Origin of the sequence: Amycolatopsis albidoflavus (assembly GCF_039525725.1) — a bacterium.
Lineage (GTDB): Bacteria > Actinomycetota > Actinomycetes > Mycobacteriales > Pseudonocardiaceae > Amycolatopsis > Amycolatopsis albidoflava.
Genome location: NZ_BAAAHV010000011.1, coordinates 657352 through 715022, shown reverse-complemented (window position 1 = coordinate 715022; position 57671 = coordinate 657352). Strand labels below are relative to the sequence as shown.

The following is a 57671-nucleotide window of genomic DNA, read 5'->3' as shown; positions in this document are numbered from 1 at the left end:
CAATGCCTTGGGAGACAACCGCAAGGTGCCGTCAGCGGCGCGCTCGAACAGGCCCTGCTGCCGCAGTTCTCGTTCCAATTCGGACAGCCGGCGAGCGTCGACGCCCGCGTCCGGGCCGAGTTGGCGTTCCAGCGCCTCCAGGTCGATGTCCTCCAGCCGGGCGCCTGGATACGACTGGCCCAGTTGTTCGGCCAACGCGTCCAGTTCCGCCAGGTCGGCCATCGCCTGCGCGCCTTCGCCGAGGCCCAGCGGGTCTTGGCCGCGGAAGCGCGAGGACGACGTCCAGTCCTCCCCCGGCCGCAAGGCCCGGAGCTGGGAGTCCAAAGCGGACAGTTGCTGAGCCAGTCTCGGATCGCCGAAGGCTTGCTGCGACAGCTCGGCCAGCTCGGCGCGTTGCTCCTCGGACATCGAGTTCAGCATGCGCTGCGCGGCAGCGGCGCGGGAGGCGAGGACGTCGATCAGCTCCTCGACGTTCCGCGGGTTCTCCGGGAAGAACTCGCCGTGGCGCCGCATGAACTCGCTGAAGCGTTCGCCGATGTCGCTCGCGCCTTGGGCGTGCGCGGACAGCAGCGCGTTGAGGTCGCCGAGCATCTGGTTGATCCGCTCGACGTCCTCGGGCCCGGCGTTCTGCATCGCCTGCTTCATGCCCTGGAACCGCGCGTCCAGCAGTTCGCGGCCGAGGAGGTCGCGGATCTGCTCGTACTTCTGCCGCGCTTCGTCCGAGCGCCAGTCGTACTCGTTCAGCTCTCGGACGGCTGCTGCGGTGCCTGGTGGCAACGCGTCTAGCTGCGCTTCGCGGAAGCGAGCCTCGTCGTCGGGGTCCGGGAACAGCTCCCGGCGCTCGGCTTGGAGTGCTTCCTGCAGCAGCTGCTGGACTTCCTGCAGCGTGCCGTCCAGCCGGTGCCGCCGCTGGATTTGCGAACGGCGCTGCCACAGCTGACGGGTCAACTCGTCGAGACCTGCGGTGCGTTCGGTGCCGCGGCGGAGCAGTTCCTCCAGCGCCGAGCGCGGCGACGAACCGCCCATGACCTCGCGGCCGATCTCGTCCAGCGCGTCCCGCAGGTCCGCGGGCGGGGCCAGCGGATCCGGCCCGTCGTGCCACGGGCCGTAGGAATATCCCTCCGGTAAGAGCGGCATTATTCGCCGTACACCGTCGTGCCGTCGTCGGAGTCCTTCGCCAGCCTGCGGGCGAGGAACAGCGACTCCAGGGCCAGTTCGACCGCCGCCGCGATCCGGCCCGCCGGCTCGTCCGCGGACACTCCGGCCCGCTGGGCGACCTCGTGCAGCACCGGCAGTTCCGGCAGCGCGGCAAGGACTTCCGAGCCGGGGACGCGCTCGCCGGTGGCGACCAGGTGGCCGTCCGCGACCGCGTCGGACAGCGGGCGCAGGTCCAGCCCGGCGAACCGTTCGCGAGCGGTTTCCGCGATCGCTCGGCGCATCAGGTGCACGAGGTGCTCGACCTCGCGACCCTCTTCGCCGGGCTCGAACTCGACCTTGCCGCGCAGCACGGCGGGCACGGCTTCGAGATCGACCGGACGCGCGACCGCCGGGTCCTCCCCCGTCACCGCGGCCCGGCGCAGCGCGGCCGCCGCGACGGTTTCGGCCGCCGCCACCGCGAACCGGGCGGACACGCCGGAGCGCTGGTCGATGACCGGCGATTCGCGCAGGTTGCGCACGAACCGGGCCAGCACCTCCAGCAGCGGCTCGCCGACCTCCGCGACGAGATTCGCCTCCTGGCGCACGACAGCGACCTCGGACTCGACGTCCAGCGGGTAGTGCGTGCGGATTTCCGCGCCGAAGCGGTCCTTCAGCGGCGTGATGATGCGGCCGCGGTTGGTGTAGTCCTCGGGGTTGGCGGTCGCGACGAGCAGGACGTCCAGCGGCAGCCGCAGCGTGTAGCCGCGGACCTGGATGTCGCGTTCCTCCATGACGTTCAGCAGCGCGACCTGGATCCGCTCGGCGAGGTCGGGCAGCTCGTTGATCGCCACGATGCCGCGGTGCGCGCGCGGCACGAGTCCGAAGTGGATGGTCTCCGGGTCGCCGAGGCTGCGGCCTTCGGCGACCTTCACCGGGTCGACGTCGCCGATCAGGTCGCCCACGCTCGTGTCCGGCGTGGCCAGCTTTTCGGTGTAGCGCTCGCTGCGGTGGCGCCAGGCCACCGGCAGGTCGTCGCCAAGCTCGGCGGCACGGCGGATCGAGGCCGGCGTGATCGGGTCGAGCGGGTGTTCGCCCAGCTCGGAGCCCTCGATGACCGGGGTCCACTCGTCGAGCAGGCCGGCCAGGGTGCGCAGCAGGCGGGTCTTGCCCTGGCCGCGCTCGCCGAGCAGGACGACGTCGTGGCCGGCGAGCAGGGCGCGTTCGAGCTGAGGCAGCACGGTGCGGGAGAAGCCGACGATGCCGGGCCAGGCGTCGCGGCCCTCGCGCAGCGCGGCGAGCAGGTTGTCGTGGATCTCGCGCGCGATCGGGCGCGGGGCGTATCCGGCGGCGCGAAGCTCGCCGGCAGTACGGGGAAGAGCGTCGGGAACAGCGTTCACCCCTTCGACGCTACTGACCGTTCCGGCATCCGTCGATGTGGAGCGGCTCCAGCCGGGCGGGGATCGGCGGAGCCGGGAGGAACCGGTAAAATCAGCAGTCGTGTGCCGACCCAGTGCGACCCTCGCCGTCTGGTCCTCCGCGTGGCTGAACGGGGCCGCGGCGTCCGACGACGTCCTCGATGCCCTGCAGGACTGGGCCGAGGCCCACGACGTGGTCGCGGCTGATCCCGCCGCCGCCGACGCGTTCGATCTCCCGCTCGCGTTCCATCGCGCGGCTACTCCGGTGCAGCTGCTGCTCGCGTTGCGGGCGCAGGGTGCTGCGAGCGTCCAGCTCGTGCTGCCGGTTCCTGGCGATGTCCGCGGCTTGGGCGGCGGAGGGCCGTTCGCTGAGGCCGCGTTGCGGTGCGGCGAGGCTGTGGTGTTGAGCGGGCTGGCGTTCGGGTTGGTGCCGGAGCCGATCGCCGAAGGGTTGATGCGGTGGACGGTGTATTCGCTCGCCGCGCCGGTTTCGTTGGAGTACCAGCCGTTGGCGGATGCCGAGCACGGGCTGACGGATGCGATCCGGGCCAGCGCCGGGGCGTTGCAGGCGTTGGACGTGGCCAGTGATCGGCCTGGGGTCCGGGCGGAGTTGTCGGCGCATTTGCGGGCTCGGCCGCAGGTCGAGTGGCCTGCCGGGACGCCGGGGCGGGCGTTGCGGGTGTTGCAGCGGGCTGAGGAGATTTCGGCGATTTTGGCTGTGGCGCAGGCGGATGATCCTGGCGGGGCGTTGTCGGCTTCGGCGGTGAATCAGCGGGCCGAGGCGTTGCGGCCGTTGGCTGAGGCTGTTCGGGGGGCTCGTACTGCTTCGGTTAATGAGGCGGTCCGGGTGTTTGCTGAGCAGGGGGATCGGCAGGCTTAGTCCCGGGTGACTGCTCGTCGCCTGGCGGCGACATCGCGTCCGTTGGTTGCGTGGGGCACCCCGAAGTTTGATTGTGCTGACGGTCTGGGGGTGCTTGTCAAGGCGGGAAAGATGCCTTGACAAGCACCCCCAGACCGCAGAGGAGGCTTCGTATCGGGGTTGGGGTAGGGCCGGGCGCCTCGATCGTTGGGTGCAGCGGCGGCAGTTTAGCGGTGGGCGCACGGCTTGGGTGGCTGGCGAGTTGCGTACGCGGGTGCTGGTTCGGAGTCCGTGAAGGGCTCCTTGAGGGAATCTAATTCCGTGAAGGTTCCCCTCACGGACTTGCGTGGGTCGTGAGGGGAACCTTCAGGGACTCAGAGTCCCTGAAGGTTCCCCTCACGGAACGTCGTCAGCGGGTGGGGCGGCGAGGGGGTTCGCAGCACGCAACTGCGCAGGGGGCACCGTTGACGGTGCAGCCGGCCGCTGGGAACCGTGAGAGTTTTCGCGCGGGGGCGTCCGTTAGGTGTTCGCGGATCAGTTCGACGACCATTTCCGCGAACCTCGGGTCCGAGTCCGGCGTTGCGGCGCGGGCGAAGGCCATGCCGTGTTCTGCGGCTCGGTCTGCGGCCTCGTTGTCCAGGTCCCAGATCACCTCGAGGTGGTCGGCGACGAAGCCGATCGGGCTCACCACTACCGAAGCCACGCCTTGGGCGTGCAGGGCGTCGATGTGGTCGACGATGTCCGGTTCCAGCCACGGGATCTGCGGCGGGCCGGACCGGGATTGCCAGACGACGTCGTACTCGGCGATTCCGACTTCGGCGGACACCAGGCGAGCTGCTTCGGCGATCTGGCTCGAGTAACGGCGGCCGCCCTCGGAAGGCGGGCCGGAGGCCAGGTCGGCGCTTTCCGGGATCGAGTGGGCGGTGAAAACCGTGCGCGTGCCGGGGCGGTCGCCGAGTTTCGCGTGGGCCGCGCGGACCGCGTCGGCGATCGTCGCGATGAACAGCGGGTGGTCGAAGAATTGGCGCAGCTTGACCAACTCCGGCGCGCCATCGCCGACGGCGGCGCGGGCTCGTACGATGTCCTCGTCGTACTGGCGGCACGCGGAGTAGCCGCCGTACGCGCTCGTCGGGAACACCAAAGCGCGACGGACGCCCGCGTCCTTCATTCCGGCCAGCGTGTCTTCGACCATCGGCGTCCAGTTGCGGTTGCCGAAGTGCACCGGAAGTTCGATGTTCTCGGCCGCCAACTGCTTCTCGACCGCAGCGATCGCCGCCCGGTTCAGCCGGTTGATCGGCGAGACCCCGCCGAAGTGCTGATAATGCTCGGCGACCTCAAGCAACCGCTCCCGCGGCACGCCCCGGCCCCTGGTGACGTTCTCCAGGAACGGCATCACCTCGTCGGGCCCCTCCGGACCGCCGAACGAAAGCCATAGCAACGCGTCGTAACCCACAGTGCTTCATCCTGCCCCTGTGGCCCTCCACACGCCTCGGCGACCCAGTTATGTACCGGTCTATCTAAAATGTGCTAGCGTGATCAGCATGCCGAGGCCACGCGAATTCGATGAGACCGAAGCGCTCGAAGGCGCCATGAACGCTTTCTGGGCGCGCGGATACGAATCCACGTCGACCGAGGAACTGTGCGCCGCCACCGGACTTGGGCGCAGCAGCATCTACAACACGTTCACCAGCAAGCACGAACTCTTCCGCCGCGTACTAGACCACTACTCGCACCGCGGCATCCGACTGCGAGAAACGCTGCTCGACAACGCCCCCGACGGACTAGGCGCCATCCGCCTGCTCCTAGCCTCCACAATCGACGACGAACTAGAAAACGGCAGACGCGGCTGCCTGATGGTCAACGCCATCGCCGAATTCGGCACCACCGACCCAGAAGTCGCCGCGCAGGTAAACGCAGACACCGAAGCACACCTGTCAGCGTTGACCCACTTCGCCCGCACCGGCCAGGCAGACGGCAGCATCACCCGCGACCGAGACGCCACCGAAATCGCGAACTTCATCCACGCCACCATCTCCGGAATCCGCACGATGTCCCGCCGCGGAGCAGAACAAAAAGCACTGACCTCAGTAGCAGAACTAGCAACGAGCGCAGTCTCCCGCCGCTAACCCCACCGCCCGCAGCCGGAATACGCCCCAACGCGGCATCCGGTGCACCCCACGCACCCAATGCGGCATTCGGTGCATCTGACGCACCCAACGCCACATTGGGGCGCTAGCCCCACTCAACAAACCGCAGCCGACGCACCCAACAATCGAGGCACCCAGCCCCACCCCCGCACCCCGATACGAAGCGTCCCTGCGGTCTGAAGGTGCTTGTCAAGGCATCTTTCCCGCCTTGACAAGCACCTTCAGACCGTCAGCACAATCAAGCTTCGGGGTGCCCCACGCAACCAACGGGCCAATGTCGCCGCCAGGCGACGAGCCCGTCCCCGGCCAATCCCACCCCCATTTTGTACCACCGATTCCAGAAAGAGACCCCCCGTGCCCCCAGCCGTCTTCGTACTCGGCCTAAGCATCTTCGCCCTAGGCACCTCCGAATTCATGATCACCGGCCTCCTCCCCGGAATGGCCACCGACCTCGGCGTAACCATCCCAGACGCAGGCCTCCTGATCTCCGCCTTCGCCGTAGGCATGGTCATCGGCGCCCCACTGCTCGCAGTAGGAACAATCCGCCTCCCCCGCCGAACCACCCTCCTAGCCCTACTCATCGTCTTCAGCGCCTCCCACGTAATAGGCGCAATCGCCGACGGCTACGCCATCCTCTTCGCCACCCGCATCTTCAGCGCAGTAGCCTGCGCCGGCTTCTGGGCCGTAGCCGCCGCAACCACCGTCAACCTGGTCCCGGAAGCCCGACGCGGACAAGCCCTCGCAGTCCTAGTCGGCGGCCTAACAGTCGCCAACGTCGTAGGCGTCCCAGCAGGCACCCTGCTCGGCCAGCACGCAGGCTGGCGAAGCGCATTCTGGGCAGTAGCCGCACTAACCGTCATCGCCGCCATCGCAGTACTCCTGTCGGTCCCCCGCACCGCCAAGGAAACCGAAGCCCCACGAATCGCCGAAGAACTACGCGTCTTCCGCCGCAGCCGCCTATGGCTCGCACTAGGCGTGATCGCACTGCTGCAGGCAATGGTCTTCGCGACGTTCAGCTACCTAGCTCCCCTACTGGTCTCCGTCGCAGGACTCCCCGTATCCGCCGTGCCGGTGGTGCTAGCGCTCTTCGGCGGCGGCGCAGTAATCGGCATCTTCGCCGGCGGCAAACTCGCTGACACGTATCCGTTCGCGACTCTTTACGGCAGCCTCGGCATCGCCGTAGCCGCTCTAGTCGCACTCGCCTTCGCCACCAACGCCGTAGTCGCGATAGCCGCCGTCTTAGTACTCGGTGCGGCGGGATTCGCAGCGAACCCAGCGCTCAACGTCCGCGCCTACGCCGCGGCAGGCGGCACCTCGACACTCGTCGGCGCGAGCACGACATCCGCGTTCAATGTCGGCAACACCGTGGGCCCGTGGCTTGGCGGAACGACGATCAGCGCCGGGCTCGGCTTCTCGAGCGTGGCATGGGTGAGCGTCGTACTAGGAGCGCTCGCGTTGGCGGCCCTGACCTTCGCACTGCGCCTGCACCACCGCGACACCGCACCGCAACTGGTGGCCGCGTAAAAGAAAACGGCCCCGCGGGAACACTCCCGCGGGGCCGTTCCTGCAACAAGCTCAGATCCCGAGCGCGTGCACCCCACCGTCGACCATGATCATCGAACCGGTGGTAGCCGGCAGCCAATCCGACAGCACAGCGCACACAGTCTTGGCAGTAGGCTCCGGATCCGCGGAATCCCAGCCGAGCGGCGCACGGTCGCCCCACCCAGCTTCGAGCTCTCCGAAACCGGGAATGGACTTCGCGGCCATCGTCTTCATCGGACCCGCGCTGACCAGGTTGACCCGGATGCCCCGCGGGCCGAGTTCCTTGGCCAGGTACCGGTTCACCGACTCCAGCGCGGCCTTCGCGACGCCCATCCAGTTGTAGACCGGCCACGCGACGCGCGCGTCGAAGTCCATGCCGACGATCGACGCGCCGGAGCTGAGCAGCGGCAGCGTCGCCACCGCCAGCGACTTGAACGAGAACGCCGAGACGTCCACCGCGACCTTGACGTCGTCGCTGGGGGCGTCGAGGAACGGCGCGCCGAGGCAGCTCTGCGGCGCGAAGCCGATCGAGTGCAGCACGCCGTCGAGGCCGTCGACGTGCTCGCGGACCCGGTCGGCGAGCGAGTCGAGGTGCTCCTGGTTCGTGACGTCCAGTTCGAGCACCGGGGCGGGCTCGGGCAGCCGCTTGGCGATGCGCTCCACGAGCGACAAGCGCCCGAAGCCGGTGAGCACGACCTTCGCGCCCTCCTGCTGGGCGATGCGGGCCGCGTGGAACGCGAGCGAGGCGTCGGTGATGACGCCGGTGATCAGCAGCCGCTTGCCTTCGAGCAATCCGGGCAACACGTCCTCCAGGTCGTGGGTGTTCTTCTCGGGAAGGTCAGTGTCCGAGGCCGAGGCCGCCGTCGACGGGCAGCACCGCGCCGTTGACGTAGCCCGCCTCGTCCGAGGACAGGTACCGCACGGCGGCGGCGATCTCGGCCGGTTCGGCGTAGCGGCCGGACGGGACGCTGGCGAGGATCTCCTTGCGCCGGTCCTCGGGCAGCTTGTCGGTCATGTCGGTGTGCACGAAGCCCGGCGCGACCACGTTCGCGGTGATGTTGCGCGAGCCCAGCTCCCGCGCGAGCGAACGCGCGAAGCCGACCAGGCCCGCCTTCGAGGCGGCGTAGTTCGCCTGCCCGGCCGAGCCGGAGAGGCCCACCACGGACGAGATGAACACGAACCGGCCCCAGCGGGCGCGCAGCATGCCGCGCGAGGCCCGCTTCGCGACGCGGAACGCCCCGGTGAGGTTCGCGTTGAGCACGCGCTCGAACTGCTCCTCCGACATCCGCATGAGCAGGGTGTCGTCGGTGAGCCCGGCGTTGGACACCAGGACCTCGACCGGCCCCTGGTGCTCCTCCACGAGCTTGAACGCCGTGTCCACCTGCTCGGCGTCGGTGACGTCGGCCCGCACGCCGAAAAGCCCCTCCGGCGCGCCGGACCCGCGGTGCGTCACCGCGACCCGGTGGCCCTGCTCGGCGAGGTCCCGGGCGATCGCCAGCCCGATGCCCCGGTTGCCGCCGGTGACCAAGACCGACCGTCCCACTGCGTTCTCCTCGTCGTCTAAGCGGTTGCGCCCGCCTGAGGCTATCGGCTGCGCTGACCGGCGGCGCACCCGGCACTCCCGTCCTAAGCGACGGTAAGGAACCGCGCCTCGACCTTGATGGTTACTCCCCGGTTGGTCACCGTGAGTCGCGACACAGGAGGTCAAGGATGACTACCCGGATCCAGGACGCCGGCTCGGCGCGGGACGAGCGGCGCGTGGTCGGCAACGTGCTGCGCGGCTCGATCGGAAATCTCGTCGAGTGGTACGACTGGTACGCCTATTCGGCGTTCACCGTCTACTTCGCGAAGGCGTTCTTCCCCGGCGGCGATGCCACGGCGCAGTTCCTCAACACCGCGGCGGTGTTCGCCGTCGGATTCCTCATGCGCCCGCTCGGGGGCTGGCTGCTCGGCCGGTTCGCCGACCGCTACGGGCGCCGGTCCGCGCTCGTGCTCTCGGTTTCGATGATGGCCTGCGGTTCGCTGCTCATCGCGGTGACCCCGGCGTACTCGGCGATCGGCATCGCGGCCCCGATCCTGCTGGTGTTCTCGCGGCTGCTGCAAGGGCTTTCGGTCGGCGGCGAGTACTCCACCTCGGCGACGTATCTGTCCGAAGTGGCCACTCCCGGCAAGCGCGGGTTCTACTCCAGCTTCCAGTACGTGACCCTCGTCGGCGGGCAGCTGCTCGCGCTCGGGCTGCAGCTGATCCTGCAGAGCGTGCTCACGGACAAGCAGATGGGCGACTGGGGCTGGCGGATCGCGTTCGTGGTCGGCGCGCTCGCGGCGGTGATCGTGATGGCGCTGCGGCGGTCGATGGACGAGTCGGAGAGCTACCAGCGGGTCACCGAGAATGCGGAGACCGGCAAGGGCGAGCGCGGCACACTGCGCCAGCTCGTCAAGTACCCGCGGGAGATCCTGCTCGTCGTCGGCCTGACGCTCGGCGGCACGGTCGCGTTCTACACCTACGCCACCTACACGCAGAAGTTCCTCGAGAACACCGCGCACATCCCGCGGCGCACGGTCACCGTGATCATGTTCCTGGCCCTGCTGGTCTTCGCGATCCTGCAGCCGCTCGCCGGGAAGCTGTCGGACAAGATCGGCCGGCGGAAGCTGCTGATGTTCTTCGGCATCGCGGGCACCCTGCTGACCGTGCCGATCATGACCCTGATGGCGCGCACCAGCCAGCCGTTCCTCGCGTTCCTGCTGCTGCTCGGCGCGCTGGTGATCGTGACCGGCTACACCTCGATCAACGCGATCGTGAAGGCGGAGCTGTTCCCGACGCGGATCCGCGCGATCGGCGTCGGCCTCCCGTATGCGCTCACTGTCGCGATCTTCGGCGGGACCGCTGAGCTGATCGCGCAGGCGCTGAAGAAGGCCGGTCACGAATCGCTCTTCTTCTGGTACGTCGCGGGTTGCGTCCTCGTGTCCCTCATCGTGTACGCGACAATGCGGGAAACTTCGCGTTCGTCCGCTCTCGAGCGCGGCGAGGACTGATCAGGAGGACGGCCGTGCGCGTGCTGCTCGTCGAGGACGACACCGGGGTCGCCCGGGCACTCGCCGAAACGCTGCACGCGCACGGCCACCCGGTCACCGCGGTCGGCCGCGGGTCGGACGCCCTCACCCGGCACCGGGACGCGGACCTGCTGCTGCTCGACCTCGGCCTGCCGGATCTCGACGGGCTGGACGTGCTGCGCAAGATCCGCCAGGTCTCGCCGGTGCCGGTGATCGTGCTGACCGCGCGCGACGACGAACGTTCGGTCGTCCGCGCGCTGCGCTTCGGCGCGGACGACTACCTGGCGAAACCTGTCCGGATGGCCGAACTGCTGGCCCGGATGGACGCCGTGGTGCGGCGGGCGGGTCATTCCTCCCCTGCCCCGAAAGACCCGGTCGTGCACGTCGAGGACGTCGAGATCGACCTCGGCGCACGCCGGGTCTTGGTCGGCGGCCGGGACATCGGGCTGACCACGAAAGAGTTCGCGGTACTGGCGGTGCTCGCCGCGCGGCCCGGCACCGCGGTGAGCCGGCAGCAGCTGATGGACGAGGTGTGGGGCGACGCGTACCTCGCGGTCTCGCGCTCGCTCGATGTCCACATGACGCAGCTGCGCGCGAAGCTCGACCGGCCCGGCCTGCTCACCACGATCCGCGGCTTCGGCTACCGGCTCGGCCGGGGCTGATCGGTGCGCACTCGCCTGCTGGCTGTTCTCGTCACGCTCGCGCTCGCCGTCGTGGCGGCGTTTGCCGTGCCGTTGCTGTCCGCGACGGCCGATCAACGGACGCAGCAGCTGGTGATTTCGCGCAGCAGCGACGTCGACCGCTTCGTGGTGCTCGCGCAACAGGCCGTCGATTCCGGCGACGCGACCGCGTTGAACGCCGACGCGCGAGTGTATTCGTCGTTATACAGCGAAGGTGTGCTGATCGTCGACGCGCAGCGGCAGCCGCTTGTCGAGACCGGTGGCCTGACCAGCAGCGATCCCGCCGCGCGGGCCGTTATCGAGGCGACTCTGCGGAACGAGCCGGAAGCGCCCGTCGAGCGGATCCGGCCGTGGTCGGACGCTCCGGTGCTCTTCGCCCGCCCGGTCGGCACCGGGACGCGAGTGTCCGGGGTGGTCCTGCTGCGGGCGTCGGTGACCGCTGCGGCGGCGGACGTCGGAGCCGCGTGGAGCGCCATCGCGGCCGGGGCGATGGTGGTCGCGGCGCTGTTCGTATTGCTGGCGGTTCTGCTGTCGCGGTGGATGGTGCGACCGTTGGTGGAGCTGGAAACCGGCGTGCTGGCAGTGGCGGGCGGACGCCGGGCGCAGGTGCCGGAACGGTCCGGGCCGCGCGAGCTGCGGTCGCTCGCCGCGTCGGTGAACCGGATGTCCGACGCGGTCGTCGAGTCGGCGAACCAGCAGCAGCGGCTCGTCGCGGACACCTCGCATCAGCTGCGCAACCCGATGGCCGCGCTGCGCCTCCGGCTCGACCTTCTCGGCACCGAGGTCGAAAACCGCCCGGCTTATGCCGCCACGGTCGCGGAAGTCGAACGGCTGGAACGGATTCTCGACGGCCTGCTCGCCCTCGCCACCGCGGAAAGCACCGCGACCCGGCTGGCCGCGCGCGCCGACGACGAGCCCGCTGACCTGGCCGCTGTCGTGGCGGAACGGGTCGACGCGTGGCGGTTGTCCGCCGACGAAGCAGGCGCGACCCTCGTGCCGTGCGCCGGCCACACCGAGCCGCTGCTGGTGCGCACGCCGGAGAGCGAACTCGCGCAGATTCTCGACGTATTGCTGGACAACGCCGTCCACCACGCCGGTCAGGGAGCCACCATCACCGCCGCTTGGGAGTCCACTTCGGACACTGTCACGCTGATCGTCACCGACGACGGTCCCGGCCTCCCGCCGGAGGATCTCGCCCGCGCCACCGAACGATTCTGGCGCGCCGGCGGCGACGGCGCTCCGCGCGGAACCGGCCTCGGGCTCGCCATCGCGCGTGAGCAAACCCGTGCCCGGGGCGGGGTTCTGGAGCTGCGCGCGGTCGAACCGCACGGCCTCCAAGTCCGGATCACGCTGCCCGCCGAGGTGACGCCATGACCGTCACCCGCCGCGCCGCGCTTCTCGGCAGCCTCGCCCTCGCACTCGCCGCCTGCGACGACACCTACCGCGGCCCGGAACGGCAGATCACCATCGCGTCCGGCGAACCCGGCGGCTTCTACCTGGCCTTCGCCGAGGTGCTGGCCGCCGAACTGTCGCGCGCCGAACCGCGGCTGCACTGCAGCGCGATCCCCACCGAGGCGAGCGTCGAGAACGTCCAACGGGTCAGCGACGGCACCGCCGACTTTGGCCTGACACTCGCCGACGTGGCGCAATCCGCGATTACCGGCGGCACGCCGTTCGGGAAACCCGTTCCGCTGCAAGCACTCGGCCGCGTCTACGAGAACTACCTGCAACTGGTCGTCCGCGCCGAAGACCACCTCACCGACCTCCGCGCGCTCGCCGGACGCCCCGTCTCGGTCGGCGCCAGCCGCTCCGGTGCCGCACAGCTGGGCGAACGGGTCTTCGCCGCGAACGGCGTCCCGGTCCAGGCACAGCACCTGCCGTTGAACGACGCGGTCGCCGCCCTGCACGACCGCCGGATCGACGCGTTCCTGTGGTCCGGCGGGATCCCGACGCCCGCGCTCGCCGACCTCAACCGCACGACGCCGCTTGCCCTGCTTCCGCTGACGTCGGTGCTACCCCAGCTGCGGAAGGCGTACGGACCGCTGTACGAGCAGGTGCAAGTGCCTGCCGGGGCGTACCACGGGGTGGGTTCGCTGCCGACGATCGGCGTCGCGAACCTGCTGGTCTGCTCGCCGAAGCTGCCGTTCGACGTGGCTGCTGCGGTGGTCCGGGTGCTTGTCGAGCGCGCCGCCGAACTCGTGCCCGCGCAGGCCGTCGGGACACAGTTCCTGGACGTCCGCACGCTCATCGGCACCCAGCCCGTCCCGCTGCACCGCGGCGCCGCCGACACCTACCGCGCGCTCCACGGGTGATCGCTAGATTGGTCGGGTGACCGAACGCCGACCTCTCGCCGAAATGCCCCTCCGCGTGCGCTACCACGAATGCGATGCGCAGGGCATCGTCTTCAACGCGCACTACCTGGCTTACGCGGACATGGCGGCGTTCGAGGTCGAGAGAGCGCTCTTCGGCTCGCACGACGCGCTGCTCGCCACCGGGGTCGACGTGGTGGTCGCCGAATCGAACCTGCGGTACTTCGCGCCGTGCCGTTTCGACGACGAGCTGGTCGTCGCGGTGTATCTCGTGCACCTGGGCACCACGTCGATGCAGTTCGAGCTGGAAGTCCGCCGCGGCGACACAGTGACGACCGAGATCCGGCTGCGGTACGTGTTCGTCGACACCGAGAACTACCGCAAGGCCGAACCGCCGCCGGAGGTGCGCGGGGCCTACGCGCAGTACCTCCCCGAGGCGGCGTGATGTTCCGAGTGCTCTTCTACCGCCCCGAAATCCCGCCCAACACCGGCAACGCCATCCGGCTCGCCGCGAACACCGGGTGCGAGCTGCATCTGGTGGAGCCGCTGGGATTCACCTTGGAGGACAAGCAGCTTCGCCGCGCCGGGCTCGATTACCACGACCTCGCGCGGGTCCATGTGCATGCTGATCTGGCTGCCGCGTGGGAGGCTTTGCTGCCGTCGAAGGTGTATGCGTTCAGTGCTACCGCGACGCGGCTTTACACCGAGGTGTCTTACGCGCCTGGGGATGTGCTGATGTTCGGTCCGGAGTCCGCTGGGTTGCCGGACGAGGTTCAGCACGCGCCGGAGGTCACTGACCGGCTGCGGTTGCCGATGCTGCCGAACAACCGGTCGCTGAACCTGGCCAACACAGCCGCCATCGCCGTCTACGAGGGGTGGCGGCAGAACGGCTTCGCCACGCCGTGAAGGGCTCCTTGAGGGAATCTGATTCCCTCAAGGAGCCCTTCACGGACTTACGGGAGTCTCTGGCCGAACACCAGCGCAGTCGCGGCTCCGGCCATCAGGATGATCGTCCCCAGCACCACCCACGGCTTGCTCGCGTCCGCGTTCTTCAGCTCGTACCCGATCTGCTCGCCCAAGTCGGCGTACACGCGTTTCAGCTCGTCCGCGCTCGCCGCCTTGTAGAACTCGCCTCCGGACAGCCGGGCGATCTCGCGCAGCGATTCGTCGTCCACGCGGACGTCCTGCTGCTTGCCCTCGATGTCCACCGACCCGTGCTCGGTGCCGAACGAGATCGACGAGATCGGCATCTGCGCCTGCTTCGCCGCCTGCGCCGCCGTGTACGCGCCGCGCGGGGCGTACAGGTCTTCCGGCACCGTCTGCTTGCCGTCGCTCATGAGCACGATCCGCGCGGGCGGAGGGCCGTCCGCGCCGCCGACTACCGCCGAGAAGCTCTGGATCGACTGCATCGCCGCGTAGATGCCCTCGCCGGTGGCGGTGGACTGGGCGAGCTTCAGGTTGTCGATCGCCTTAGAAACGCCTGCCCGGTCCGTGGTCGGGTTGACGAGCACGGTCGCGGTTCCGGCGAACGAGATCAGGCCCAGATTGACGCCCGGCGTCATGTTCTGCGCGAACTGTTTCGCCGCGTCCTGCGCCGCCTTCAGTCGCGTCGGGGCGACGTCGGTGGCTTCCATCGACAGCGACACGTCGATCACCAGCATGACCGTCGCCCGGTTGCGCGGCACCTTCTGCTCGGCCGTCGGCCCTGCCAGCGAAACCGTCAGGAACAGCAGCGACAGCACGATCAGCACCGCGGGCACGTGCCGGATCCAGCCCTGCGCTTTGGGCGCGACCTTCTCCAGCAGTTCGAGGTTCGCGAACCGCATCACCCGGCGGCGGCGCTGCCGCTGCGACAGCACGTACGCGCCCGCCACCGCGGCGACCGCGAGCAGCAGCAGGAACCACCACGGCGAACTGAAACCGGCGAGGCTCATGCCGTCGCCTCCTCACTGGTTGCCCGGGCGGTCGCGTGAAGGGCGGTCATGCGACACCCCCGGACCAGCGACGCTTGCGGGCGACCACGAACCGCACCATGTCGGCGATCCAGTCGGAATCCGTGCGCAGCACCAGATGCGCGGCCCCGGCCCGGCGCAAACCGGACGCGACCGCCTGCCGGTGCGCGTTCGCCGCCGCGCCGAACTCCTTGCGCAGCAACGCCGAAGCGTGCACCTCGCGCTGCCGTCCGGTCTCCGGGTCGGCCAGCACGACAGTGCCGACCTCCGGCAGGTCCACGTCGCGCGGGTCGACGATCTCGATCGCGATCAGCTCGTGCCTTCCACCGAGCGCGCGCAACGGGCGCTCCCAATCCAGCGGGCCGAGGAAGTCTGAAATCGCCACCGCCAAGCCGCGCCGGCGCGGAGGACGGCGCAACTGTTCCAGCGCACCAGCGAAATCACCCCGGACGCCCTCGGCGGCCCGAGGCGTTTCGGCCAGCCGCCGGACGAGCCCGCGGGCATGCGGAAGCCCGCCGCGCGCCGGAAGCCGGGTGGTGCCTTCGCCGTTGGACACGAGCGCGCCGATCCGGTTTCCGCCGCCGCCGGTCAGGTGCGCGACCGCTGCGGTCGCGCAGACCACCAGGTCGCGCTTCTCGCACAGCGCGGTGCCGAAGTCGAGGCTCGCCGACATGTCCGCGACGACCCACGTCTCCAGCTCGCGGTCCGCCACCGTTTCGCGGATATGCGGCGTCGTCGTGCGCGCGGTGACCGCCCAGTCCATCCGGCGCACGTCGTCGCCCGGCTGGTACGGCCGCGCCTCACCGGGCTCCGAACCCGGGCCCGGAACGAGACCGAGGTGGTTGCCCTGGAGCAAACCGTCGAGGCGGCGGCGCACTTCGAGTTCGAGGGTCCGCAGTCCCGCTTCCATCCGGTCGCCGCGCAGGACCGGCGGCGCCCAGCCGGGACGTCCGCCCGGATCTTTCTCAGAGGTGCCAGCCACGCCGCTACCTGACGGGCGCGCCCGCCGGCACCGGGCCGGCGCCGCCCTGCGGCCGGGCCGAAACCTGCGGCAGCGGCACGGTCTGCAGCACGCGGGTGACGATGTGGTCCACCGGCACGCCGTCGGCCAGCGCGTCGTAGGACAGCACGAGCCGGTGGCGCAGCACGTCCGGCACGACGTCGACGACGTCCTGCGGAAGCACGTAGTCCCGGCCGCGCACGAGCGCCAGCGCCCGCGCCGCGGCGATGATGCCGAGGCTCGCGCGCGGCGAGGCTCCGTAGGACACCCAGCCCGCGACGTCGGACAGCCCGTGGTCGTTCGGGGTGCGCGTGGTGAGCACCAGCCGCACGACGTAGTCGACCAGCGCGTGGTGCACGAACACCTGCGAGGCGACGCCCTGCAGCCGGACCAGCTCGGCCGGGCTCAGCACCTCGTGCGGCTCCGGCGGCGTGACGCCCATCCGGTAGATGATCTCGCGCTCCTCCTCCGCGGAGGGGTACTCGACCAGGATCTTGAACAGGAACCGGTCGCGCTGGGCTTCCGGCAGCGGGTACACGCCCTCGTTCTCGATCGGGTTCTGCGTGGCCAGCACGAGGAACGGGTCGGGCATCGGGAAGGTCTTGCCGCCGATCGACACGTGCCGCTCGGCCATCACCTCCAGCATCGCCGACTGCACCTTCGCCGGAGCGCGGTTGATCTCGTCGGCGAGCACGAAGTTCGCGACGACCGGGCCCAGCTCGACGTCGAAGCGCTCGGCGCCCTGGCGGTAGATGCGCGTGCCGAGGATGTCGGCGGGCACCAGGTCGGGGGTGAACTGCACGCGGGAGAACGACCCGCCCACGACGCGCGCGAACGTCTCCACCGCGAGCGTCTTCGCGACCCCGGGCACGCCTTCGAGCAGCAGGTGCCCCTTCGCCAGCAGCCCGACGAGCATGCGCTCCACCAGCCGGTCCTGTCCGACGATGACGCGCTTCACCTCGAACACGGTGCGTTCCAGCAGCTGGGCGTCCCGCGCCGGGGTGCCGGGCTGCTGCCCGTTCGCTCCCTCGGCGAAGCCGGGCTCGGTCACTCTTCCTCCAGGGGTTTCCGCGTCTGCGTGCTCGCCCGCGACCCTACTGGGTCGAGAACTTCCCGCGACGGTAGCCAATCGCATCGCCGGTGTGACAGCTGTGAAGCCCCTGTCAGCGATGCTTTTCCAGGTCCTCCGGCGTGTCGATGTCGTCGCTCTCGCCGGGCTCGGCGGCGACTTCCGCGATCCGCAGTCCGCCGAGCGTCCGGCGCAGCGACGCGTTCTCCGGATGCGCTGGCATCGCCTCGCGCAACGCGGCGGTGCGCCAAGCGCTCACCAGCCATTGCCGCTCCCCCGCCGCGTCAACGAGGACGGCGCCGTCTGCTGTGCCCACAGTGGACCTCAGCCGGTCCACTGTGGAGCGGCGGATGCCAGGGAGATCAGCGGCGAGCAGCACGACGGTCTCGGCGTCCCCCGCTGCCTCCAGTCCCGCGGCCAGCGCGGCGACCGGCCCCCCGCCAGGGACCGCTTCACGGGTCCAGACGACGTCGTACCCCGGTCGCTGCGGCCCGCACACCACGACCGGATCCGCCCCGGCCAGCGCCTCGACCGCCCGGCCCAGCAACGAGATCCCGCCGACCCGCAGCTCCGGTTTGTCCACTCCGGACAGCCGGCGCGCGGACCCGCCGGCGAGCACGATCCCCGCGAACCGGGGGCGTTCAGTCATGGCCTCAGGGTGCCCGCCGCCGGAAAGAGGAAGCGGCGGGGGGTGGGTGCTCTGCTCTCCGCCGCGAAAACCCGCGCGCGCTCCGGCGACGCTCGGGTTAGGTTGCCGACGTGCCCGACGCCGCGCGGCTGCTCGCCGCCTACGACCGCGAAGTCCGCCAAGCCGAGCTGACGCAGGCCGAACCCGGACAACAGCTGACTCTCGACGGCCCGCTCGCCCGCCTCACCGGCGGCCGCCGCGGTTTCGTCTCCGGCCCGCCCGACCTCGGCGTGACCGGCGCCGCGCTCGACGAGCTGATCGCCCGCCAGCGCGCGTTTTTCGCCGCCCGCGGCGAGGAGTTCGAATGGAAAACCCGCGGCCACGACCGGCCCGCGGACCTTCCCGAACGCTTGCTGGCCGCCGGTTTCGCCCCGGAGGAGACCGAAACCGTCCTGATCGCGCCGCTGGACGATGTCGCCGCCTCGGCCCCGCCGTCCGCCGACATCGTCGTGCGCGAGGCCGGCGGCCACGACGACCTGCTGCGCATCGCGACGCTCTCGGCGACGGTGTTCGGGCACGACGAGGCCGCCGTCGCCGCGGACTTGCTCGCGCGGGCCCGCGCCGACTCCGGGACCACCACGCACGTCGTCGCCGAAGCGGACGGCCGGTTCGTGGCCGCGTCCCGGCTGGAACTGGTGCCCGGCACCGGATTCGCCGGGCTCTGGGGCGGCGCGACGCTGCCCGAATGGCGCGGACGGGGCCTGTACCGCGCGCTCGTGGCGCACCGGGTCGGCGCGGCGCGGGCTCGCGGAGTGGACTACCTGCAGGTCGACGCGCTGCCTACCAGCCGCCCGATCCTCGAACGGCTGGGCTTCACCGCGGTCACCGAAACGACGCCTTACGTGTGGAGCCCGCTCAGCCGATGAGGCGCGTCGCGTACGGCATGATCCCGCCGTACCGGACCGAAACCACGCGGACGTACGAACCCGACTGCGGGGCCTCGACCATCTGCCCGTTGCCCAGGTACAGGGCGACGTGGTGGATGCCGCCCGAACCGCCCCAGAAGAGCATGTCGCCGCGGCGCATCTGCGACAGCGGCACCCGGCGGCCCGAGGTGTACTGGTAGCCGCTGAAGTGCGGCAGGCCCTGCACGCCGGCGAACGCGTAGATCATCAGGCCGGAGCAGTCGAAGCCGATCTTGCGGTAGTCGCCGTACTGGTCGGCCACGCCGCCGTCGCGGATGCCGCGGGTCGGGCCGCTGCCGTTGCCGCCGCCCCACGCGTACGGCATGCCCACCTTGGACAGCGCCCGCGCGATCACGGCTTCGATCGAGCTTCCCGCCGCCGGGGACGGACGGCCGCGGCTTCCGCCGCCGTTGTCGTCCCCGCCGTCGTCGTTGTTGTTGGCCGCCGCGGCTGCCCGCAGCGCCGCCTGCCGCGCGCGCTCCTCGTCCTCGCGCTGCTTCTGCGCGACCCAGTCCTGGTAGCGCTGGCGCTGCCCCTGCAGGCCGTTGACCTTCGCCTGCGCGGCGTACAGCTGCTGCTCGACGGAGTTCTTGTTGGCTTCCAGCTGCGTGTTCTGCGCGGCCTGGGCCTGCTGCGCGGACACGGCGGCGGACTGCGCCGAGTCCGCCGCGCCCTTGGCCTGGGTGGCCGCGTCCTGCTTCTGCTGCGCGAGCTCCAGCGCCTTGCGCGCGGCGGAGTCCTTGTTGGCCTTGTCGGTCTGGGCCTGCTGGAGCCGGTCCATCGCGTTGATCCGCGAGCCGCCGATGGCGTTGAGCAGCTGCGCGCGGGCAAGCAGGTCCTTCGGGCTGTCCGACGTCAGGTACGCCGAGACCGACCCGATCGTGCTGCCCTGCTCGAAGCTGGCGGCGGCGAACTTCTTCGCGTCCGCGCGGGCCTTCTCGATCGCGCCGACCGCCGCGTCCGCCTCCTGGCGCGCGGACTTCGCGTCGTTCTGCGCCTGGGTGGCCTCGTCCTGCGCGGTCTGCAGGTCGACCAGGGCCTTCATGGCCTGTTCCTGCTTCAGCTCGACGTCGTCCTGCAGCGAGCTGAGCTTCTGCTCGGCCTGCGCGAGCTGGTTGGTGAGCCGCCCGACCTCGCCCGCTTTCGCGTTGGCGTCGCCCTTGGCCGAATCGATCGAGGAGTCGCTCGGGTTCGGCGGCGGAGGGGGAACCGCGAGCCCGGTGCTGGTCGCGCCGAGCAGCGCGACCAGGGCGACCGTCGCCACCGTCAGGCCGCGCCGGGCTCCGGCGCCGCGCGCCGGCGCACCCGCCGTCCCGGACCGTCCCCGCCTGGCCATCACGCCCCGCCACCTCCGCTCGCCGGCCGCCCGCGCGCCGTCTCGGACAAGCACGGACACACCGCGTACCACTGCAGTCACACCACTATCACAAGCAACAGGAAGAACTTACACACCGCGGAGATCATTTCCCCTGTTCGGGGGACCTGGCGGAGCGGCGTGTCCGGATGGCGCACGTCACTCCGTGTGTCGTCTTGAACGAAATACAGGACACGCGTACTGTTTGGGGCGACGGACGAGGTGTGCCCTCCCGGTTCCGGTTCTACGGTGGGGGTGCGCGACACTCGCCTGGGTCGACCCGACGACCCGGAGAACGACACCGAACTGACCCGGGAGGACACGCCGGCGGCGGCGTGGAATCCATGCCACTGGAGTTAGACGTGACTGCACCTAGCAAGGACAGCTTCGGCGCCAAGGACACCTTGCAGGTGGAAGAGAACTCGTACGAGATCTTCCGCCTGGACAAGGTCGAAGGCGCCGCCCGGCTGCCCTACAGCCTGAAGATCCTCCTCGAGAACCTGCTGCGCACCGAGGACGGCGCGAACATCACCGCCGACCACATCCGCGCGCTCGGCGGCTGGGATCCGAACGCGGACCCGTCGATCGAGATCCAGTTCACGCCCGCCCGGGTGATCATGCAGGACTTCACCGGCGTGCCCTGCGTGGTCGACCTGGCCACCATGCGCGAGGCCGTGACCGCGCTCGGCGGCGACCCGGACAAGGTCAACCCGCTCGCCCCGGCCGAGATGGTCATCGACCATTCGGTGATCATCGACGTGTTCGGCCGCGCGGACGCCTTCGAGCGCAACGTGGAGATCGAGTACGAGCGCAACCGCGAGCGCTACCAGTTCCTGCGCTGGGGCCAGGGCGCCTTCGACGAGTTCAAGGTCGTCCCGCCGGGCACCGGCATCGTGCACCAGGTCAACATCGAGCACCTGGCGCGCACCGTGATGGCCCGGAACGGCCAGGCCTACCCCGACTCCTGCGTCGGCACCGACTCGCACACCACCATGGTCAACGGCCTCGGCGTGCTGGGCTGGGGCGTCGGCGGCATCGAGGCCGAGGCGGCCATGCTGGGCCAGCCGGTCTCCATGCTGATCCCGCGCGTCGTCGGCTTCAAGCTGACCGGCGAGATCCCGGCCGGCGTCACCGCGACCGACGTCGTCCTCACGATCACCGAGATGCTGCGCCGCCACGGCGTGGTCGGCAAGTTCGTCGAGTTCTACGGCGAGAGCGTCGCGCAGGTGCCGCTGGCCAACCGCGCCACCATCGGCAACATGAGCCCGGAGTTCGGCTCCACCGCGGCGATCTTCCCGATCGACGACGAGACCGTCCGCTACCTCAAGCTCACCGGCCGCTCGGCCGAGCAGGTCGCGCTGGTCGAGGCGTACGCCAAGGAGCAGGGCCTCTGGCACGACCCGGCGCACGAGGCCCAGTACTCGGAGTACCTCGAGCTGGACCTGTCGACGGTCGTCCCGTCGATCGCCGGCCCGAAGCGCCCGCAGGACCGCATCGAGCTGACCGACGCGAAGTCCTCGTTCCGCAAGTCGGTGCACGACTACGCCGAGGACGAGCAGCCCACCCCGCACACCAACGTCGACGAGACCGTCGAGGAGACCTTCCCGGCCTCCGACCCGGCCGCGCTGTCGTTCAAGGACGAGACCGCGGTGCCGGTGCAGTCCGCGGCGAACGGGGCCACCGGGCGCCCGACCAAGCCGGTCAAGGTGTCGACCGCCGACCGCGGCGAGTTCATCCTCGACCACGGCGCCGTGGTGATCGCCTCGATCACCTCGTGCACCAACACCTCCAACCCGTCGGTCATGCTGGGCGCGGCGCTGCTCGCGCGCAACGCGGTCGACAAGGGCCTGTCGGTCAAGCCGTGGGTCAAGACGTCGATGGCGCCGGGCTCGCAGGTCGTCACCGACTACTACACCAAGGCCAACCTCTGGCCGTACCTGGAGAAGCTGGGCTACCACCTGGTCGGCTACGGCTGCACCACCTGCATCGGCAACTCCGGCCCGCTCTCGGACGAGATCTCCGCGGCGATCCAGGAGAACGACCTCACCGCGGTCTCGGTGCTCTCGGGCAACCGGAACTTCGAGGGCCGGATCAACCCGGACGTCAAGATGAACTACCTGGCGTCCCCGCCGCTGGTCATCGCCTACGCGCTGGCCGGGACGATGGACTTCGACTTCGCGACCCAGCCGCTGGGCCAGGACACTGACGGCAACGACGTCTTCTTGAAGGACATCTGGCCGTCCGCGCAGGAGATCCAGGAGACCATCGACTACGCGATCACGCAGGAGATGTTCACCAAGGACTACGCCGACGTCTTCGACGGCGGCGAGCGCTGGAAGTCGCTGCCCACCCCGGAGGGCAAGACCTTCGAGTGGGACGCCGAGTCCACCTACGTCCGGAAGCCCCCGTACTTCGACGGCATGGCCGCCGAACCGGCCCCGGTGCAGGACATCTCGGGCGCCCGGGTGCTGGCGAAGCTGGGCGACTCGGTCACCACCGACCACATCTCCCCCGCCGGCGCCATCAAGGCGGGCACCCCGGCCGCGCAGTACCTGGTCGAGCACGGCATCGAGCGCAAGGACTTCAACTCCTACGGCTCGCGCCGCGGCAACCACGAGGTCATGATCCGCGGCACCTTCGCGAACATCCGGCTGCGCAACCAGCTGCTGGACGACGTGCAGGGCGGCTACACCCGCGACTTCACCCAGGAAGGCGCGCCGCAGGCGTTCATCTACGACGCGGCCCAGAACTACGCGGCGGCGGGCACTCCGCTGGTCGTGCTGGGCGGCAAGGAGTACGGCTCCGGTTCGTCGCGCGACTGGGCGGCCAAGGGCACGTCGCTGCTGGGCGTGCGCGCGGTCATCACCGAGTCGTTCGAGCGCATCCACCGCTCCAACCTGATCGGCATGGGCGTCATCCCGCTGCAGTTCCCGGCGGGCGAGTCGGCGTCGTCGCTGAAGCTGGACGGCACCGAGACGTTCGACATCGAGGGCATCACGAAGCTGAACGACGGCGAGACGCCGCGGACGGTGCACGTGACCGCCACGAAGGACGACGGGTCGAAGGTGGAGTTCGACGCGGTCGTCCGCATCGACACCCCGGGCGAGGCGGACTACTACCGCAACGGCGGCATCCTGCAGTACGTGCTGCGGAAGATGACGCAGTCCTGACGGTCTGATCCGGTCCGGAAGCCCGTTCCCGTTTCGCGGGGGCGGGCTTCCGGCGTTTCCGGGGTCCGGAAAACAGTCCGGTGCGGTCAGCCTCGGCCGCTACGCTCGAAGGCGGGACCTTCGGAGGGGGCGACGATGACGGTCGGCACGGTGGCGCTCGGCGACGGCGAACTCGCTTACGAGGAACGAGGTTCCGGCCGCCCGGTGGTGTTCCTGCACGCGGGCGCGATGACCCGCGCGATGTGGGACCCGCAGTTCGCGCGGTTCGCCGAAGATTTTCGCGTGATCCGGTACGACGGACGCGGCCACGGCGGGTCGACCAGTGCGGAATCCGCGTTCTCCCACCACGAGGACACCGCGAAACTCCTCGACGCGCTCGACGTCGAGCAGCCGGTGCTGGTCGGCTGTTCGTTCGGCAGCCGGGTGTTCGCGGACTTCGCGCTCGCGCATCCGGATCGCGTCGGCGCGTTGGTCCTCTCCTCCCCCGGGCTCAGCGGGATGCAGTTCCGCGATCCCTACATCCTGGGCCTCGAACGGGAGATGGCTTCGGCCACCAGCCGCGAGCAGGTGGTCGAATGCCTGCTCCGGTCGTGGGTCGACGGCCCGCACCGGAGCGCGGACGAGGTCGATCCGGCGGTACGGGAGGCGTGCCGCTCGATGGTGCGGGAGACCATCGCGCGCGAGCGCTCCGCGCCGGTGACCGCCGAGGAACTCCGCGCGGTCGACCGGGTCGCCGAGATCCGGGCCCGCACGCTCGTGATCACCGGCGAACTCGACTCCTCCGACATCGTGCGGACCGCCGAACTGCTCGACCGCGAAGCACCCGGCACGCGCTGGATCCGCGTGCCGGACGCCGGGCACCCGGTCAACCTCGAACAACCCGAACAGTTCGGCGATCTGCTCGACGAATTCCTGCGCGGCTAACCCGCCACCGCGCCCGTCTTCGGGTCCAGCTTCAGCGGTTTCGCCTTCGGCTGCGAGAAGTCGAACATCCCGGTCAACGGCGCCGCCATCGCGTCGAACGAGCCGCCGCCGATGCGGCCCAGGTGCCAGTTGTCCTCGATGAACCGCAGCACCGACGTCTGGTCCGTCATCGTGTGGTCGACGTGATTCACCTTGCTGTACGGCGAAATCACCAGCAGCGGCAGCCGCGGGCCGTAGCCGCACCGATCCGCGAAGCCGCCCAGCTTCACCGGTTTCGACGTGCACACCGAAGCGTCCTGGGCCGAATCGTGCGAGCCGTTGAGGATCTTCGGCGCGACGTGGTCGTACCAGCCGTCCGAATCGTCGTACGCCAGCACGATCGCGGTGTTCTTCCACTGCGGCGACGCCTGGATCCGGTTGATCTCGTCGGCCACGAAAGCCTGCTCGTCCAAGGGATCCGAGTAGCCCGCGTGCCCGTCCTGGTACTCCGGCGCCTTCAGGAAACTCACCGCGGGCATGGTGCCCGCGGCGAGGGCGTCGTTGAAGTCGCGGACGTCGTACTGGTGGTTCGCCTGGTCGGGCTGGCCCACCGCGTGCAGCGAGGACGGCGGAAGGTGCTTCCGGTTCGCGGTCGACTGGTAGTACTGGAACGGCTGATGGTGCGGGCTGTAGTCGACGGACGCCTGGCCGCCCACGTTCGGGTGCTTAGTCCCGCAGACGGCGTACCCGTTCGCCTCGCCGGTGGGCCGGAAGCCGCCCTCGAACCAGCCCCACGTGACGCCGCGCGCGTTCAGCAGGTCGCCGACGTTGCGGCCCTGGAACGCGCCGAGGTTGTCCTTCGCGGTGTGGTTCTTGTCCGAGCAGTCGTCGAACGCCGGGTCCGGGTCGGTGATCATCGTGCCGACGCCGCGGGAGTCCGGCGAGGCCGCGGTGTGCGGGTCGACCTTCGGCTCGCCGGTGACCGAATCCACCGGCTGCAGGCCGTGCGTCTGGCCGGAGACGAGGTTGATCGCGCCGGGGCTGGACGGGCCGAAGACGGTGTTGAAGGAGTTGTCGTTCAGCGCGTAATGCTGGGCGTAGTTCCACATCGCGGTGACGGTGTTGCCGTCGAAGTAGTTCATCACCAGGCCGGGTTCGCCGAACAGCACGGGCTGGCCGGTGCACTTGTCCTTCTCGGTGTACTCGACGAACTTGTCCATCTTGCCGCCGTTGAACGCGGCCTGTTCCTTCTTGTAGTCGTGCGCCTGGTCGCAGGTGAGCGCCTGGTCCGGGCTGAGCCGCTTCGGGTTGTAGGCGTTCGGGTTGTGCTGCAGCAGGTCCGGGGTGAGACCGTTGACCTTCGGGGTGCCGGGCGCGGCGTGGAACGGGGTGCCGTTTTCGTTGGTGGCGTTCGGATACGTGCCGAAGTAGTGGTCGAAGGAGATGTTCTCGCCGAAGATCACCACGACGTTCTTGATCGGCGTGGACGTCGTGAACGTCTCGGCGGCGATCGCGTGCGCCGGCGCCGAGGTCGACGCCGCACTGCTCGCGCACGCCGCGGCCAGCGCCGCGGTCGCCGCCAGCGCGGCCGCCGCGGTGGCCCGCTTCCTGGTCCGCTTCACTGCAGAACTCCTTCCGCTCAGCCCAGCACTGCCCGGCCGTAGTGGTCGGCCGGATCCGTCACGCCCGGGAACAGGTGGAAATACCCGCCCCCGAACGGCGAGACGTAGTCGGTGAGCGGCTCTCCGGCGAGCCGCTTCTGCACGGCCTCGAACTGCTGCTCGAGGTCGCGCTGGTAACAGGTGAAGACAAGGCCCATGTCGAGGTTGCCGTTGGCGTCCAGGCCGCGGTCGTAGTTGACCGCGCGGCGCAGGATCCGCTGTCCGTCGGTCTGCGGGGTGCGCGGGTTCGCGAGCCGGATGTGGCTGGTCAGCGGAATGACCGTGCCGATCGGGTCCTCGGCGTAGCGCGGCGCGTCCTGCTCGGCCGCGCCGTCGAGCGGCGCGCCGGTGTCGCGGCGGCGGCCGATCATGTTCTCCTGCTCCGACAGCGACACCCGGTCCCAGAACTCGACCAGCATCCGGATCAGCCGGATGACCTGGTAACTGCCGCCGTCGTCCGTCCACACGAGACTGTCCGCTTCGGACGGTGCCGGGTTCGCGGTGCCGTCCTTGAAGCCGAGCAGGTTGCGCGGCGTCCCGGCCGGACGCGGCGGCGAGCTGAACCCGTCGATCTTCCAGCGCAGCTGCATCCCGCCCCGGGTCGCGCGGGCGATGTCGCGCAACGCGTGCAGCACAGTGTCCGGTTCGGCGGCGTTGAGCACGAGACTCAGATCCCCGTGGCACCACTGCGGATCGAGCGCGTCGTCCGGGAACATCGGCATCTGCTTGAGCTTCGGCGGTTTGCGCGCGGCGAGCCCGTAGCGGTCGTCGAACAGCGACGCACCGGCGCCGACGAGCACCGACAACTGTCCTTTCGGGACTTCCGGGCCGAGCACGCCGGAATCCGCGGGCGGTCCGGTGATCCCGACCGACGCGGGCGCGCCGCCGCTGGTGAGGAACCGCGCGCGGTCGGTGAGTTCCTTGAGCAGCGCGGTGAGTTCGGTGCGGTTCTCGGCGACGACGTCGAACGCGGCGACGATCGAATGTCTCGCGGGTTCCGCCAGCACGGCGGTCTGACGGGGACCGTGGAACGGCGCCGCTCCCCCGGCTGCCGTCGCGCTTCCGGACAGCCCGACCAGGCCCGCACCCGCCCCGGCGGCGGCCGCTCCGCGCAGGAACGCGCGCCGACCCAGGGTCACGAGGTCCTCCTCGGCTCCGCGATCGCCGCGACCGGGGCCAGGCGTTCGGTCAGCTCGGAGACGTCGGCGTTGATCCGCTGCCGCTGTTTCCGGTCCAAGGTGGACAGTGGTTTGCCAGCGACAGTCCGCAGATCGCTATCAGTGCGGGCGATCCAGGCGTCGAGGTCCTTCAAGCCGGGGAACCGGGTGATCAGGAGCGGACGCAGCACGTCGAGCACCGCACGGGTGCCGGTGAGGTTCGCGCCCGCGGTCGCGAGGTTCGAGCCGCTGCCGTAGTCGGTGCGGCCGGTCAGCTCGAACTGGAGGGTGTTCTCCATGATCTCGTGCGCGCGCAGGCCGAGGTCGTTCTGGTCGATCTGGGCGTCGGCGAACGACGTGCGCAGCTTCTGGACGGCTTGGTCGAGCTGGTCGGCGACCGGGCTCAACGCGGGCATCGCTTCGTTGTGCCACAAGCCGTTCTCGAGCCGGTGGAATCCGGTGAAGCCCGGATCGGCGGTCCCTTCCGGCAACCCCGCGGCGGTGCCGTTGATCGCGCCGTCCGAATCCCCGAAGGCGTTGTAGGCCGCGCCGAGCCGCTCATAAGTGAGGTGCGCGGTGAGCCAGGCCTGCTGCGCCGCACCGCGATTCCCGGAACGGACGGCTTGCGCCAGCGCGGCGGTCTGGCCGGTGAGCGTGCCGAGGCCGTCGGCGACGTAGCCGTGGTACTGCTTGAGCGGCCCGAGCAAATCGGCGTTGGTCACCGGCACCACCGCCGGTCCCGGCCGGTCCGCGCCGCCGGTGACCTGGACCGTCGGGCCGACGAACGGCGTGCCGTCCTCGGGCGCGCAGCGCAGGGCGTACGCGCCGTTGGCGAAGTTCACCGGCAACGCGCGCGTCGTGCCCGGGCCGACGCCTTCCAGCTCCCCGAAGACCGTGCCGGTGGCCGGGTCGACGAGGTCGATTTCCATCGTGACGGCGGCGTCGTTGCGGACCTGCAGGGTCTGCGGCCCGGCCGGCGGCGCGGTCCAGCCGTCGCCGCAGGCCGAGCGCGAAACCGGGACCGGACCGGGCTGGGCGGGCGAGCCGGAGCAACCGGCGAGCACCGCGGTCCCGGCAAGGACCGCGGCAGCGCCGAACCCGCCCGCCCAGCGCCGCACGTCAACTCCCCTCAGGTGAACTTCTGGCGGACACTTTCACCGATCCGCCGACCGCTGACAAGAGGGTTGTGCCGTTATGCCCGGTTCTGGCAGAAGATCGACCGATAGATCAACCGATCAGCCCTTCGCGGGTGGGGTGAAGGGCTGCCGATCCGGTTGGAACACCTGGCCGTCGGCGGGCACCTTCAGGTCGATCAGGTACGCGGCGGTCGCGTCGTCCACGCCCCGCGCGCTGCCGAGGATGCAGTGGCCGAACGAGTCGACCGACAGCAGCCGCGAGTTGCCCAGCTCCTCGGCCATCCGCTGGCCGAACCGGTACCGCGTGGCCGGGTCGTAGAAGTTGCTGACCACCAGCACCGGCGTCGCGGTGTTCGCGCGCCACGGCCCGCGGTACGGGTCGGACGTCTTCGCGGCCGGCCACACCGGACAGGCGGCGATGTCGGAGAACACCTGGTAGCGGCCGAACGTCGGCGATTCCCGGTCCGCCTTGCCCGCGATGCCCGGCACCTGCTCCTGCTTGATCCGCATCGGCTTGTCCGCGCAGTTCACCGCGAGGTACGAGTCGTTGCCGGCGTACGGGCTGTCCGGGACGAGGTCGAGCAGACCGCCGCGGCCGGCGGAAAGGGCGGCGTTCCGCGCGGACTGGGCCTGCAGCGACGGGTGCAGCACCGAGTACGCCTGCTGCAGGCCCTCGGCCAGCTCGCCGAACGAGTCCGGCGAGTACATCGCGCTCGACGCCGCGCCGATCAGCCTGGCCAGGTCCAGCTTCTGGCCGCCGGGCAGCGTGATCGGGTCGGTCCGCACGTGCTCGCGCAGTTCGTCGAACTTCGCCCGCGGGTCGCCCGCGCTGAACGCGCATTTGCCGCCGGCTTGGGCGCAGCGCTTGAGGAAGCCGTCGAGCGCGATCTCGAAGCCCTGCGCCCGCGCCAGGTCGTAGGTGACGCCGTCGTTGGTGCGCAGCTGCGGGTCGACGTTCCCGTCGATCACGATCGCCCGCGTCTGCTTCGGGAACATCGCGGCGTAGGTGGACCCGACGAGGGTGCCGTAGGAGAACCCGGTGTAGGTCAGCTGCTGGTCGCCGACCGCGGCGCGCAGCTGGTCGAGGTCGCGCACGACGTCGCGGGTGGACATGTGGTCCAGCAGCGCCCCGGCGTTGCGGCGGCAGAACTGGCCGTAGTCGCGGTACCCGGCGAGCGTGCTCGAGATTTCCTTGCGCGACAACGGAACCGGCAGCAGCTGGCTCTGGACGTCTTGGGCGTCCTCGGCCGTGGTGAAGCAGCGCAGCGGATTGCTGGCGCCGACGCCGCGCGGGTCGAACCCGACGAGGTCGAAGCGGTCCATCACCTGCGGGCGGAAAAAGCGGTCGCCGGAGATCGGCATCCGCAGCCCGGACCCGCCCGGGCCGCCCGGGTTGAGGAACAGCGACCCGATCCGCTGTCCGGGGATTTTGGCGGCGCGCTTCATCAGCGCGATGTCGATGCTGCCGAGCGACGCGTCATCGTGGTCGATCGGCACGCGGTAAAGCGAGCAGCTGTACAGCTTCACTTGGTCTTCCGGGACGCCGCGCAGCTGTTCTTTGGTGCAGTCCTCCCACTTGACCGGCGCGGTGCGCGCGATCTCCGCGGGTTTGGCCGGTCGGGCCTGCGCCGCCGGGCCGGCGGGCGCCGCGACGGCAGTGCCCGCCAACCCGGTCAGTGCGGTCGCGATCGCCGCGACCAGTGCTCCGGTTCGTGCTCTTTTCGATCCGCGCACGTGGATTCTCCCCTGGTTGCGCACCCGTCTGATTACGGGGCGTCACCGAGACTGGCATAATCCGGCCAAGCCGGGCACCGGCAAAAGGAGGAAGTGCGGGGGTCTGCCGAGCGACCGCCGATCAGGGGTCCTCGACGACCGGCTGGAGCGGCGAAAGGAACGGGTCCGTCCGGACGGTGATCTCGCCGCGCGCCATGACCCGGACCCGGTAACCGTAAGGCCAGGGCCACTCGCTCGACTCTTCGTCCCACTCGTACAAGATGCCGTGAGAACCGGGAAGCACCCGAGCGATGTACCCCAGCAGTTCGTCCAGCTCGGCTCTGTGTACCCCGGTGTGGTTCGGCATGCCGTTCACCCACAAGACAAACATGCCGTTGAAGACCTTCAGCCGCGCTTCGCCGGACATCCAGTCGACCGCGTCGACACGCTCGCGGACGTCCTCGATCAGCTCGTCGAACTTCTCCTCGCCCCACTCGGGCTCGCCCGGGGATTCCGCCAGGTCGAACCAGCCATGGAACTTGTACATCCGTTCTCCCCCCTTCACGACCCGCTCAGCAGCGGGTGAGAACGAATATTGGCAGCTCCCGCCCCGCCGTGTCGCGTTCCATTTCGTAGCCCGGCCAGAACTCCAGCAGCTCCGCCCACATCCGGTCGTACTCCGCGCCCTTCAGTTCCCGCGCCTTGACCTCGATCTCGCGGCCGCGCAGCGCGACCGTCGCGGTCGGGTTGTCGCGCAGGTTGTGGGTCCACGCCGGGTTTTTCGGGCGGCCCCAGTTGGAGCCGGTGAGCACGAACTCGCTGCCGTGCGGGTAGTACAGCAAGTTCGTGCTCCTCGGCAGGCCGCTGCGCCGTCCGGTGGTGGTGAGCCGCAGCGACGGCAGGCCGGCCAGGCCCACCAGGCTGATCCGGCCGCCGAACCACCGGTGCAGCTGCCGGTCGGTCGCGATGACGGCGCGCGACGCGCCCATCAGCCTGGGCTGGGTGCCGAGCTTGCGGGCGAGCGCCGCGAGAGGGTTACGCACGCACTGATCTTGCCAAACTCACCCCGAACCGCTGCTGTGAGTCTGTCCACCATTGTTCGAGCGCGAACCCGGCGGCGTTCAGCTCCGCCTCGACGCCGCCGGGGCGGAACTTCGCCGACACCTCGGTGCGGATGTGCTCGCCCTCGGCGAACGGCACTATCAGGTCCGCGCCGGGGATGCGCACCTGCGTCCGGCTCCGCGCGCGCAGCCGCATTTCGATCCACTCGTGCTCGGCGTCCCAGTGCGCGACGTGGTCGAACTCGTCCGGGTCGAAGTCCGCGCCCAGTTCGGCGTTGATCACGCGCAGCACGTTGCGGTTGAAGGCCGCGGTGACGCCCGCAGCGTCGTCGTACGCCCGCTCCAGCGTTTCCCGTTCTTTCACCAGATCGGTGCCGAGCAGCAGCCACTCCCCTTCGCCGAGCACGTCCCGCACCGAGCGCAGGAACTCGGCGCGTTCGCCGGGCAGGAAGTTGCCGATCGTGCCGCCCAGGAACGCGACGACGCGCGGCGCGGTGCCGGGCAGCAGCTGCAGGTGCTGGGTGAAGTCGCCGACCACCCCGCGCACCTCCAGCTTCGGGTAGTCCGCCGTGATCGCGGCCGCGGCCTCGGCGAGCGCGGATTCCGACACGTCCATCGGCACGAACGACTCCAGCGTGCCGTGCGCGGTGAGCGCGTCCAGCAGCAGCCGGGTCTTTTCGCTCGACCCGGACCCCAGCTCGACGAGCGTGTGCGCGCCGGTGCGTTCGGCGATCTCGCCCGACCGGTCCGCTAACACTTCGCGTTCGCTGCGGGTCGGGTAGTACTCCGGCAGCGCGGTGATCTTCTCGAACAGCCTGCTGCCTTCGGCGTCGTAGAACCACTTGGGCGGCAACCATTTCGGGTCGGCCGTGAGCCCCTCGCGCACATCCGCGCGCAGTTCGGCCGTCACGTCGCGGCGATGGCTCTCCAGGTCCGCTTCGGTCATCGGGCGGTGCTCCGTTCCAGGGTCAGGGGAAGAACGTCGACGCCGGCCGCGGTGACGCGCACGGCGTGGTGATCAGGCACGGCGGTCCAGGCCGGGTCCGGATCGCACGGCTCGGACGCCAGCACCACGCCGGTTTCGGTGCGGCGCACGGACAGCGCGTGCGTCCAGGCGGTGCCGACGAGCAGTTCGCCGTCGGTGAGCAGGAGGTTCAGCCGGGAGCCGGGGGCGACTGCCTCGACCTCGCGCACGAGGCTGGTCACCGCTTCAAGCGGCTCCTCCCCCGCGTGCAGCCGGGCACGCAGCAGTGCCCACAGCAGCGCGGAATCCGTCGGCGCTTCGAGCGTGAACAGCTCCGTGACGTCCAGCCGTCCGGCGAGCCCGCGCATCGAACCGGGCCAGCCGCGGACCACGCCGTTGTGGCTGAACAGCCAGCGGTCCTCCAGGAACGGCGCGGCGGCCGCTTCGGTGACCGGCATGCCGGTGGTGCCGTTGCGCACCGCCGCGACGAACGCGCGAGTGCGCACCGAAGCGGCCAGCGCGGGCAGCGTCTGGTCGGTCCACAACGGTTCGCGGCGACGGTAGCGCTGCGGGGGCGCGCCCGGCTCCGGGTACCAGCCGAGGCCGAAGCCGTCGGCGTTCACCGAACCGCCGCCGCGCATGTCGAGCGGCGCGTACGACTGCACGAGCAGCGCGTGCGGCGCGGCGAACATCAGCTCGGCCGGGGACACCGGCGCGCCGAGATAGGCGAGATGACGGCACATCCGGCTAGCCCGCCTCGCCCGGGCGCGGATCGCGCGCGCACCGGAAGCCGGAGAAGATCTGCCGCCGGATCGGGTAGTCCCAGTTGCGGAACGTGCCCCGGATCGCCGCCGCGTCGGTGCCGAACGACCCGCCGCGCAGGATCTTGTACTCCGGTCCGAAGAAGACCTCCGAGTACTCCCGGTACGGGAACGCCGAGAAGCCCGGGTAGCCGTGGAAATCGGTGCTCGTCCATTCCCAGACGTCGCCGATCAGCTGGTGCACGCCCAGCGGCGACGCGCCGGCCGGATACGCGCCCGCCTCGGCCGCGCGCAGGTGGCGCTGTCCGAGGTTGGCGTGCTCGGCGGTCGGTTCCTCGTCGCCCCACGGGAATCGCCGCGACCGCCCGCTCGCCGGGTCGTGCCGGGCGGCCTTCTCCCACTCCGCCTCGGTGGGCAGCCGCTTGCCCGCCCAGCGCGCGTACGCCTCGGCCTCGTAATACGAAACGTGCACGACCGGTTCGTTCTCCGGAACGCGCTCGTGCACGCCGAAGCGGGTGCGCCACCAGCCGTCCGGCTCACGACGCCAGAACCGGGGCGCGGTGATGTCGTGCTCTTGCAGGTACGCCCAGCCGGGCTCGCTCCAGAACCGCTGCTCCCGGTAACCGCCGGACTCCAGGAACGCGACGTACGCGCCACAGGTGACCGGGGTGGTGTCCAGGACGAACGCGGGCACGTCGATCTCGTGCGCCGGGCGTTCGTTGTCCAGCGCCCACGGTTCGGCGGTGGTGCCCATGGTGAAGCGGCCGCCGGGGACGAGCACCTCGGCGGGCAGCTTGCGGGCGGGCGCGCGCGGCGGCTCCGGGGCGTGCAGCACCGGTTCGCCCTTGCGCAGCTGGTGAGTGGCCAGCATGGTCTCGTCGTGCTGCTGCTCGTGCTGGGTGATCATGCCGAACGCGAACGCGCTCTCGGTGAGCCGCCGTCCGTCCAGCGGTGCGGTTTCCAGGACGTCGAACGCTTTGTCGCGAACTTCCTTCACGTACGCGCGGGCCTCGGCCGGGCCGAGCAGCGGCAGCGCCGGACGGTCCGCGCGGGCGTGCTGGAACGCGTCGTAGAGGTCGTCGATGTCCGGCCGCAGCGGCTCCCGGCCGCCGACGTCGCGGACCAGCCACAGCTCTTCCTGGCTGCCGATGTGCGCGAGGTCCCACACCAGCGGCGACATCAGTTTCGAATGCTGCCGCACGAGGTCCTCGTCGTCGACCGCGTCGGTGAGGGCCACGCTGCGCTCGCGCGCCCGGGTGAGGGCGGCGGCCGTGTGCGCCCGCAGGTCTTGCGGGCTCAGCTCCAGCAACGGGTTCTGTTCGGGGATGGTGCTCATCGGTCCTGACTCCTCGAGTCCGGTTCGCCGGGCGGCCCGGCGGTGATCTCGGTCCTGCTCATCGGTCCTGGCGCGGCACTCCGGCGGCCCGGGCGCGCAGCCCGGCGGCCAGCCCGTGCACGGTCTCGTCGGGAAGCCCGGTGGCGGGAAGCTCGGCGACGCCCAGCTCCACCAGTTCCCTGGCGACCGCCGCCAGTTGCGCGTCGGCCATTCCGCGCCGCGCGGCGTCGACCCAGCGGCCCGCCGCCGGCGCGCACACCTCGCGCACTTTGTCCACTGTGGACTGATTCGCCAGCAGCGCGGTGACCAGCGCTACCGGCGGCAGCCATTCCCCCGGCGGCTGCCCGTCCAGGTACCTCAGTTCGAGGTAGCCCTGCGGCCGCACCGGGGTGAACATCGTGGTGAGGTGGTAGTCGAGGTCCGCGACCGTCGGGCGGCGCAGCACCGTGGCCGCGCCCCGGCCGCCGATCCACTCGGCGAAGGTGAGCCCCTCCGGCGCGTCCCACGGCCGTTCGCCGCGCGGGAACACCATCAGCGGCGTGTCCATCATCCGCCGCGCCCATTCGCGCGCCGGATCGTCGCCGGGCTCGGGCGACTGGCTGCGGACCGGTTCCGTTTCCAGCACCGCGAGCCAGCGCGCCGAGGCGAATCCGGTGTCCGCTCCGGCGTGCACGCGGGAATTCGCGAACAGCGCGAGAAGCGGCGGACCCATCGCGTGCGCGGCCGCCCAGCGCGCGGCGACCTCGTGGGCTTCGCCCGCGTCCACGCAGACCTGCAGGCCCGCGGTGCTGCACATCATGGTGATGCCGCCCGCCCCGATCGGGGCGAACCGGCGTTCCATGGCGGCGTAGCGGGGCGTGCGCAGAATGCGCCGGGGCGGCCGGTGCTCGTCGATGCCCGCGGCGCCGAGTTCGAGGCCGTGGCGGGCGAGAAGACCGGTGAGATGAGCGAGATCGGCCTCCACAGCCGCGTGCAGATCACGCAGCGAGGCCTGCGGCGGAGCGGAAATCTCCACCTGGCACCCGGGCTCCAGGCTCACCGGCGCACCGGCCGGGAGCGGGATCGCGGGGCTGTCGGGGCGCAGCGTCCGCGGGGTGTGCGGGCCGAGCGCCGTGGCGAGGACATCGGGGTCGAGAGGGCGGACCGGGTCGCCGGTGTGGTGCACGGTGAACTCCAGTTCCACCCCGAGCAGTCTCGGCGGGCCGTGCTTGAAACACACCGAAGCGACGTACTGCTCCCCCTCCGCGCGGTCGGCAAGCACCCGCGCGGTCAGGTTCGCCGCGCTCCCGGATCTGTCCGGAAAATCGTGCACTGCAGTCATCTGTCGCCGTCCGGATCAGGAGGTCCGCGGGGCCGGACCTCGTCGCTTCGCGACGCTACACGCGGGGTCTGACAAAAACAGGGCCGCGAAGCTTCGGCGGCGATCGATAAGGAACCCGTAATCCATGTTGACCTGGGAGTTCACTGAACAGATCACACTCGCGGCCACTGCTCCATCCGGGGCACCCCGGATCAAGGCAGGGCGGGTTCGGTGCCCAGCCCCAGCTCGGCCGCGGCGTCCTGCACCGCGGCGACCACCAGATGCAACGCCGGACGCCGGATCTCCGTGCGGCGATAGGCGATCGACACCGTCCGCAGCAACGGCGGCGCGAGCGCGACCACGTCGATCCCCGGCGGGCGCAGCAGCCGCAGGCCCAGATCCGACACCAGGGTGACGCCGAGCCCGGCGCCCACCATCGCCATCGCGGTCGACTGTTCCTCGACCTCGTGATTGATTTTCGGCTGGAAACCGTGCCGCTGGCAGGCAATCCGGATCGCACGGCCGAAATGGGACTTAGGGCTCGCCAGGATCCACGGGTGCTCCGCGAGCGCGTCGAGCGGCACCGTGGCGGACGGCAGCGCGCCCGCCGGGACCGCGGCGTGCAGCCGTTCCACCGCGACGACCGCGCGCTCCAGCCCGTCGCTCCACTCCATCGGGGCATCGGAGTAGTCGATGACGAACGACAGGTCCAGCGTGCCGTCCCGGACCGCGTCCGCGGTCGCTTCCGGGGCCAGTTCCTTCGTCCGCACTTGGATTCCCGGGTAATCCGCGGCCAACGAGGTGAGCGCGGTCGGCAGCAAACCGGACGCTACGGACGCCCAGACTCCCGCGGTGAGCCGCGCGGACATCGAGCCCTGCGCCTCCTCCAGCGCGAGCGTCGCGCGCTCGACCGACCCCAGGATCTCCTCGGCGTGCTCGGTGAGCAGAATGCCGAGTTCGGTGAGCTGCACGCGGCGGCCGAGCCGTTCGAACAGCTTCGCGCCGACGTCGCGTTCCAGCTGCGCGAGTTGCTGCGACACCGCCGAAGCGGTGTAATGCAACGCCGCGGCAGCCGCGGTGACCGTGCCCCTGCGGTGCAGTTCGCGGAGCATCCTCAAGCGGTGCAACGAAAGCTCCATGTACGAACCCTAAACAACTTCGTGCACATTCGGTAAATGGACGCGGGCCCCGATCGGGCAGCACCCTCGGAAGCAGGCGGCGACACGCGCCGCCGGCGGACCCGAGGAGGTGAGTGGCTCGATGGACACGCGGATCGCCGAACCGCTGATGAAGCTCACGTGGACGGACCCGGTCACGGGCGCGCGCGGCTACCTGGTCGTGCACAGCCTGGTCTCCGGCGTCGCCACGGGCGGCACGCGAATGCGCGCCGGCTGCACCGTCGACGAGGTGGCCGACCTCGCGCGCGGAATGGCGAACAAGACGGCCGCGTTCAACCTCCCGGTCGGCGGCGCGAAGGGCGGCATCGACTTCGACCCCAAGGACCCGCGCGCGACCGGCGTGCTCACCCGCTTCTGCGAGTTCCTGCGGCCTTGGCTGGACGCCAGTTGGGTGACTGCGGAGGATCTCGGGGTGCCGCAGCACCTCATCGACGAGGTTTTCGCGAAGCTGGGGCTGGAGCAGTCGTACCACGCTGCCATCCGCCGGTCGGCTGATCCGGCTCGGACGCTTCGGCGGGTTCAGGCTGGGCTCAATGCGCCTGTTCCTGGGGGGCAGTTGCTGGGAGACGTGATTGGTGGTTATGGCGTGGCGCAGGCTTGTCTTGGCGCCGCGAATACGTGGGGGTGGGGGGTTGCCGAGACTTCGGTCGCGATTCAGGGGATCGGGACTATGGGGGGTGGCGCGGCTTGGTACCTGCATGAGGCGGGGATGAAGGTCGTCGCTGTCGCGGATGCTGCTGGGACGTTGTACGACCCCGAGGGGTTGGACGTGCCTGCGTTGCTGGAGTTGCGGGACCGGTTCGGGGAGGTTGACCGGGGGCGGTTGCCTGACGGGGTTCAGTTGTTGCCTCGGGAGGCTGTCGTTTCTGTTGAGGCGGATATTTTTGTTCCTGCGGCTATTTCTTATGCGTTGCGGGTGGATAATGAGAATCTCGTGAAGGCCAAGGTGGTGGTTGAGGCGGCTAATGCTGCTACTACGCCTGAGGCTGAGGCTGCTTTGTCCGCGCGTGGGGTTGCGGTGATTCCGGACTTTATCGCCAATGCCGGGGCTGCTGCTTGGGCTTGGTGGTTGTTGCTTGGCGAGGTGGGGGCGGATCCGGCGGATTCGTTCTTGCGGTTGCGGACTGAGATGCAGGCTAAGGTCGCGTTGGTGTTGGCGGAGTGGCATTTGGATCGGGTTCCGCCTCGGGTTACTGCGTTGCGGCAGGCGGAGGCTGCTCGGGAGGCTCGGAATGCGGAGGCGCTTAGCTCTGTGGGGGTGCCTGCGTTGATGATTCCCTGACGGCTCGTCGCCTGGCGGCGACATCGCTGGGGGTTGCGTGGGGCACCCCGAAGCCCGATTGTGATGACGGTCTGAGGGTGTTTGTCAAGGCTGGAAAGATGCCTTGACAAACACCCTCAGACCGCATTTTGGCTTCGTATCGGGGTGCGGGGGTGGTGTGGGTGCCTCGATAGTCGGGTGCTTCGGCTGCGGTTTGTGGGTGTGCTGGTGAGTTGGGTGCGGCGGCTGCGGGTTCGTTGGTGGGCGGGTGGGTGGTTCGTGAGGGGAACCCTGAGGGACTCTGAGTCCCTCAGGGTTCCCCTCACGGACGGGTGGCGAATTTGTTCGTGGCTGTGATTAGGGCGTTTTCCATGTTCGGGACTGCGGTGGTGTGGCCTGCGCCGCCTACCAGGATTAGTTCTGCGTCCGGGATTGCGCGTTCCAGTAGCCAGGGGGTGCCTGCCAGGCTGCTCAGGTCCAGGATTCCTTGTACTAGGACTGTGGGGATTCCGGCCAATTTCCCTGCGTTGCGGAGGATTCCGCCGTCTTCCAGGAAGCAGCCTTGGGAGAAGTAGTGGGTTACCAGGCGGGTGAAGGCGAGGGTGAAGCGGGGGTCTTCGAATTTCGGAGACGGTGGCACGCCGGGGAGCATCGCGGATTCCCAGTCGCTCCAAGCTTGTGCAGCGGGACCGTGCACTGCGGGGTCCGGGTTGGTGAGGAGGCGGTAGTAGGCGGCTGCCAGGTCGCCGTCTCGTTCGGTTTCCGGTACGCCGTCACGGAATCTCGCGTAAGCCTCCGGGAACATTCCGGCTAGGCCGCCGGTCAGCTGGTCGATTTCCAGCTGGCGGTCGGTGGCCAGGCCCATCATGACGATTTCTGTCACTCGGTCGGGGTGGCGTTCAGCATAGGCCAGGCCTAGTACGCAGCCCCAGGAACCGCCGAAGAGTTGCCAGCGTTCGATGTCCAAGTTTTCCCGCAGCAGTTCCAGGTCTCCGATCAGGTGGCTGGCGGTGTTCGCCTTCAGTGCGTCGAGGGTGTCGCCTGCGTGCGGGGTGCTGCGGCCGCAGCCGCGTTGGTCCATAAGGACTATTCGGTATCGCGCCGGGTCGAAGAATTGGCGCATGCCTTCGCTGCAGCCGGTTCCTGGGCCGCCGTGCAGGACGGCTACTGGTTTGCCATCCGGGTTGCCGCAGGTTTCCCAGTACACGTGGTGGCCGTCGCCGACGTCCAGCAGGCCGCTGTCGTACGGTTCGATTTCCGGATAGCGCAACAGGAGCGTCCCCTCAGTTCAGGGTGCGCTCCAGAGCCCGCAGCGCACCGCACAGCTCGGCCGGGCCGGCCGGCCCGATCCGGATTTCCGCGTCCGGCCCGGCCCCGACGGTGTAGCTCAGGTACCGGCCCCAGTCCGTGTCCGCGTAGTGCAATGGTTCTTCCAGCCGGACGTACCGGCCGACGTCGTCGCGTCGTCCCGCGTACAGCTCTCCGCTGCCGTGCACCGGACGCTGCACCAGGGTTAGCACGTCCGACAACACCGGGTCCAACGGAAAAGCGTCCTCGCCGCGGCGCGCGGCTTCGGTCAGGTCCGCGACGCGCACGCTGCGTACATACCCGCCGCCCGGGCCGACCGCGGGCAGCTGTTCGACGAGCGTTTCCAGCACTCGTTCACGGTCGATCTCCTGGACGCCGACGTGTTCGCCGTCCGACACCGCGAGCACTGCCTGCAATCCGCTGGCCGCGGCGAGCACTCCGTACGTGCGATCGCCGGTCGCGACCCAGCCGTAGTACTCGATTACCGGGCGCACGAGCAGCGGGAGCCAGTCGAGGAAGTCCACTGTGGCCCGGCCGCGCGAGTCGACCAAGCCCGCCAGCGCGAGCGCGTCGTCCACTCGCTTCGCCGCTTCGTCGCGTTCGGTTTCCGACAGCCACGCCGGATCCGGGCGCAGCGTCACGTGCAGCCGGCCCACCTGCTCGCGTTCGGCCAGCGCCGCGAGCGCTTCGACCGGGACATCCACTCGGCCCGCCGGATCGGCCACCGGCTACTCCTCCTCGTCGCCGAGAACCGGCAGGGTCGCCGAACCGTCCACGCCGAAAGCGCCCTCGGGATCGGACTCGAGGAGGTAGTCCGGCCGCCAGTGCAGGCCGTCGCCTGGGCCGCCCTGCCCGACGGGGGCGCCGCCGATCGCCGCGCCGGAGCCGCGTTGGGACGGTTCGCTCATGGGGGTCGGCAGGACGGCGGCTCCCGGGCCGTTGCGGTCGTGGCTCGTGGCGGCTTGCGTGGCGGTGCTGTCCGAAGTGGTCCGACGGACCGCGGCGCTGTCGGGGACGACCGGGCCGTATTGCTTCGGCAGCACGCGTTTCGTGTTCGCGGTGACGCCGTGGTACTGCTCCATCACCCGGACGTTGTTCTCGTTCGCGCCGTGGAACCGGTCGATTCCGTCCTGAAAGGACACTGGCGCGGCCGAAGCGGGCAGCACCGCCTGCAGCGGCCCGGCCCACGGCTGCGGGCGCTCCGGGCGGGATGGCACGTCGACGACCGCGTGCCGGGAGCTTTCGAAGCTGCTGGCCTGGGTGTCCATGGACGCGCTGGTGAGGTCGAGCGGGTCGGCGGACTCCCGGAACCCGGCCTCGACCGGCCCCGCGCCCGCCTTCGCCGCGTCCGCGGAGTCGCCGGTCCACGAGCGAGCCATCCGCTCCTGCAGGTCTTTCACGCTCTGTGCGCGCTCCAGGTAGGCCGCCGAAAGCTCCTGGACCTTCGCCGCGGCGGCACGCAGGCCGGACGTGTCGCCGCCGCGGAAGTTGTCGAAGATCTGCTTGCCGTCCACCTGGTTCCCTTCGTGCGCAGCCGGGGTCGTCCGCTTACCGGCCGCGGCCGAGATCGGCGCCGGCCTGGTCCGCCTCGGCCGTCCGGTCGCGCGCGGTGCGCAGCTTGCCGAGGTAACCGGCGGCGTACCGGCGCAGCGCCTCGTTCTGGTCGCGCAGCGTGCGCAGCGAATCCGCGCCGGCCGCGGCGTACTCCGCGCTCGCCGGGTCGGTTCCGGGGGCGGCGAACACCGCGAGGATCTCGTCGATCGCGCGGCCGTCGGCGTCGATCTTGCCGAGCTGGTCCTCCCACAGCCGGATGACGGCGGTCAGCTCCGCCGCGTCCATGGCGAAACCGCCGCGCGCACGGCCCGACTCGCCGATGACCAAGGCCGCTCCCTTTCCCGGTGCTCACGTCGTGAGATGCCAGTCGTGATGTGCACAGCGTAGTCAACCGGCCCGGTCGTGTCAGCCGAGAACCCGGCAGTGTGACGGCGCGCATGCGTTCCGCCGTCTCGTCACAGTACGTACGTACGGATTGCGAGAACCCGGTCCTCGATGTCAGGATTTCAGGATGCCACGGGTCAGCCAGGATCACCTCGACGCACGCCGGCGCCAGATCCTCGACGGCTCGCGCGTGTGTTTCGCACGCTACGGCTACGAGGGTGCCACGGTTCGCCGTCTGGAAGAAGCCACCGGTTTGTCGCGCGGGGCGATCTTCCACCATTTCCGCGACAAGGAGTCGCTCTTCCTCGCCCTCGCCGAGGACGACGCGGTGCGGATGGCCGACGTCGTCGCCGAACAGGGCCTGGTCCAGGTCATGCGCGACCTGCTGGCGGGCAACAGCGAGCACCCGGCGGACTGGCTCGGCACCCGGCTGGAGGTGTCCCGGCGGCTGCGCACCGACCCGGAGTTCCGCGGCCGGTGGGCGGAACGCTCGCAGCAGCTGACCGAGGCGACCCGCGACCGGCTCGAATGGCAGCGCAAAGCCGGCAACCTGCGCGACGACGTCGACGTCAGCGTGCTGACCGCGTTCCTGGAACTCGTGCTCGAAGGGCTCGTGTCGCACCTCGCGATGGGCCTGCCCGGCGACGATCTCGGCCCGGTGCTCGACCTGGTCGAGGAGACCGTGCGGCGGCACCGGCCGGGCGCGCGGAGCTAGCTTCCGACGCGATCGGCCGGGTTCGTGTTCAATGTGCCCCGTGGATCTCCTCGCCGCCCACGGCAGCGCACTGGACGTGTTCGACGCAGCCGTGCACGCCGCCGGCTCCGGCGACTGGGCCCGCGCCACGCCGTGCACCGACTGGTCAGTACGCGATCTGGTGAACCATCTCGCCGTCGAACAACTCTGGGTACCGCATCTGCTCGCCGGGGCGACGCTCGACGAGGTCGGCACCCGCTACGACGGCGACGTGCTCGGCGACGACCCGCTCTCGGTCTGGGAGAAAGCCTCCGCCGCCGCGCGCGAAGCGTGGCTCTCCCCCGGCGCGCTGCGCCGCACCGTGCACGTCTCGTTCGGGCTGGTGCCCGCCGAGGAGTACGGCTGGCAGATGACGCTCGACCTCGCCGTGCACGGCTGGGACCTCGCCGCCGCGCTCGGCAGGCCGAATCCGGTGCCCGGCCCGCTGGCCGGACGGCTGCTCGACGTGCTGCGCCCGATGATCGACGACTGGCAGGGGCTCGGGCTGTTCGACCCGCCGGTCGCGGTGGGCCGCACCGCCGCGGCACCCGATCGGCTCGTCGCGCTGCTCGGCCGCCGTCCGCGCTGAACCACCACAGTGGACAGGTGGCTCCGTTCCGGCGAAAGTCCGTGAGGGGAACCCTGAAGGACTCAGAGTCCCTCAGGGTTCCCTTCACGGACCTCGGCGGCCCGGGCATCGCGTCGCCGGGCCGGAAGATCGCTGGCTGAGCGGCGGCGCGAGCGAAAAACCGGCGCCGGGTTCGCGTCCTGTCGCGGCAAGGCTGCCTCGACCCGGTACGATTGTCGGCATCGTCGCACTACAAACCCGTTATGCCGAGGAGTGACTTCCATCCGTGCGCGCTGCGCCATCGCCCGGTGACAGTACCGGGCCGGGTCCCGCCCGACCCGGCTTCCCGCCCGCCGTCCGTTCCAGCGTCCCGGACGGTGCGCTGTGATCCACGTCCTGCTTTCCGTGCTCGGCGTGCTGCTCTTCCTTCTTCTCACGATCGGCACCGGCCTCGCCGTGGCCGCCGAGTTCTCGCTGACCGCGCTCGAGCGCAGCACTGTCGACGCGGACGTCCGCCAGGTCGGTGACAAGCGTTCGCGCACCGTCCAGAAGGCGCACCGCACGCTGAGCTTCCAGCTGTCCGGCGCGCAGGTCGCGATCACGCTCACCACGCTGATCACCGGTTTCCTCGCCGAACCGCTCATCGGCGACCTGGTCCGCCCGCTGCTCGACGCCGTGGGCCTGCCCGAACCGGCGGCGTCCGGGGTCGCGGTGGCGGTCGCGCTGGTGCTGGCCACGTTCCTGTCGATGATCCTCGGCGAGATGGTGCCGAAGAACCTCGCGATCGCCCGGCCGCTGCCGACCGCGCGCGCGGTTTCCGGCTACCACGCCCGGTTCTCCGCGCTGTTCCGCTGGCTCATCACGCTGATGAACAACAGCGCGAACTTCCTCGTCCGCAAGTTCGGCATCGAACCGCAGGAGGAGCTCCGGTCCGCGCGCTCGCCGCAGGAGCTGGGCTCGATCGTCCGCTCCAGCGCGGAAAGCGGGAAGCTCGACACGTCCACCGCGGAACTGCTGGACCGCTCGTTGCGCTTCGGCGACCGCACCGCGGACGAGCTGATGACCCCGCGCGTGCAGGTCGAATCGCTCACCGTGGACGACACGATCGACGACCTCATCGACATCTCCCGGCGCACCGGGTTCTCGCGATTCCCGGTCTACACCGAGGATCTCGACGACGTCCAGGGCGCGGTGCACGTCAAGCAGGCGTTCGCCGTGCCCGCCGCCGACCGCGCGACCACCCGGATCCGTTCGGCGATGCGCCCGGTGCCGACGGTGCCGGAATCGCTGCCCGGCGACGATCTGCTGAACCGGCTGCGCGATTCGCGCTACCAGCTCGCGATCGTGGTGGACGAGTACGGCGGCACCGCCGGGCTGGTCACGCTGGAGGACGTGGTCGAGGAGATCATCGGCGACGTCCGCGACGAGCACGACGACCGCGAGGCCCCGGCCGCGCAGCAGCTCGGCGCGGACCGCTGGCTGGTGTCCGGGCAGCTGCGCGCGGACGAGGTCCGCGACGTCACCGGCTTCCGGATGCCCGAGGGCGACTACGAAACCATCGCCGGGCTGATCCTGGAGCGGCTCGGCGCGATCCCGGCCGAGGGCGACGAGGTCGAGGTCGACGGCTGGCGGCTCGCGGTCACCAGCATGGACCGGCACCGGGTCGCCGAGGTCCAGGTGCGCCCGGCCGAACGCGAGGTGACCGCGTGAGCGACTGGCTGAACATCGCACTGGTCGTGGTCCTGCTGCTGGCCAACGCGTTCTTCGTGGGCGCGGAGTTCACCCTGATCTCCTCGCGCCGCGACCGGCTGGAAGCGTTGCTGGAGCAGGGAAAGACCCGCGCGCAGATCGTCATCAACGCGAGCAAGCACGTGTCCCAGATGCTCGCCGGGGCGCAGCTCGGGATCACCATCTGCTCGCTGCTGCTCGGCCGGCTGGGCGAGCCCGCGGTCGCGCACCGGCTGTCCGGGTTCTTCGACCTGCTCGGCCTGCCCGACCAGCTGCTGCACCCGATCTCGTTCGCGATCGCGCTGGCGTTCATCACCATGCTGCACGTGCTGATCGGCGAGATGGTGCCGAAGAACCTCGCGATCGCCGAGCCGGAGCGGCTGGCGCTGTGGCTCGTGCCGGTGCACGTGGCGTGGGTCAAGGTGGCGAACCCGATCATCGCGTTCCTCAACTTCGTCGCGAATTCCTTGCTGCGCCTGATGAAGGTGGAGCCGAAGGACGAACTGGAGACCGCGTACAGCTCGGACGAACTCGCCGAACTGCTCAGCGAATCGCGCCAGGAGGGGTTGCTCGACCAGTCCGAGCACCAACGGCTTTCGCAGACGTTGTCGTCGGTCGCCAAGACTGTCGCGGACGTGCTGGTGCCCACCTCGGAACTCACGACGCTCCCCTGCGGGCCGACGCTCGGCGACGTCGAGCGAGCGGTGTCCACCACCGGGTTCTCGCGGTTCCCGGTGTGCACAGAGGACGGTTCGCTCACCGGCTACATCCACGTGAAGGACGTTCTGGACCTCGTCGGCCAGGACCCCGGCACGGTGGTGCCGGACGACAAGACGCGGCCGCTCACCGAATTGCGCTCGGACGCGCGGCTCGACGTCGCGCTTTCGGCCATGCGCAAGGAAGGCAGCCACCTCGCCCGAGCGCTCGACGCGTCCGGCGCGGCGGTCGGCGTGGTGGCGCTTGAGGACCTCGTCGAGGAATACGTGGGCACCGTGCGCGACGGCACCCATGTGGCGGCATGAGCGCAGCTTGCAAGCGAATCATCGGCACTCATGCCGCCGCCTCCCCAACAGCCAGCGTGAAACGCGACAAGGAGGCGGCGGCATGAGCGCGCCGGTCGTACTCGCCGAGGCGGACTGGCAGGCCCGGGAGCGAGCGCACGCCGAGCGGATGCGCGCGTGGACCGTCCCGCACCAGGAACGCCGGGCGCGGGACGAGAAACATCCGGTGCTGGATTTCCTGTTCACCTACTACTCGCACCGGCCGGGGCATCTCGAACGCTGGCAGCCGGGTCCGGGCGTGGTGCTCGCGGGCGCGTCCGCGCGGCGGTTCCTCGACCGACCGGCCTACGCCGAGACCGACGCCGGAGTGCTGCTCGACCCGGCGGCCTTCACCGGGCGCCGGGCGCGCACCGCCGAGTTCGTGCTGAAGCTGCTGTCGGCCACCGCGTCCCGGTCGCCGCGGCTGAGCTGCTTCGGGCTGCACGAATGGGCCATGGTCTACCGCGAGCCCGCGGACTCGGTGCGGCACGCGCAGGTCCCGCTGCGGCTCGGGTCGGCCGGGACCGACGAGGTCGTGGAATCGATGGACATCCGGTGCGGGCATTACGACGCGTTCCGCTTCTTCACCGACCCGGCGCGGCCGCGCAACACGCTCGAACCGACGAGGGAATCCCAGGTCGCGCTGGAACAGCCGGGCTGTTTGCACGCCAACATGGATCTTTTCAAATGGGCGTACAAGCTCGATCCGTTCGTGCCCGCCGAACTGGTCGGCGACTGTTTCGCGCTCGCCGCGGACGTCCGTGAACTGGACATGCGGGCCAGCCCGTACGATCTAGCGGACTACGGCTACCGGCCGGTGCCGATCGAGACCCCCGAAGGGCGGGACTCCTACGCCCGCGCCCAGGCCGGATTCGCCGAGCGGGCCGCGCCGCTGCGGGCCCGCCTCATCGGCCTCTGCCGCGGGCTTCTCGCCGACCCGGCGCAGCCGCCGGAGTCGCCCGAACACCGAGCCGACAACTCTGCGTAACAATGTTCACCGCAGGTCGCTGGCCTGATAGAGTGATAACGGTTTGGTTGCATGACTGAGCGTGTTGTGCACATCACGAAAGGACAACGATGGGGCGTCACAACCTGCCCGAGGAGCCGGTGCCGCACCCCCTCGATCCGCCGAAGCGGCCCGCGGGCCGCAGCGAGACGACCGGATCGCACCGGATCGTCGCCAAGAAGGCTCCCCGCAGGCGGATCGCGAAGTGGCCTCTCGTCGCCCTCGGGCTCGTGGTGCTGGCGACGCTCGGCGTCGTCGGGTGGAACTGGGCCGACAGCGTGCTCAACAACCGCGCCGAGGCACAGGCCGCCAGCTGCAACGGCGGCCGCACCGACATCCGGATCGTGGTGACCCCGCAGATCGCCAAGCCGGTCGAGACGGCGGCGGCGCGCTGGAACCAGGACCTGACCCAGGTGCACGGCAGCTGCGTGCACGTGGCCGTGCAGAGCAAGCCCGCGTCCGACGTGCTCAACGCGCTCACCGGCAAGTCCTCGCTCGACTCCATCGGCGGCCTGCCCGACGGCTGGATCCCCGAATCCTCGTACTGGGTCTCCCAGCTGTCGAAGGCGAAGCCGGACGTCATCGGCTCCCCCGCGATGCCGATCGGCTCCGGCCCGCCCGCGGACTACCCGTTCGTCGGCCTGTCCGGCTCGTCGATCGACGAGGTCCAGCAGCGCGGCACGCAGAGCTTCCGCACGTTCCTCAAGGAACCGGCCCAGCTGGCGGACTTCGCGGCGGCGGGGATTCGCGCTTCCTGATCGTTCGTTCCCGGCACCGCCTCAGCCCGCGTTTGGGCTGGGGCGGTGTTGTGTTTTCGGGGCGCGCCGCCTGACCGCGCCGGGGCACGGGTGGGAGCTAACGGCGCGGCTGGATCGGCTTCGCCGCAGCGGGGATGCGTGCTTCCCGGCTTCTGCGCATGCTCTTCACGGAATCAATCATCCAGCGGTTCTGTTCCCTGGCCGGCTCGGACGAGCACGGCCGCGCCCAGTTCCCGCACAAACGGCGAAGCCGCCGCATCGCCTGATCGATCACTTCGGCTGCGCATGGAAATCCCTCAGCACCGCCGCGGACCGACGGTCGGCCTCGTCGTACAAGTTCGCGGAGAGGTGCAGGTTCTCGGCGAGCCGGGAGGTCCGGTTGATCAGCTCGGCGAGGTGCGCCGACCAGGCGCCGGCGCATTCGGCGAGCGGGCCGGACGAGGTCCACCCGGGATTCGCGGCAGCGGCGCCGGCGCTCGGGCCGAGACAATTCCCCAAGTCCGCCAAGGCGTCCCGCGCGACCTGAGCAGCCGCGTTTCCGGCCGCGTTCACCCCGGGCGGTTGCTGGTGCATGAAGGTGAAGCCCATGGCGTCCTCCTCGTCTTCATCGCTGAGCAGGCGGGTAAGCCGGCCTCGGGTCCACCCGGACGAACGTGACCGGTTGTCCGGCGGAGACCCGGGCGCGGCCGTTCATGCTGGCGTTGACCGCCGGTTCGGAGTGCTGGGAATAGTGGATGTCGCCGTCCGGAGTGACGGAGGTGACCACGGCGACGTGATGGATCCCGTCCTGGTCGTTGGACCAGAAGACGACGTCGCCAGGCCGGGCGTCCTGGCGCGGCACCACCTCGCTGAAGGTGTCCTTGAGCAGGTAGTCGTGCAGTGCCGAGGCTCCGCCCCAGCTCGGTGTCGCCGCGTCGTGGTCGCCGGTGATCAAGTTATGCAGCTCCCGCAGCACCTCCTTGTTCGTCCAGCTCTCGCTTTCCGGCATCCCGGCCGCGGCCAGCGAGGTCGAGACGTAGTTCGCGCAGTTGTCCTTCTCGTGGTTGCTCGGGGTTTTGTCCTTGAAGTCGGTGCTGGGGTCGTTCCAGTGGCCGGCCGCGTACTGGACGAGGGCGACCCGGTCGAGCGGCCCGGAACCGCGGAGGCTCTTCTTGACGTCGGCGGGGATCCCGTCCAGGCCGGCGAGTTCGACCGGAACCGCGCGTTCGAGATCGGTTTTTTCCTTGTCGCTGAGCGAATTCCACCACGCGCGGACCGCCTCGGGGCTCTGCCCGCGCGGGAGCGAATCACGGATCATCGCGATCTCGTCCTGGGCCGCCGCGGTCTGTTCCTTCAGCGCGTCGTCGGGGTTGGTGATCTTCACGTCTCCGGCGAGCCGGTGGAACTCTTGCGCGGCAATGCCGTCCGCCTCGGTCGCGGCACGGAGGGCGTCCCGGAACACGGGATCGAGCTTCGCCTTCCACTCCGCCGCGTCCTTGTCGCCGGCATCCACCGGCGTGGTGCTGCCGTCGTCGTTCACCAGCAGGTGATGGGCCTCCGCCAGCCGCAGTGCGCCGCTCAGCTCCTGCTGCGCGACCTCCACCGCGTCGCCCAAGCCGACCAGGACCATCACGACGCCGTTCATCAAATCCGAAGCCGAGTCGTACTCGTTGGCGAGATCGCCGAGCACGGTGCGCGCGTCGCTGCCGGCGGAATCCTTCCACTCGGTCTCGACTTTCGCGATGACCTGGCTGCGAATGTCCGCACTGGCCTGCGCCGATTGGCAGGCGAACTCGCGCCACCCTCTCGCGGCGTCCACCCAGACTCCCGGCTTCACGTCCCGCAGTTGCCCCACCGTGACCACGACGCCTCCCTTCGTCCACGGTCGAGGCTAAGGTCGCCACGCGGTCGGATCCGGGCGCTGACCTCAACCGGCCACTCGGCCGGGTGGCGTTGCCGCGGTGTCGTGAGCGGTGGACCCGTGCCTCCGCTCAGGAGTCGAGTTCGGCCAGCGCCAGCAGATCGTCCTCGGCCAGTTCGAAGTCGAACACAGCCGCGTTCTCCCGGATCCTCGAGGGTGTCGCGGATTTCGGGATCACGATGATCCCCAGCTGCAGATGCCACCGCAGCACGAGCTGGGCGGGCGTCTTTCCGTACTTCGCGGCCAGGGACGTGATCACCCGGTCGTTCAAATACCTGCCGCGGGCCAGCGGGCTCCACGCTTCGGTCGCGATGCCGTGCTCGGCGTGGAAGGCGCGCAGCGGGGTCTGCTGCTGCCACGGGTGCAGTTCGACCTGGTTGACCACCGGCACGACGTCGGTCTCGTCGAGGAGCCGGCGCAGGTGGTCGATGCCGAAGTTCGACACGCCGATCGCCCGCACGCGGCCCTCGTTGAGGAGCAGTTCGAGGGCGCGCCAGGTCTCGACGTAGCGGTCCAGTTCCGGTTTCGGCCAATGGATCAGGTACAGGTCGACCGGGCCCACCCCGAGCGCTTCTGCGCTGCGGTCGAACGCGCGCAGGGTGTTGTCGTAGCCGTGGTCGGTGTTCCAGACCTTCGTGGTGACGAAGACGTCCTCGCGCGGCAGTCCGGACTCCCGGACCGCCGTGCCGACCTCGGCCTCGTTGCCGTACATCGAGGCGGTGTCGATGCTGCGGTACCCGGCTTCGAACGCGGTCGCGACGACCTTCGCGACCTGGTCGGGCCGGACCTGGTACATGCCGAGTCCGAGTTGCGGGACGGTGACGGAGTTGTTCAGCGTGAGCAGGGGCGGCACAGCCATGCGGCGATCCTCACTGCGGGTCTGCGGTGTTCCGGGGAACGGGGTCTCCTGAAGAACACCGCAGATCTTGCCATTCCCCGGCCGCCGCCGCTTTCACACCCCGCTGTGCGCGCCCGAGCGCACCGCCTCCGTCACCCGCGCGGCCCGTTCGGTCACCGCGTCCGCACCGACTGCGAAACCGTTTCGCGATTCGACCGCGACGGACGCTGTCCTCGCCGAGGAGCCTGCCATTTCGGCGGCGGCGGAGACGTCTGCCAGTGCCACTGGGTCCACAGTGGACAGAAGGCGTTCGGCCACTCGGACCACCTCCCCTGCCGCCGCGACGACGTCCGCGGCGGGCTGGGCACGGTCGGGCACGTCGTGGGTGACGGCGTGGGCGTCGATTTCGGCCAGCCGCAACGCATGCCGGGCGAGGTGGTCTGCTTCGGCGTCGCCGCCGGCCGCCCGGCTCAGGAGTGCCGCCGCCTGCGCGAGGGCGAGGGCCGCGACCGTCGCTCCGGCCGGCGCCGGGATCGCGGGGCGGGCGAGGGTGTTCAGGAAGTCGCTCACGATCTGGTCCCGCATGGCAGGTTTCCTTCCGCTCAGCGCCGGATGCGCTCCATCCCGGGGTCGACCAGCGGTTCCGCGGCCACTGTCGCGGAGACTCGCCTGCCGAAGTACTCGATCTCCACTGCGTCGCCGATCTCCACTGAGCCCGGCAGCCAGGCGTACGCGATCGGACGGCCGATGGTGTAGCCGAAGGCCGCGCTCGTGACGTATCCCGCCGGGATGCCGGCCACGAACACCGGTTCCTTGCCCAGCACGACAGTCCGGCCGTCATCCACGGTGAGACAACGCAGCCGCCTAGCCGAGGTCTCTTCGCTGCGGCCGTCGATGGCCGCCCGCCCGGCGAACTCGCCCTTCGCCGGGCGCACCGCGAAGCCGACTCCGGCCTCGTACGGATCGTGCTCGGTGGTCATGTCGGTGCCCCACAGCCGGTAGCCCTTCTCCAGCCGGAGGCTGTTGAACGCGCCGCGCCCGGCCGCAATGACGCCTAACGCTTGCCCGGCGCGCCACAGCGCGTCCCACAGGCGCTGGCCGTTGTCCGCGGAGGTGTAGATCTCCCAGCCGAGTTCGCCCACATAGGACAGTCGCAGGATCGTCACCGGGACCCCGGCGATCCGGGCCCGACGGCCGCGGAAGTACTTGAGGCCGGTGTGCGAAAGGTCTTCCGCGGACAGCGGTTGCACCAGGTCGCGAGCGAGCGGGCCCCACACGCCGACGCAGCAGGTGCCGCCGGTGGTGTCCTCCACCCGGACGCCTTCCGGGGCCCGGCTGCGCAGGTACGCGACGTCGATGTTGCCGTTGATGCCGACCTGGAACAGCTCCGGTTCCAGCCGTGCCACGGTGATGTCACTGCGGACTCCCCCGGCGTCGTCGAGCATCAGCGTGTACGTCACCGAGCCGACCGACTTCGCCAACTGGTTCGTCGTGAGCCCCTGAAGGAACTCCAGCGAACCCGGTCCGCTGACCTCGACGCGCTTGAGCGGCGTCATGTCGTACATCGCGACGCGGTTTCGGGTGTGCCAGGCTTCGGCGGCCACGATCGGCGAGTGGAACTGCCCGGCCCAAGAATCGCGCGCGGGCGGGAGGAAGTCGTGCGGCAGGTCTTTCAGCAGCGACGCGTTGGACTCGAACCAATGCGGCCGTTCCCAGCCGCCCGCTTCCAGGAACACCGCGCCCAGCTCCCGCTGCCGTGCGTGGAACGGGCTGACCCGCAGGTCGCGCGGCGAAAGCCGGGGCTGCAGCGGGTGCAGGACGTCGTAGATCTCCACGAAGTTCTGCTGCGCGGTCTCGCGGACGTACTCCGGGGCGAGCTGGATGTCCTCGAACCGGTGCACGTCCAACTCGTGCAGGTCGGTCTCGGAGCGACCGTCCACAATAGATTCCGCCACCGCCTTCGCGATGCCCGCGGAATGCGTGACCCAGATGGCCTCGGCGATCCAGAATCCGCGCACGTCGGAGGATTCGCCGACCAGCGAGCCGCCGTCGGGAGTGAAGGAGAAGATGCCGTTGAAGCCCTCCTCCGCCTTGGTCTGGCCGAGCGCGGGCAGCAGGAGCTTGCTTTCCTCCCACGACGGCGCGAAATCGTCCTCGGTGAACGGCAGCATCGACGGCATCGCGGACGCCGTGACCTCGCCGGGTTCGGCGAACTTGTCCACCGGCATCGGGCGGTGCGCGTACGAGCCGATGCCGAGCCGGTCGCCGTGCTGGCGGAAGTAGAGGTCCTGGTCTTGGTGGCGCAGGATCGGCAGCACCGGGTGCGCCGGGTCGGCTCCGGCCAGTTCGGCGAGCTGGCCGGTCTTCGCGTACTGGTGCGCCAGCGGCAGCAGCGGCACGGTCATGCCGACCATCTCGCCGATCTCCCGGCCCCAGAATCCGGCGCACGACACCACGATGTCGGCCGGGATCACGCCGTCCGCGGTTTCGACGCCGGTGACGTGGCCGTGGGCCTGCTGGATGCCGGTGACCCGGGTCGAGCCGACGAACCGCGCGCCCCTCGAGGTGGATCGTTTGATCAGCTCGTCCACCGCACGCGAGGCGACGGCGAGCCCGTCGGTCGGGACATACAGCGCGCCGAAGATCTGGTTCTGGTCCAGCATCGGCCAGCGGCGCACACACTCGTCCGGGTCGATCAGCCGCGCCTCGACGCCCCACGACGTCGCCCAGCCGTGCTTGCGTTTCAGGTCCGCCCAGCGCGCCGCGGTGCTGGCCACCTCCATGCCGCCGACCTGCTCGAAGCAGCCGAGGTCGAGCAGTTTCGCGACGGTGTAGCCGGCGAATTCGGTCATCGCCTTCGACGGGTTGGTCTGGAACACCAGGCCGGGCGCGTGCGACGTCGAACCGCCGGTCAGCGGCAGCGGCCCCTGGTCGAGCACGGTGACGTCGGTCCAGCCGCGCAGGGTCAGCTCGTCGGCGAGGTTCGCGCCCACGATTCCGGCGCCGATGATCACGACACGGGTCATGAGAACTCCCTGGGATAGGTCAGCGGAAGACGACGGTCCGGGTGCCGTTGAGGAGGACGCGCCGCTCGCAGTGCCAGCGCACCGCGCGGGAAAGGGCGAGGGCTTCGGCGTCGCGGCCGACGGTCGCGAGCGCGCGCGGCGAATGCGAGTGGTCCACTCGCTGCACTTCTTGCTCGATGATCGGGCCTTCGTCGAGTTCGGGGGTCACGTAGTGCGCGGTCGCGCCGACGTACTTGACGCCCCGGTCGTAGGCCTGCGCGTACGGTTTCGCGCCCTTGAAGCCAGGCAGGAACGAGTGGTGGATGTTGATCGCGCGGCCCTGCAGTTTCTGGCACAGCTCGTCCGAGAGGACCTGCATGTACCTGGCCAGCACGACGAGGTCGATGTCGTGCTCCCGCACCAGGTCCAGCAGCCGCTGTTCGGCCTCCGGCTTCGTCGCCGGAGTCACCGGGATGTGCACGAACGGCAGCCCGGCGGCCTCGGCCATCGGGCGCAGGTCCTCGTGATTGGACGCCACGAGCGCGATTTCCGCGCCGAGCGCGCCCGCGCGCCACCGGAAGAGGAGGTCGTTGAGGCAGTGCCCGGCCTTCGACACCATCACCAGCAGCCGGTCCGGGGTGCGGTCGGAAAACCGGTACTGCATGGCGTAATCCCGGGCGACCAGGTCGAACTCGCGGGTGAGGTCGTCCACTGTGGCCGGTCCGGCGCAGGTGAATTCGGTGCGCAGGAACAGTTCCCCGTGCACGTCGTCGTCGAACTGCTGGTGCTCGACGATGTCGCAGCCGTTGCCGACGAGGAACGTCGTCACGGCGTGCACGATCCCGGAGCGCTCGGGGCAGTGCAGGGTCAAGGTGAACTGGGTCAAGACTCCTCCTCTCGGTATTCCAGCGCCGCGTCGGCGAGCCAGGCGGCGAAATAAGGGGCGAACGACTGGCGCACGAGCACGGTGAACTCCCCCGCTTCTCGCACCAGCAAGACGATTCCGGTGCGGGCCAGCAACGTCTGGACGCAGGTGCCCGGCGGGGCGGCCTTCGGGTGGAGATCGATCGCGCAGCCGTGCGCCAGGACGTCGCGGGCCGCCGGTCCGCCGAGCTGCACGGTGGTGCGCTGCGCGGACACATCGGTGACAGCGCCGACGGTGATTGCTTCTCGCAGCGCTGCTTCGGTGCCTTCGGGAGCGCCGAGCACGAGGTACTCGTCGGGGCCGAGCCAGAGGACGTCGCCGATGCCGCTGGTGAACTGGCAGACATCCGGCAGTTCGGTGCCGAGCACGGCTGCCGCGGCGTCGTGGCCTTCGCGGAGGCGGACGTTGAGCTGCGAGACGAACGGGCGTTCTTCGGCGAGCACGGCCGGGGCGCTGCTGGAGAGCAGGCCCGCGTGCTCCGCGAGCGGAGACAGGGTCTTAGCCGTCACGGCGGGTCCCCTCCTTGTCGTAGAGCACGGTTTCGGTCACTGTCACCGGCACGACCTCGTCGCCGACCGGGACGTACAGCGTCTCCCCGATCCGCTCCCGGCCGGAGCGGACGACCGCGAGTGCGAAGGTGCGGTCCAGCGCGGCGCTCGGGTAGCTGGAGGTGACGTGGCCGAGCATGCGCACCGGCGGGCGCGGGATGTGTGCGGTCTCGATGACCTGCGCGCCCTCCGGCAGCAGCACGGTGGGATCCACCGGCAACAGGCCGACGAACTGTTTCCGGTCCGGGCGCAGGTTCTCCGACCGGGAGAAGGACCGTTTGCCGAGGAAGTCGGCCTTCTTCTTGGACACCGCCCAGCTCATGCCGAGGTCGTGGGGGGTGACCGTGCCGTCGGTGTCCTGGCCGATGATCGGGTAGCCCTTCTCGGCACGCAGGACGTGCATGGTTTCGGTGCCGTACGGCGTGATTCCCCGCTCCGCCAACGCTTCCCAGAGCGCCAGGCCGTACCAGGACGGCACGTTAATCTCGTACGCCAGCTCGCCGGAGAAGCTGATCCTGCACACCCGCGCGGCAATGCCGGCGACTTCGGCGTCGCGCCAGGCCATGAAACCGAACTCGTCGTTGCTGACGTCCAGCTCCGGCGCGATCCCGGCCAGGATCTCGCGCGAACGCGGGCCGACGAGCGCGACGGTGGCCCAGTGCTCGGTGACCGAGGTGGCGAACACGCGCAGGTGCGGCCACTCGGTTTGCAGCCACTCCTCCATCCAGTCCAGCACCATCGCGGCGTTGCCGGTGGTCGTGGTGACGAGGAAGCGGTCCTCGGCCACCCGGATGACGGTGCCGTCGTCGATGACCATGCCGTCGACGCCGCACATCACGCCGTAGCGGATCCGGCCGACCTTGAGCGTGCTCATCAAATTCGTGTAGAGCAGGTCGAGGAATTCGGCGGCGTCCGGGCCTTGGACGTCGATCTTGCCGAGCGTGGAGCCGTCCATCATCGCCACGTCGGTGCGGGCGGCAAGGCACTCCCGCCGGACCGCCGCGTGGAGATCCTCGCCGGGCTGCGGGTAGTACCAGGGGCGCTTCCACTGGCCGACGTTCTCGAACTCCGCGCCGTGTTCGACGTGCCAGGAGTGCAGTGCGGTGACGCGGACCGGGTCGTGCAGCTCGCCGCGGTTCCGACCGGCCAAGGCGGCGAAGGCGACCGGCGTGTACGGCGGGCGGTAGGTGGTCGGGCGGCGGTCCGCGAGGTCGACGCCGAGGGCTTCGGCGGTGATCCCGGCGGCGAGCATGCCGGAGGTTTTGCCCTGGTCGTGCGCGGTGCCGATGGTGGTGTAGCGCTTCACGTGCTCCAGCGAACGGAGGCCTGCGCCGGTCGCGCGGAGGATGTCGGAGACGGTGGCGTCGCGCTGCAGGTCCACGAATCGGGTGTCCACATCGGACTCCGGGCCGGGGATCTGCCATTCGACCGCGGGGGCCAGCTCGCGCGGTCGAGCGTCGGAGACCGGGAGCGGGATTTCCACTGGTGCTTTCGCGGCAGCGGCGCGGCCTTCTCGCACGCAGCCGGCGAAGTCGAAGGTGCCGTTCGCGCTGCCCGCCACCCGTGCGGTCGGGAGTTCTCCGTCCGGGAGATACGCGCCGAGGGCGGGTTCGTAGCGCAAGGCGCCGCGCAGCTGGCTGAACAGGTGGACTGCGGGGGTCCAGCCGCCCGAGACCAGGAGGGTGTCGCACGGGACGAGTTCCCCGGCGACTCGTACGCCGGTGACGCGCTCGGTGCCCTCGGTTCCGGTCACCGCGGCACCGGTGCGGACTTCGATCCCGCGTTCCGCACAGGCCGCGGCCCAGTTTTCCGGTGCGGCTGGGCGGACGTCGACCACCAGCGGAACCGCCACGCCGGCGTCGGCGAGGTCGATCGCGGTCGCGTAGGCGGAGTCGTCCATGGTGAACACGACGGCGCGGCGGCCGGGCAGGACGCCGTAGCGGTGCAGGTACGTCCGCGCGGCGCTGGCGAGGAGGATGCCGGGGCGGTCGTTGTCCGGGAACACGATTGGGCGTTCGTGCGCGCCGGTCGCGAGGACGATCTGCTGCGCGCGGATCCGCCACACCCGCTGCCGGGCCGCACCTGAGGTCCGGGTTTGCACGGCCAGGACGAAACCGTCGTCATAGGCGCCGAACGCGGTGGTCCGGTCGAGCACGTGCACGTCCGGGGTCGCGCGCAGTTCGTCGGCGATCGCGCGGGCCCACTCGACGGCGGGCTTGAGGTCCACGTACTCGTTCGAGCCGAGCAGCGAACCGCCGGGCTCGGGCTGGTCGTCCACCATCACCACGCGGGCTCCTGCCTGCGCGGCGGTGCGGGCGGCGACCAGACCGGCCGGTCCCGCGCCGATCACCAGCACGTCGCAGTGCAGGTGCTTCGCGTCGTACCGCGCCGGATCCGGCTCGGTCGCCAACCGGCCTTGCCCGGAGAGACTGCGCGCGACCAGGCCGTCGAACAGCTCGACGGTGGTGGCGGTCCGCATCGGCTCGGGGAACGGCTTTTCCAGCTGCACCACCGCGTTCGGCTCTTCGACGCCCGCTGCCATGATGCCGCGCGGACGGCCGAGCTTGACGCTCCTCGCCACCTGGTGCACGCCGTTGGCGAGCAGTGCGGACGCGAGCGTGTCGCCGGGGTGGCCGGTGAGGACGCGGCCGTCGAAGGTGAATTGGAGCAGGGTGTCGCGGTCGACGTGGCCGCCGCTGGGGAGGCGGAAGGTCATGGGATCACCGGCCGGGGTTCGTCGAGGCGGTAGACCGCCGCGAGTTCGTGGGTGCGGGTGTCGCGGACGGCGTTGAACCAGCGGCGGCAGCCCGCGCTGTGCGTCCTGCGCTCGGCGAGCGGACCGCTCGGGTTGGCGCGGAAGAAGACGTACTTCGCCCATTCCTCGTCGGACAGCGCGGCCGGTTCTTGCGGGTACGCGACGTGGGCTTGGCCGCCGTAGTGGAATTCGGTCTCCTCGCGGGGACCGCACCAGGGGCAGGGAATCAGCTGCACAGTGGCTCCTAATGCGCGACGGCGGCGGCGCCGTGCTCGTCGACGAGCGCGCCGGTGGTGAACCGGTCGAGGGTGAAGGGTTCGGCGTAGGGGTGCGGCTTGCCCTTCGCGACGGTGTGCGCGAAGCAGTCGCCGACGCCCGGCGTGGCCTTGAATCCGCCGGTCCCCCAGCCGCAGTTGAGGTAGAGGTTCTCCACCGGGGTCAGCCCGACGATCGGCGAGGCGTCCGGGGTCACGTCGACGATGCCCGCCCAGGTCCGCAGCAGGTGCGCCCGCGCGAACACCGGGAACAGCTCCAGCGCGGCGGCCATCTGGTCCTCGATGATGTGGAACGCGCCGCGCTGGCCGTAGCCGGCGTAGGAGTCGATGCCCGCGCCCATCACGAGTTCTCCCTTGTGCGCCTGGGAAACATAGACGTGCACGGCGTTCGACATCACCACCGTCGGGTGCACCGGTTCGAGCAGTTCCGACACGAGCGCCTGCAGCGGATGCGACACCAGCGGCAGGTCGATCCCGGCCATCTTCGCCAGCACCGAGCTGTGCCCGGCCGCGCACAACGCGACCTTCCCGGCGGCGATCCGGCCCCGGCTGGTTTCGACCGCGACCACCTTGCCGTCGCGCGTCTCGATGCCGGTGACCGCGCAGTTCTGGATGAGATCGACGCCCATCTCGGCGG

At 70.0% G+C, this 57671-nt stretch carries 54 protein-coding genes (2 of these 54 only partly in view); 19 read left to right on the top strand and 35 right to left on the bottom strand.

What is annotated here, in order from left to right; genetic code table 11:
- Positions 1 to 1137: the 5' portion of a VWA domain-containing protein gene (locus tag ABD156_RS17775; RefSeq protein ID WP_344274097.1), read on the bottom strand. Its footprint begins 822 nt before the window's first position; only the first 1137 of its 1959 coding nucleotides appear in the window; it begins with the start codon at positions 1135 to 1137; its stop codon lies off the left edge, out of view.
- A complete protein-coding gene (locus ABD156_RS17770) occupies positions 1137 to 2534 on the bottom strand; it encodes an ATP-binding protein (protein WP_344274094.1) in 1398 nt (465 codons plus the stop codon). The genes ABD156_RS17775 and ABD156_RS17770 overlap by 1 nt, the downstream gene beginning before the upstream one ends.
- 100 nt (positions 2535 to 2634) lie before the next feature.
- Between ABD156_RS17770 and ABD156_RS17765 the strand changes: the two genes are divergently transcribed.
- Positions 2635 to 3432 (top strand): hypothetical protein, encoded by a 798-nt coding sequence (locus ABD156_RS17765; RefSeq protein WP_344274091.1) that lies wholly within the window; start codon positions 2635 to 2637, stop codon positions 3430 to 3432.
- Positions 3433 to 3820: 388 nt separating this feature from the next.
- Here ABD156_RS17765 and ABD156_RS17760 read toward each other — a convergent pair whose 3' ends face one another.
- A complete protein-coding gene (locus tag ABD156_RS17760; protein ID WP_344274088.1) occupies positions 3821 to 4864 on the bottom strand; it encodes a ferrochelatase in 1044 nt (347 codons plus the stop codon).
- 88 nt (positions 4865 to 4952) lie between these two features.
- On the opposite strand from ABD156_RS17760, the gene ABD156_RS17755 reads away from it, so the two are divergent.
- Complete coding sequence (locus tag ABD156_RS17755; protein ID WP_344274508.1) at positions 4953 to 5537, top strand: TetR/AcrR family transcriptional regulator; 585 nt, start codon at positions 4953 to 4955, stop codon at positions 5535 to 5537.
- Positions 5538 to 5912: 375 nt separating this feature from the next.
- Positions 5913 to 7082 carry a Cmx/CmrA family chloramphenicol efflux MFS transporter gene (locus ABD156_RS17750; protein WP_344274085.1) on the top strand — a complete coding sequence of 390 codons (1170 nt, stop codon included), beginning with the start codon at positions 5913 to 5915 and terminating at the stop codon, positions 7080 to 7082.
- A 51-nt stretch (positions 7083 to 7133) separates the two neighbouring features.
- Here ABD156_RS17750 and fabI read toward each other — a convergent pair whose 3' ends face one another.
- Both fabI and fabG read right to left on the bottom strand, forming a co-directional pair.
- Positions 7134 to 7901 carry an enoyl-ACP reductase FabI gene (fabI, locus tag ABD156_RS17745; RefSeq protein ID WP_344274082.1) on the bottom strand — a complete coding sequence of 256 codons (768 nt, stop codon included), beginning with the start codon at positions 7899 to 7901 and terminating at the stop codon, positions 7134 to 7136.
- 37 nt (positions 7902 to 7938) lie between these two features.
- Positions 7939 to 8643 carry a 3-oxoacyl-ACP reductase FabG gene (gene fabG, locus ABD156_RS17740; protein WP_344274079.1) on the bottom strand — a complete coding sequence of 235 codons (705 nt, stop codon included), beginning with the start codon at positions 8641 to 8643 and terminating at the stop codon, positions 7939 to 7941.
- 167 nt (positions 8644 to 8810) lie between these two features.
- Here fabG and ABD156_RS17735 point away from each other — a divergent pair, with 167 nt between their 5' ends.
- The 6 genes from ABD156_RS17735 to ABD156_RS17710 are packed head-to-tail and all read left to right on the top strand — an operon-like array spanning position 8811 to position 14046.
- A complete protein-coding gene (locus tag ABD156_RS17735; RefSeq protein WP_344274076.1) occupies positions 8811 to 10133 on the top strand; it encodes an MFS transporter in 1323 nt (440 codons plus the stop codon).
- A gap of 14 nt (positions 10134 to 10147) precedes the next feature.
- A complete protein-coding gene (locus tag ABD156_RS17730; RefSeq protein WP_344274073.1) occupies positions 10148 to 10813 on the top strand; it encodes a response regulator transcription factor in 666 nt (221 codons plus the stop codon).
- A gap of 3 nt (positions 10814 to 10816) precedes the next feature.
- The gene (locus tag ABD156_RS17725) at positions 10817 to 12205 is read left to right on the top strand and encodes a sensor histidine kinase (protein WP_344274070.1); all 1389 of its coding nucleotides are present in this window, start codon (positions 10817 to 10819) and stop codon (positions 12203 to 12205) included.
- Positions 12202 to 13143, top strand: coding sequence for a TAXI family TRAP transporter solute-binding subunit (locus tag ABD156_RS17720; protein WP_344274067.1), 942 nt, complete (start codon positions 12202 to 12204; stop codon positions 13141 to 13143). Before ABD156_RS17725 ends, ABD156_RS17720 begins: the two co-directional genes overlap by 4 nt.
- A gap of 16 nt (positions 13144 to 13159) precedes the next feature.
- Entirely contained in the window at positions 13160 to 13585 is a 426-nt protein-coding gene (locus ABD156_RS17715) for an acyl-CoA thioesterase (RefSeq protein ID WP_344274064.1), read from the top strand.
- Complete coding sequence (locus ABD156_RS17710) at positions 13585 to 14046, top strand: tRNA (cytidine(34)-2'-O)-methyltransferase (RefSeq protein WP_344274061.1); 462 nt, start codon at positions 13585 to 13587, stop codon at positions 14044 to 14046. The genes ABD156_RS17715 and ABD156_RS17710 overlap by 1 nt, the downstream gene beginning before the upstream one ends.
- Before the next feature lie 47 nt (positions 14047 to 14093).
- Here the strand turns inward: ABD156_RS17710 and ABD156_RS17705 are convergent, their stop codons facing one another.
- The 4 genes from ABD156_RS17705 to mobA form a co-directional block, all read right to left on the bottom strand.
- Positions 14094 to 15074: a VWA domain-containing protein gene (locus tag ABD156_RS17705; RefSeq protein ID WP_116206855.1), complete on the bottom strand. Its 981-nt coding sequence runs from the start codon at positions 15072 to 15074 to the stop codon at positions 14094 to 14096.
- Positions 15075 to 15120: 46 nt separating this feature from the next.
- On the bottom strand, positions 15121 to 16002 hold the full coding sequence (locus tag ABD156_RS17700) for a DUF58 domain-containing protein (RefSeq protein WP_344274505.1): 882 nt from the start codon (positions 16000 to 16002) through the stop codon (positions 15121 to 15123).
- A gap of 76 nt (positions 16003 to 16078) precedes the next feature.
- Positions 16079 to 17143: an AAA family ATPase gene (locus ABD156_RS17695; RefSeq protein ID WP_037806526.1), complete on the bottom strand. Its 1065-nt coding sequence runs from the start codon at positions 17141 to 17143 to the stop codon at positions 16079 to 16081.
- Positions 17144 to 17255: 112 nt separating this feature from the next.
- A complete protein-coding gene (gene mobA / locus ABD156_RS17690; RefSeq protein WP_344274052.1) occupies positions 17256 to 17810 on the bottom strand; it encodes a molybdenum cofactor guanylyltransferase in 555 nt (184 codons plus the stop codon).
- A gap of 110 nt (positions 17811 to 17920) precedes the next feature.
- On the opposite strand from mobA, the gene ABD156_RS17685 reads away from it, so the two are divergent.
- Complete coding sequence (locus ABD156_RS17685) at positions 17921 to 18715, top strand: GNAT family N-acetyltransferase (RefSeq protein WP_344274050.1); 795 nt, start codon at positions 17921 to 17923, stop codon at positions 18713 to 18715.
- Here the strand turns inward: ABD156_RS17685 and ABD156_RS17680 are convergent.
- Positions 18705 to 20090, bottom strand: coding sequence for an NlpC/P60 family protein (locus ABD156_RS17680; protein ID WP_344274047.1), 1386 nt, complete (start codon positions 20088 to 20090; stop codon positions 18705 to 18707). The genes ABD156_RS17685 and ABD156_RS17680 overlap by 11 nt on opposite strands.
- Positions 20091 to 20470: 380 nt before the next feature.
- On the opposite strand from ABD156_RS17680, the gene acnA reads away from it, so the two are divergent.
- Entirely contained in the window at positions 20471 to 23278 is a 2808-nt protein-coding gene (gene acnA / locus ABD156_RS17675) for an aconitate hydratase AcnA (protein WP_344274045.1), read from the top strand.
- Positions 23279 to 23413: 135 nt separating this feature from the next.
- Positions 23414 to 24202 carry an alpha/beta fold hydrolase gene (locus ABD156_RS17670; RefSeq protein ID WP_344274041.1) on the top strand — a complete coding sequence of 263 codons (789 nt, stop codon included), beginning with the start codon at positions 23414 to 23416 and terminating at the stop codon, positions 24200 to 24202.
- Here ABD156_RS17670 and ABD156_RS17665 read toward each other — a convergent pair.
- The 11 genes from ABD156_RS17665 to ABD156_RS17615 form a co-directional block, all read right to left on the bottom strand.
- Entirely contained in the window at positions 24199 to 25803 is a 1605-nt protein-coding gene (locus ABD156_RS17665) for a phospholipase C (protein ID WP_344274039.1), read from the bottom strand. The two genes, ABD156_RS17670 and ABD156_RS17665, sit on opposite strands and share 4 nt — an antisense overlap.
- A gap of 17 nt (positions 25804 to 25820) precedes the next feature.
- Positions 25821 to 26981 (bottom strand): Dyp-type peroxidase, encoded by a 1161-nt coding sequence (locus ABD156_RS17660; RefSeq protein ID WP_344274036.1) that lies wholly within the window; start codon positions 26979 to 26981, stop codon positions 25821 to 25823.
- Positions 26978 to 28117, bottom strand: a complete 1140-nt coding sequence (locus tag ABD156_RS17655) for an EfeM/EfeO family lipoprotein (protein ID WP_344274033.1) — start codon at positions 28115 to 28117, stop codon at positions 26978 to 26980. Before ABD156_RS17655 ends, ABD156_RS17660 begins: the two co-directional genes overlap by 4 nt.
- 117 nt (positions 28118 to 28234) lie before the next feature.
- Positions 28235 to 29869: an alpha/beta hydrolase gene (locus ABD156_RS17650; protein ID WP_377926302.1), complete on the bottom strand. Its 1635-nt coding sequence runs from the start codon at positions 29867 to 29869 to the stop codon at positions 28235 to 28237.
- 121 nt (positions 29870 to 29990) lie between these two features.
- Complete coding sequence (locus ABD156_RS17645) at positions 29991 to 30395, bottom strand: Imm7 family immunity protein (protein WP_344274030.1); 405 nt, start codon at positions 30393 to 30395, stop codon at positions 29991 to 29993.
- A gap of 25 nt (positions 30396 to 30420) precedes the next feature.
- Positions 30421 to 30891 carry a nitroreductase family deazaflavin-dependent oxidoreductase gene (locus ABD156_RS17640; protein ID WP_344274027.1) on the bottom strand — a complete coding sequence of 157 codons (471 nt, stop codon included), beginning with the start codon at positions 30889 to 30891 and terminating at the stop codon, positions 30421 to 30423.
- Positions 30884 to 31855, bottom strand: coding sequence for an L-histidine N(alpha)-methyltransferase (gene egtD, locus ABD156_RS17635; protein WP_344274024.1), 972 nt, complete (start codon positions 31853 to 31855; stop codon positions 30884 to 30886). Before egtD ends, ABD156_RS17640 begins: the two co-directional genes overlap by 8 nt.
- A complete protein-coding gene (gene egtC / locus ABD156_RS17630) occupies positions 31852 to 32616 on the bottom strand; it encodes an ergothioneine biosynthesis protein EgtC (RefSeq protein ID WP_344274021.1) in 765 nt (254 codons plus the stop codon). Before egtC ends, egtD begins: the two co-directional genes overlap by 4 nt.
- 4 nt (positions 32617 to 32620) lie before the next feature.
- On the bottom strand, positions 32621 to 33970 hold the full coding sequence (gene egtB / locus ABD156_RS17625; protein WP_344274018.1) for an ergothioneine biosynthesis protein EgtB: 1350 nt from the start codon (positions 33968 to 33970) through the stop codon (positions 32621 to 32623).
- A 58-nt stretch (positions 33971 to 34028) separates the two neighbouring features.
- Complete coding sequence (locus ABD156_RS17620; RefSeq protein ID WP_344274016.1) at positions 34029 to 35291, bottom strand: glutamate-cysteine ligase family protein; 1263 nt, start codon at positions 35289 to 35291, stop codon at positions 34029 to 34031.
- A gap of 191 nt (positions 35292 to 35482) precedes the next feature.
- A complete protein-coding gene (locus ABD156_RS17615) occupies positions 35483 to 36409 on the bottom strand; it encodes a LysR family transcriptional regulator (RefSeq protein WP_344274013.1) in 927 nt (308 codons plus the stop codon).
- Positions 36410 to 36530: 121 nt separating this feature from the next.
- On the opposite strand from ABD156_RS17615, the gene ABD156_RS17610 reads away from it, so the two are divergent.
- On the top strand, positions 36531 to 37730 hold the full coding sequence (locus tag ABD156_RS17610; RefSeq protein WP_344274011.1) for a Glu/Leu/Phe/Val dehydrogenase dimerization domain-containing protein: 1200 nt from the start codon (positions 36531 to 36533) through the stop codon (positions 37728 to 37730).
- Between the two features lie 301 nt (positions 37731 to 38031).
- Here the strand turns inward: ABD156_RS17610 and pip are convergent, their stop codons facing one another.
- The 4 genes from pip to ABD156_RS17590 are packed head-to-tail and all read right to left on the bottom strand — an operon-like array spanning position 38032 to position 40898.
- A complete protein-coding gene (gene pip / locus ABD156_RS17605; RefSeq protein WP_344274009.1) occupies positions 38032 to 38979 on the bottom strand; it encodes a prolyl aminopeptidase in 948 nt (315 codons plus the stop codon).
- 13 nt (positions 38980 to 38992) lie between these two features.
- The gene (locus ABD156_RS17600; protein ID WP_344274499.1) at positions 38993 to 39721 is read right to left on the bottom strand and encodes an ESX secretion-associated protein EspG; all 729 of its coding nucleotides are present in this window, start codon (positions 39719 to 39721) and stop codon (positions 38993 to 38995) included.
- Positions 39722 to 39745: 24 nt separating this feature from the next.
- Positions 39746 to 40531, bottom strand: a complete 786-nt coding sequence (locus ABD156_RS17595) for a WXG100 family type VII secretion target (RefSeq protein WP_344274006.1) — start codon at positions 40529 to 40531, stop codon at positions 39746 to 39748.
- 34 nt (positions 40532 to 40565) lie between these two features.
- Complete coding sequence (locus ABD156_RS17590) at positions 40566 to 40898, bottom strand: hypothetical protein (RefSeq protein ID WP_344274003.1); 333 nt, start codon at positions 40896 to 40898, stop codon at positions 40566 to 40568.
- 184 nt (positions 40899 to 41082) lie between these two features.
- On the opposite strand from ABD156_RS17590, the gene ABD156_RS17585 reads away from it, so the two are divergent.
- From ABD156_RS17585 to ABD156_RS17560, 6 genes are all read left to right on the top strand, one after another.
- Positions 41083 to 41670, top strand: coding sequence for a TetR/AcrR family transcriptional regulator (locus ABD156_RS17585; protein ID WP_037814298.1), 588 nt, complete (start codon positions 41083 to 41085; stop codon positions 41668 to 41670).
- A 40-nt stretch (positions 41671 to 41710) separates the two neighbouring features.
- A complete protein-coding gene (locus ABD156_RS17580; protein ID WP_344273996.1) occupies positions 41711 to 42277 on the top strand; it encodes a TIGR03086 family metal-binding protein in 567 nt (188 codons plus the stop codon).
- A gap of 366 nt (positions 42278 to 42643) precedes the next feature.
- The gene (locus tag ABD156_RS17575; protein WP_425546109.1) at positions 42644 to 43966 is read left to right on the top strand and encodes a hemolysin family protein; all 1323 of its coding nucleotides are present in this window, start codon (positions 42644 to 42646) and stop codon (positions 43964 to 43966) included.
- Positions 43963 to 45006, top strand: coding sequence for a hemolysin family protein (locus ABD156_RS17570; protein ID WP_344273990.1), 1044 nt, complete (start codon positions 43963 to 43965; stop codon positions 45004 to 45006). Before ABD156_RS17575 ends, ABD156_RS17570 begins: the two co-directional genes overlap by 4 nt.
- A gap of 82 nt (positions 45007 to 45088) precedes the next feature.
- Positions 45089 to 46012 (top strand): 3-methyladenine DNA glycosylase, encoded by a 924-nt coding sequence (locus ABD156_RS17565; RefSeq protein WP_344273987.1) that lies wholly within the window; start codon positions 45089 to 45091, stop codon positions 46010 to 46012.
- 89 nt (positions 46013 to 46101) lie between these two features.
- The gene (locus tag ABD156_RS17560; protein WP_344273985.1) at positions 46102 to 46788 is read left to right on the top strand and encodes a hypothetical protein; all 687 of its coding nucleotides are present in this window, start codon (positions 46102 to 46104) and stop codon (positions 46786 to 46788) included.
- Positions 46789 to 47058: 270 nt separating this feature from the next.
- On the opposite strand, the gene ABD156_RS17555 is transcribed toward ABD156_RS17560, so the two are convergent.
- The 10 genes from ABD156_RS17555 to ABD156_RS17510 form a co-directional block, all read right to left on the bottom strand.
- The gene (locus ABD156_RS17555) at positions 47059 to 47376 is read right to left on the bottom strand and encodes a hypothetical protein (RefSeq protein ID WP_344273982.1); all 318 of its coding nucleotides are present in this window, start codon (positions 47374 to 47376) and stop codon (positions 47059 to 47061) included.
- Between the two features lie 16 nt (positions 47377 to 47392).
- Positions 47393 to 48631, bottom strand: coding sequence for an amidase domain-containing protein (locus tag ABD156_RS17550; RefSeq protein ID WP_344273978.1), 1239 nt, complete (start codon positions 48629 to 48631; stop codon positions 47393 to 47395).
- A gap of 127 nt (positions 48632 to 48758) precedes the next feature.
- The gene (locus tag ABD156_RS17545) at positions 48759 to 49547 is read right to left on the bottom strand and encodes an aldo/keto reductase (RefSeq protein ID WP_344273976.1); all 789 of its coding nucleotides are present in this window, start codon (positions 49545 to 49547) and stop codon (positions 48759 to 48761) included.
- A gap of 93 nt (positions 49548 to 49640) precedes the next feature.
- Positions 49641 to 50111 carry a hypothetical protein gene (locus ABD156_RS17540; RefSeq protein WP_344273973.1) on the bottom strand — a complete coding sequence of 157 codons (471 nt, stop codon included), beginning with the start codon at positions 50109 to 50111 and terminating at the stop codon, positions 49641 to 49643.
- 17 nt (positions 50112 to 50128) lie between these two features.
- Positions 50129 to 52552 (bottom strand): GcvT family protein, encoded by a 2424-nt coding sequence (locus ABD156_RS17535; protein WP_344273970.1) that lies wholly within the window; start codon positions 52550 to 52552, stop codon positions 50129 to 50131.
- 19 nt (positions 52553 to 52571) lie between these two features.
- Entirely contained in the window at positions 52572 to 53417 is an 846-nt protein-coding gene (purU, locus tag ABD156_RS17530) for a formyltetrahydrofolate deformylase (RefSeq protein WP_344273967.1), read from the bottom strand.
- Complete coding sequence (locus ABD156_RS17525) at positions 53414 to 53965, bottom strand: sarcosine oxidase subunit gamma (RefSeq protein ID WP_344273964.1); 552 nt, start codon at positions 53963 to 53965, stop codon at positions 53414 to 53416. The genes purU and ABD156_RS17525 overlap by 4 nt, the downstream gene beginning before the upstream one ends.
- Positions 53955 to 56720 carry a 2Fe-2S iron-sulfur cluster-binding protein gene (locus tag ABD156_RS17520; RefSeq protein ID WP_344273961.1) on the bottom strand — a complete coding sequence of 922 codons (2766 nt, stop codon included), beginning with the start codon at positions 56718 to 56720 and terminating at the stop codon, positions 53955 to 53957. The genes ABD156_RS17525 and ABD156_RS17520 overlap by 11 nt, the downstream gene beginning before the upstream one ends.
- Positions 56717 to 56995, bottom strand: coding sequence for a sarcosine oxidase subunit delta (locus ABD156_RS17515; protein ID WP_344273958.1), 279 nt, complete (start codon positions 56993 to 56995; stop codon positions 56717 to 56719). Before ABD156_RS17515 ends, ABD156_RS17520 begins: the two co-directional genes overlap by 4 nt.
- 8 nt (positions 56996 to 57003) lie before the next feature.
- Positions 57004 to 57671 carry the 3' portion of a sarcosine oxidase subunit beta family protein gene (locus ABD156_RS17510; protein WP_344273956.1) on the bottom strand. The gene runs 577 nt beyond the window's last position, so 668 of the gene's 1245 nt are visible here — the last part of the coding sequence; its start codon lies beyond the right edge, outside the window — the gene reads right to left on this strand; its stop codon occupies positions 57004 to 57006.

Excerpts from the sequence above, each read along its gene's own strand:
- ABD156_RS17610 (WP_344274011.1), top strand. The coding sequence starts at position 36,531 with ATGGACACGCGGATCGCCGAACCGCTGATGAAGCTCACGTGGACGGAC.
- ABD156_RS17645 (WP_344274030.1), bottom strand. The coding sequence starts at position 30,395 with ATGTACAAGTTCCATGGCTGGTTCGACCTGGCGGAATCCCCGGGCGAG.
- ABD156_RS17585 (WP_037814298.1), top strand. The coding sequence starts at position 41,083 with ATGCCACGGGTCAGCCAGGATCACCTCGACGCACGCCGGCGCCAGATC.
- ABD156_RS17720 (WP_344274067.1), top strand. The coding sequence starts at position 12,202 with ATGACCGTCACCCGCCGCGCCGCGCTTCTCGGCAGCCTCGCCCTCGCA.
- ABD156_RS17520 (WP_344273961.1), bottom strand. The coding sequence starts at position 56,720 with ATGACCTTCCGCCTCCCCAGCGGCGGCCACGTCGACCGCGACACCCTG.
- ABD156_RS17535 (WP_344273970.1), bottom strand. The coding sequence starts at position 52,552 with ATGACCCGTGTCGTGATCATCGGCGCCGGAATCGTGGGCGCGAACCTC.
- ABD156_RS17540 (WP_344273973.1), bottom strand. The coding sequence starts at position 50,111 with ATGCGGGACCAGATCGTGAGCGACTTCCTGAACACCCTCGCCCGCCCC.
- mobA (WP_344274052.1), bottom strand. The coding sequence starts at position 17,810 with ATGACTGAACGCCCCCGGTTCGCGGGGATCGTGCTCGCCGGCGGGTCC.
- ABD156_RS17680 (WP_344274047.1), bottom strand. The coding sequence starts at position 20,090 with ATGGCCAGGCGGGGACGGTCCGGGACGGCGGGTGCGCCGGCGCGCGGC.
- ABD156_RS17735 (WP_344274076.1), top strand. The coding sequence starts at position 8,811 with ATGACTACCCGGATCCAGGACGCCGGCTCGGCGCGGGACGAGCGGCGC.
- ABD156_RS17700 (WP_344274505.1), bottom strand. The coding sequence starts at position 16,002 with ATGGAAGCGGGACTGCGGACCCTCGAACTCGAAGTGCGCCGCCGCCTC.
- egtB (WP_344274018.1), bottom strand. The coding sequence starts at position 33,970 with ATGAGCACCATCCCCGAACAGAACCCGTTGCTGGAGCTGAGCCCGCAA.
- ABD156_RS17670 (WP_344274041.1), top strand. The coding sequence starts at position 23,414 with ATGACGGTCGGCACGGTGGCGCTCGGCGACGGCGAACTCGCTTACGAG.
- ABD156_RS17545 (WP_344273976.1), bottom strand. The coding sequence starts at position 49,547 with ATGGCTGTGCCGCCCCTGCTCACGCTGAACAACTCCGTCACCGTCCCG.
- ABD156_RS17555 (WP_344273982.1), bottom strand. The coding sequence starts at position 47,376 with ATGGGCTTCACCTTCATGCACCAGCAACCGCCCGGGGTGAACGCGGCC.
- ABD156_RS17620 (WP_344274016.1), bottom strand. The coding sequence starts at position 35,291 with ATGACTGCAGTGCACGATTTTCCGGACAGATCCGGGAGCGCGGCGAAC.
- ABD156_RS17615 (WP_344274013.1), bottom strand. The coding sequence starts at position 36,409 with ATGGAGCTTTCGTTGCACCGCTTGAGGATGCTCCGCGAACTGCACCGC.
- ABD156_RS17705 (WP_116206855.1), bottom strand. The coding sequence starts at position 15,074 with ATGAGCCTCGCCGGTTTCAGTTCGCCGTGGTGGTTCCTGCTGCTGCTC.
- ABD156_RS17755 (WP_344274508.1), top strand. The coding sequence starts at position 4,953 with ATGCCGAGGCCACGCGAATTCGATGAGACCGAAGCGCTCGAAGGCGCC.
- ABD156_RS17565 (WP_344273987.1), top strand. The coding sequence starts at position 45,089 with ATGAGCGCGCCGGTCGTACTCGCCGAGGCGGACTGGCAGGCCCGGGAG.
- ABD156_RS17710 (WP_344274061.1), top strand. The coding sequence starts at position 13,585 with ATGTTCCGAGTGCTCTTCTACCGCCCCGAAATCCCGCCCAACACCGGC.
- egtC (WP_344274021.1), bottom strand. The coding sequence starts at position 32,616 with ATGTGCCGTCATCTCGCCTATCTCGGCGCGCCGGTGTCCCCGGCCGAG.
- ABD156_RS17560 (WP_344273985.1), top strand. The coding sequence starts at position 46,102 with ATGGGGCGTCACAACCTGCCCGAGGAGCCGGTGCCGCACCCCCTCGAT.
- egtD (WP_344274024.1), bottom strand. The coding sequence starts at position 31,855 with ATGACCGAAGCGGACCTGGAGAGCCATCGCCGCGACGTGACGGCCGAA.